58 protein-coding genes and 2 tRNA genes (2 of these 60 cut by a window edge) are annotated in these 57671 nt (G+C 40.0%); 37 read left to right on the forward strand and 23 right to left on the reverse strand.

The window, feature by feature from the left end:
- A protein-coding gene (locus tag V7S75_RS02850; protein WP_459511190.1) for a hypothetical protein crosses the window boundary here: on the forward strand, window positions 1-104 show its 3' portion. It extends 610 nt beyond the left edge of the window; the window shows 104 of its 714 coding nt (coding positions 611-714); its start codon lies off the left edge, out of view; its stop codon occupies window positions 102-104.
- A gap of 29 nt (window positions 105-133) precedes the next feature.
- Here the strand turns inward: V7S75_RS02850 and V7S75_RS02855 are convergent, their stop codons facing one another.
- Complete coding sequence (locus V7S75_RS02855; RefSeq protein WP_459511192.1) at window positions 134-862, reverse strand: hypothetical protein; 729 nt, start codon at window positions 860-862, stop codon at window positions 134-136.
- 157 nt (window positions 863-1019) lie between these two features.
- Here V7S75_RS02855 and V7S75_RS02860 point away from each other — a divergent pair, with 157 nt between their 5' ends.
- Together V7S75_RS02860 and V7S75_RS02865 are read left to right on the forward strand one after the other, a co-directional pair.
- Entirely contained in the window at window positions 1020-1283 is a 264-nt protein-coding gene (locus V7S75_RS02860; protein WP_459511194.1) for a hypothetical protein, read from the forward strand.
- A 300-nt stretch (window positions 1284-1583) separates the two neighbouring features.
- On the forward strand, window positions 1584-2777 hold the full coding sequence (locus tag V7S75_RS02865; RefSeq protein ID WP_459511196.1) for an esterase: 1194 nt from the start codon (window positions 1584-1586) through the stop codon (window positions 2775-2777).
- A 45-nt stretch (window positions 2778-2822) separates the two neighbouring features.
- Here V7S75_RS02865 and V7S75_RS02870 read toward each other — a convergent pair whose 3' ends face one another.
- The 3 genes from V7S75_RS02870 to V7S75_RS02880 all read right to left on the reverse strand — a co-directional run bounded on the left by V7S75_RS02870 (window position 2823) and on the right by V7S75_RS02880 (window position 3715).
- Entirely contained in the window at window positions 2823-3059 is a 237-nt protein-coding gene (locus tag V7S75_RS02870; RefSeq protein WP_459511197.1) for a hypothetical protein, read from the reverse strand.
- A 71-nt stretch (window positions 3060-3130) separates the two neighbouring features.
- Window positions 3131-3523 carry a helix-turn-helix domain-containing protein gene (locus V7S75_RS02875; RefSeq protein WP_459511199.1) on the reverse strand — a complete coding sequence of 131 codons (393 nt, stop codon included), beginning with the start codon at window positions 3521-3523 and terminating at the stop codon, window positions 3131-3133.
- A gap of 6 nt (window positions 3524-3529) precedes the next feature.
- Window positions 3530-3715 (reverse strand): type II toxin-antitoxin system HicA family toxin, encoded by a 186-nt coding sequence (locus V7S75_RS02880; RefSeq protein ID WP_459511200.1) that lies wholly within the window; start codon window positions 3713-3715, stop codon window positions 3530-3532.
- A 266-nt stretch (window positions 3716-3981) separates the two neighbouring features.
- Between V7S75_RS02880 and V7S75_RS02885 the strand changes: the two genes are divergently transcribed.
- Entirely contained in the window at window positions 3982-4602 is a 621-nt protein-coding gene (locus tag V7S75_RS02885) for a hypothetical protein (protein WP_459511202.1), read from the forward strand.
- 76 nt (window positions 4603-4678) lie between these two features.
- Here the strand turns inward: V7S75_RS02885 and V7S75_RS02890 are convergent.
- Window positions 4679-4751, reverse strand: a tRNA-Lys gene (locus V7S75_RS02890).
- A 233-nt stretch (window positions 4752-4984) separates the two neighbouring features.
- Here V7S75_RS02890 and V7S75_RS02895 point away from each other — a divergent pair.
- Complete coding sequence (locus V7S75_RS02895; RefSeq protein WP_459511204.1) at window positions 4985-5623, forward strand: hypothetical protein; 639 nt, start codon at window positions 4985-4987, stop codon at window positions 5621-5623.
- Here the strand turns inward: V7S75_RS02895 and holA are convergent.
- Window positions 5620-6660 carry a DNA polymerase III subunit delta gene (gene holA, locus V7S75_RS02900; protein WP_459511206.1) on the reverse strand — a complete coding sequence of 347 codons (1041 nt, stop codon included), beginning with the start codon at window positions 6658-6660 and terminating at the stop codon, window positions 5620-5622. The two genes, V7S75_RS02895 and holA, sit on opposite strands and share 4 nt — an antisense overlap.
- 183 nt (window positions 6661-6843) lie before the next feature.
- Between holA and V7S75_RS02905 the strand changes: the two genes are divergently transcribed.
- On the forward strand, window positions 6844-7356 hold the full coding sequence (locus V7S75_RS02905; protein WP_459511208.1) for an FKBP-type peptidyl-prolyl cis-trans isomerase: 513 nt from the start codon (window positions 6844-6846) through the stop codon (window positions 7354-7356).
- Window positions 7357-7445: 89 nt separating this feature from the next.
- On the forward strand, window positions 7446-7910 hold the full coding sequence (locus V7S75_RS02910) for a deoxycytidylate deaminase (RefSeq protein ID WP_459511210.1): 465 nt from the start codon (window positions 7446-7448) through the stop codon (window positions 7908-7910).
- A gap of 214 nt (window positions 7911-8124) precedes the next feature.
- Here the strand turns inward: V7S75_RS02910 and V7S75_RS02915 are convergent.
- Window positions 8125-8198: transfer RNA gene (locus V7S75_RS02915), tRNA-Met, on the reverse strand.
- Window positions 8199-8351: 153 nt separating this feature from the next.
- Here V7S75_RS02915 and V7S75_RS02920 point away from each other — a divergent pair.
- The 6 genes from V7S75_RS02920 (at window position 8352) to menD (ending at window position 15369) form a co-directional block, all read left to right on the forward strand.
- Window positions 8352-8744, forward strand: coding sequence for an START-like domain-containing protein (locus tag V7S75_RS02920; RefSeq protein WP_459511212.1), 393 nt, complete (start codon window positions 8352-8354; stop codon window positions 8742-8744).
- 1 nt (window position 8745) lies between these two features.
- Window positions 8746-10191, forward strand: coding sequence for an LptF/LptG family permease (locus V7S75_RS02925; RefSeq protein ID WP_459511213.1), 1446 nt, complete (start codon window positions 8746-8748; stop codon window positions 10189-10191).
- A 71-nt stretch (window positions 10192-10262) separates the two neighbouring features.
- On the forward strand, window positions 10263-10538 hold the full coding sequence (gene rpsO / locus V7S75_RS02930) for a 30S ribosomal protein S15 (RefSeq protein ID WP_459511215.1): 276 nt from the start codon (window positions 10263-10265) through the stop codon (window positions 10536-10538).
- A gap of 117 nt (window positions 10539-10655) precedes the next feature.
- Window positions 10656-12797, forward strand: a complete 2142-nt coding sequence (pnp, locus tag V7S75_RS02935; RefSeq protein ID WP_459511217.1) for a polyribonucleotide nucleotidyltransferase — start codon at window positions 10656-10658, stop codon at window positions 12795-12797.
- A gap of 60 nt (window positions 12798-12857) precedes the next feature.
- Window positions 12858-13721: a sigma-70 family RNA polymerase sigma factor gene (locus tag V7S75_RS02940; RefSeq protein WP_109323139.1), complete on the forward strand. Its 864-nt coding sequence runs from the start codon at window positions 12858-12860 to the stop codon at window positions 13719-13721.
- 34 nt (window positions 13722-13755) lie between these two features.
- Window positions 13756-15369: a 2-succinyl-5-enolpyruvyl-6-hydroxy-3-cyclohexene-1-carboxylic-acid synthase gene (gene menD, locus V7S75_RS02945; protein WP_459511218.1), complete on the forward strand. Its 1614-nt coding sequence runs from the start codon at window positions 13756-13758 to the stop codon at window positions 15367-15369.
- Here menD and V7S75_RS02950 read toward each other — a convergent pair.
- Window positions 15355-16095 carry a tetratricopeptide repeat protein gene (locus V7S75_RS02950; RefSeq protein ID WP_459511220.1) on the reverse strand — a complete coding sequence of 247 codons (741 nt, stop codon included), beginning with the start codon at window positions 16093-16095 and terminating at the stop codon, window positions 15355-15357. The two genes, menD and V7S75_RS02950, sit on opposite strands and share 15 nt — an antisense overlap.
- A 41-nt stretch (window positions 16096-16136) precedes the next feature.
- Here V7S75_RS02950 and V7S75_RS02955 point away from each other — a divergent pair, with 41 nt between their 5' ends.
- Together V7S75_RS02955 and V7S75_RS02960 are read left to right on the forward strand one after the other, a co-directional pair.
- On the forward strand, window positions 16137-16574 hold the full coding sequence (locus V7S75_RS02955) for a peptidylprolyl isomerase (RefSeq protein WP_377977084.1): 438 nt from the start codon (window positions 16137-16139) through the stop codon (window positions 16572-16574).
- A complete protein-coding gene (locus V7S75_RS02960) occupies window positions 16574-16810 on the forward strand; it encodes a hypothetical protein (protein ID WP_459511221.1) in 237 nt (78 codons plus the stop codon). The genes V7S75_RS02955 and V7S75_RS02960 overlap by 1 nt, the downstream gene beginning before the upstream one ends.
- On the opposite strand, the gene V7S75_RS02965 is transcribed toward V7S75_RS02960, so the two are convergent.
- Window positions 16807-18576 carry a M61 family metallopeptidase gene (locus V7S75_RS02965; RefSeq protein WP_459511223.1) on the reverse strand — a complete coding sequence of 590 codons (1770 nt, stop codon included), beginning with the start codon at window positions 18574-18576 and terminating at the stop codon, window positions 16807-16809. The two genes, V7S75_RS02960 and V7S75_RS02965, sit on opposite strands and share 4 nt — an antisense overlap.
- A gap of 176 nt (window positions 18577-18752) precedes the next feature.
- Here V7S75_RS02965 and V7S75_RS02970 point away from each other — a divergent pair, with 176 nt between their 5' ends.
- Genes V7S75_RS02970 through trmB form a run of 6 tightly spaced genes read left to right on the forward strand, consistent with a single transcriptional unit; the run spans window position 18753 to window position 27233 of the window.
- Complete coding sequence (locus V7S75_RS02970; RefSeq protein ID WP_459511225.1) at window positions 18753-21776, forward strand: tetratricopeptide repeat protein; 3024 nt, start codon at window positions 18753-18755, stop codon at window positions 21774-21776.
- A gap of 6 nt (window positions 21777-21782) precedes the next feature.
- The gene (locus tag V7S75_RS02975) at window positions 21783-23528 is read left to right on the forward strand and encodes a TonB-dependent receptor (protein WP_459511227.1); all 1746 of its coding nucleotides are present in this window, start codon (window positions 21783-21785) and stop codon (window positions 23526-23528) included.
- Between the two features lie 11 nt (window positions 23529-23539).
- Window positions 23540-24499, forward strand: coding sequence for an HU domain-containing protein (locus V7S75_RS02980; protein ID WP_459511228.1), 960 nt, complete (start codon window positions 23540-23542; stop codon window positions 24497-24499).
- A 3-nt stretch (window positions 24500-24502) separates the two neighbouring features.
- Complete coding sequence (locus V7S75_RS02985; RefSeq protein WP_459511230.1) at window positions 24503-25276, forward strand: hypothetical protein; 774 nt, start codon at window positions 24503-24505, stop codon at window positions 25274-25276.
- A gap of 2 nt (window positions 25277-25278) precedes the next feature.
- A complete protein-coding gene (locus V7S75_RS02990) occupies window positions 25279-26571 on the forward strand; it encodes a bifunctional folylpolyglutamate synthase/dihydrofolate synthase (protein WP_459511231.1) in 1293 nt (430 codons plus the stop codon).
- Window positions 26568-27233 (forward strand): tRNA (guanosine(46)-N7)-methyltransferase TrmB, encoded by a 666-nt coding sequence (gene trmB / locus V7S75_RS02995; RefSeq protein WP_459511233.1) that lies wholly within the window; start codon window positions 26568-26570, stop codon window positions 27231-27233. The genes V7S75_RS02990 and trmB overlap by 4 nt, the downstream gene beginning before the upstream one ends.
- A gap of 27 nt (window positions 27234-27260) precedes the next feature.
- On the opposite strand, the gene gap is transcribed toward trmB, so the two are convergent.
- Complete coding sequence (gene gap, locus V7S75_RS03000; protein ID WP_377977092.1) at window positions 27261-28253, reverse strand: type I glyceraldehyde-3-phosphate dehydrogenase; 993 nt, start codon at window positions 28251-28253, stop codon at window positions 27261-27263.
- Window positions 28254-28757: 504 nt separating this feature from the next.
- Here gap and V7S75_RS03005 point away from each other — a divergent pair.
- The 6 genes from V7S75_RS03005 (at window position 28758) to V7S75_RS03030 (ending at window position 33784) form a co-directional block, all read left to right on the forward strand.
- Window positions 28758-29576 (forward strand): 2,3,4,5-tetrahydropyridine-2,6-dicarboxylate N-succinyltransferase, encoded by an 819-nt coding sequence (locus V7S75_RS03005; RefSeq protein WP_377977093.1) that lies wholly within the window; start codon window positions 28758-28760, stop codon window positions 29574-29576.
- A gap of 51 nt (window positions 29577-29627) precedes the next feature.
- On the forward strand, window positions 29628-30467 hold the full coding sequence (locus V7S75_RS03010) for a CvfB family protein (protein WP_459511236.1): 840 nt from the start codon (window positions 29628-29630) through the stop codon (window positions 30465-30467).
- An 83-nt stretch (window positions 30468-30550) separates the two neighbouring features.
- Window positions 30551-31036 carry a helix-turn-helix transcriptional regulator gene (locus V7S75_RS03015; RefSeq protein ID WP_459511238.1) on the forward strand — a complete coding sequence of 162 codons (486 nt, stop codon included), beginning with the start codon at window positions 30551-30553 and terminating at the stop codon, window positions 31034-31036.
- A gap of 227 nt (window positions 31037-31263) precedes the next feature.
- Window positions 31264-31731 (forward strand): pyrophosphohydrolase domain-containing protein, encoded by a 468-nt coding sequence (locus tag V7S75_RS03020; protein ID WP_377977096.1) that lies wholly within the window; start codon window positions 31264-31266, stop codon window positions 31729-31731.
- A 3-nt stretch (window positions 31732-31734) separates the two neighbouring features.
- Window positions 31735-32412: a response regulator transcription factor gene (locus tag V7S75_RS03025; RefSeq protein WP_459511728.1), complete on the forward strand. Its 678-nt coding sequence runs from the start codon at window positions 31735-31737 to the stop codon at window positions 32410-32412.
- Window position 32413: 1 nt separating this feature from the next.
- Complete coding sequence (locus tag V7S75_RS03030) at window positions 32414-33784, forward strand: HAMP domain-containing sensor histidine kinase (RefSeq protein ID WP_459511240.1); 1371 nt, start codon at window positions 32414-32416, stop codon at window positions 33782-33784.
- 288 nt (window positions 33785-34072) lie between these two features.
- On the opposite strand, the gene V7S75_RS03035 is transcribed toward V7S75_RS03030, so the two are convergent.
- The gene (locus V7S75_RS03035) at window positions 34073-35506 is read right to left on the reverse strand and encodes a hypothetical protein (RefSeq protein WP_459511242.1); all 1434 of its coding nucleotides are present in this window, start codon (window positions 35504-35506) and stop codon (window positions 34073-34075) included.
- 51 nt (window positions 35507-35557) lie between these two features.
- Entirely contained in the window at window positions 35558-38140 is a 2583-nt protein-coding gene (gene gyrA / locus V7S75_RS03040) for a DNA gyrase subunit A (protein ID WP_459511244.1), read from the reverse strand.
- A 194-nt stretch (window positions 38141-38334) separates the two neighbouring features.
- Here gyrA and V7S75_RS03045 point away from each other — a divergent pair, with 194 nt between their 5' ends.
- Window positions 38335-40095, forward strand: coding sequence for a metallophosphoesterase (locus tag V7S75_RS03045; RefSeq protein ID WP_459511246.1), 1761 nt, complete (start codon window positions 38335-38337; stop codon window positions 40093-40095).
- On the opposite strand, the gene V7S75_RS03050 is transcribed toward V7S75_RS03045, so the two are convergent.
- The 4 genes from V7S75_RS03050 to V7S75_RS03065 are packed head-to-tail and all read right to left on the reverse strand — an operon-like array spanning window position 40088 to window position 43192.
- On the reverse strand, window positions 40088-41110 hold the full coding sequence (locus V7S75_RS03050; RefSeq protein WP_459511247.1) for a LacI family DNA-binding transcriptional regulator: 1023 nt from the start codon (window positions 41108-41110) through the stop codon (window positions 40088-40090). The genes V7S75_RS03045 and V7S75_RS03050 overlap by 8 nt on opposite strands.
- Before the next feature lie 42 nt (window positions 41111-41152).
- On the reverse strand, window positions 41153-41518 hold the full coding sequence (gene folB / locus V7S75_RS03055) for a dihydroneopterin aldolase (RefSeq protein ID WP_459511249.1): 366 nt from the start codon (window positions 41516-41518) through the stop codon (window positions 41153-41155).
- 3 nt (window positions 41519-41521) lie between these two features.
- Entirely contained in the window at window positions 41522-42262 is a 741-nt protein-coding gene (locus tag V7S75_RS03060; RefSeq protein ID WP_459511253.1) for a DivIVA domain-containing protein, read from the reverse strand.
- 36 nt (window positions 42263-42298) lie between these two features.
- Window positions 42299-43192: a WD40 repeat domain-containing protein gene (locus tag V7S75_RS03065; RefSeq protein ID WP_459511255.1), complete on the reverse strand. Its 894-nt coding sequence runs from the start codon at window positions 43190-43192 to the stop codon at window positions 42299-42301.
- 46 nt (window positions 43193-43238) lie between these two features.
- Between V7S75_RS03065 and V7S75_RS03070 the strand changes: the two genes are divergently transcribed.
- Window positions 43239-43853: a 4'-phosphopantetheinyl transferase family protein gene (locus V7S75_RS03070; protein WP_459511257.1), complete on the forward strand. Its 615-nt coding sequence runs from the start codon at window positions 43239-43241 to the stop codon at window positions 43851-43853.
- Here the strand turns inward: V7S75_RS03070 and V7S75_RS03075 are convergent.
- Window positions 43850-44683, reverse strand: coding sequence for a transglutaminase-like domain-containing protein (locus V7S75_RS03075; protein ID WP_459511259.1), 834 nt, complete (start codon window positions 44681-44683; stop codon window positions 43850-43852). The two genes, V7S75_RS03070 and V7S75_RS03075, sit on opposite strands and share 4 nt — an antisense overlap.
- A gap of 135 nt (window positions 44684-44818) precedes the next feature.
- Between V7S75_RS03075 and galE the strand changes: the two genes are divergently transcribed.
- The 3 genes from galE to rfbA are packed head-to-tail and all read left to right on the forward strand — an operon-like array spanning window position 44819 to window position 47751.
- A complete protein-coding gene (gene galE, locus V7S75_RS03080; RefSeq protein ID WP_459511261.1) occupies window positions 44819-45829 on the forward strand; it encodes a UDP-glucose 4-epimerase GalE in 1011 nt (336 codons plus the stop codon).
- 4 nt (window positions 45830-45833) lie between these two features.
- Window positions 45834-46889, forward strand: coding sequence for a dTDP-glucose 4,6-dehydratase (gene rfbB, locus V7S75_RS03085; RefSeq protein WP_459511263.1), 1056 nt, complete (start codon window positions 45834-45836; stop codon window positions 46887-46889).
- Window position 46890: 1 nt separating this feature from the next.
- On the forward strand, window positions 46891-47751 hold the full coding sequence (gene rfbA / locus V7S75_RS03090) for a glucose-1-phosphate thymidylyltransferase RfbA (protein ID WP_459511265.1): 861 nt from the start codon (window positions 46891-46893) through the stop codon (window positions 47749-47751).
- Here rfbA and V7S75_RS03095 read toward each other — a convergent pair.
- From V7S75_RS03095 to V7S75_RS03115, 5 genes are read right to left on the reverse strand one after another with little or no spacing between them, the layout of a single operon-like run.
- On the reverse strand, window positions 47743-48912 hold the full coding sequence (locus tag V7S75_RS03095; protein ID WP_459511267.1) for a chromate transporter: 1170 nt from the start codon (window positions 48910-48912) through the stop codon (window positions 47743-47745). The two genes, rfbA and V7S75_RS03095, sit on opposite strands and share 9 nt — an antisense overlap.
- A gap of 1 nt (window position 48913) precedes the next feature.
- Window positions 48914-49882 (reverse strand): isopenicillin N synthase family dioxygenase, encoded by a 969-nt coding sequence (locus tag V7S75_RS03100; RefSeq protein ID WP_459511268.1) that lies wholly within the window; start codon window positions 49880-49882, stop codon window positions 48914-48916.
- A gap of 14 nt (window positions 49883-49896) precedes the next feature.
- A complete protein-coding gene (locus V7S75_RS03105) occupies window positions 49897-50568 on the reverse strand; it encodes a superoxide dismutase (protein WP_459511269.1) in 672 nt (223 codons plus the stop codon).
- A 14-nt stretch (window positions 50569-50582) separates the two neighbouring features.
- Complete coding sequence (gene recR, locus V7S75_RS03110) at window positions 50583-51191, reverse strand: recombination mediator RecR (protein WP_315576482.1); 609 nt, start codon at window positions 51189-51191, stop codon at window positions 50583-50585.
- A gap of 3 nt (window positions 51192-51194) precedes the next feature.
- A complete protein-coding gene (locus V7S75_RS03115; RefSeq protein ID WP_459511271.1) occupies window positions 51195-51530 on the reverse strand; it encodes an ATP-dependent Clp protease adaptor ClpS in 336 nt (111 codons plus the stop codon).
- Window positions 51531-51587: 57 nt separating this feature from the next.
- On the opposite strand from V7S75_RS03115, the gene V7S75_RS03120 reads away from it, so the two are divergent.
- Window positions 51588-53030 carry a sodium:solute symporter gene (locus V7S75_RS03120; RefSeq protein ID WP_459511273.1) on the forward strand — a complete coding sequence of 481 codons (1443 nt, stop codon included), beginning with the start codon at window positions 51588-51590 and terminating at the stop codon, window positions 53028-53030.
- Here V7S75_RS03120 and V7S75_RS03125 read toward each other — a convergent pair.
- A complete protein-coding gene (locus V7S75_RS03125; protein ID WP_459511275.1) occupies window positions 53020-54384 on the reverse strand; it encodes an alginate export family protein in 1365 nt (454 codons plus the stop codon). The genes V7S75_RS03120 and V7S75_RS03125 overlap by 11 nt on opposite strands.
- Before the next feature lie 284 nt (window positions 54385-54668).
- Between V7S75_RS03125 and V7S75_RS03130 the strand changes: the two genes are divergently transcribed.
- The 4 genes from V7S75_RS03130 to cysC form a co-directional block, all read left to right on the forward strand.
- Window positions 54669-55919, forward strand: a complete 1251-nt coding sequence (locus V7S75_RS03130) for an arylsulfotransferase family protein (protein WP_459511277.1) — start codon at window positions 54669-54671, stop codon at window positions 55917-55919.
- Window positions 55920-56081: 162 nt separating this feature from the next.
- Window positions 56082-56441, forward strand: a complete 360-nt coding sequence (locus V7S75_RS03135; protein ID WP_459511279.1) for a hypothetical protein — start codon at window positions 56082-56084, stop codon at window positions 56439-56441.
- Window positions 56431-57492: a hypothetical protein gene (locus V7S75_RS03140; protein WP_459511281.1), complete on the forward strand. Its 1062-nt coding sequence runs from the start codon at window positions 56431-56433 to the stop codon at window positions 57490-57492. Before V7S75_RS03135 ends, V7S75_RS03140 begins: the two co-directional genes overlap by 11 nt.
- Window positions 57465-57671, forward strand: the beginning of a protein-coding gene (gene cysC / locus V7S75_RS03145; RefSeq protein ID WP_459511283.1) for an adenylyl-sulfate kinase. 627 nt of this gene lie beyond the right edge of the window; the window shows 207 of its 834 coding nt (coding positions 1-207); its start codon is at window positions 57465-57467; the stop codon falls past the right edge of the window. Before V7S75_RS03140 ends, cysC begins: the two co-directional genes overlap by 28 nt.

A 57671-nucleotide genomic window follows, 5' to 3' on the forward strand; every position in this document is an offset into this window, starting at 1 on the left:
TATCTGTACCCGTACAATCAGGTAAAATATATTATTGGATGGTAAAAACCATGGATAGCAAATCGGCGAGTTATTCGTCGGTGAATGGGTTTCGGGTGAATTAAGGGATTAATAGTTCAAAACCAGAAAAACATCAAGAATCTGCATTATTTATCCAAAAATCAGGATACTTTGATTCATTTAATATTGAAATTAAATATTCTGAGATTTCATTAGGTAACATATTAGTCTTGGTCCACACCATGATTTTTTCAACCTCTTTGGATAAATTAATAGGATTCTTTGAAATATGTTGTTGATAAAAACAGCCAGGACAAAAAAAACTTCCCCCCTTAGGCAATAGATAATTAAGTTTATTAACACTACATGAGTGAACATCAAATTGATCAAAATCTGTTTGCACTTCTACTAGATTATTCAATTGAAGATTTTGTATTTTTATTTGACTAAATATTCTAAACTTAATTAAAGGTATACTTAGGGTTTTAATTTTGATTCCTGTCGCAATTTCATATCTAAACATTCCTGATGGCCTATTGACTATCTTTTCCTCTTTAAATTTCCCCAAATTAGAAAAACCACCTTCAGAAATTAATTTTAAAGAGACGACTAAAGCTAATTCTTTATACAAATCAGCAATAATCCTATATTTTATCGTGGTTGCTTTGTTTTTAAATCGTTTGTCTTCTGCGCTTAAGAAATTTAGAGGTTTACCAAATAAAATCGATTCAAACTTAATTATAGTAATTTCATAATATCTTAAAACATGATCAATATCACTCTCACAATTAACAGAAACCTTTATAATTTTATTTAAACAATCAATAAGTTCACTCATAAATTCATTTGTGTTATTTTTCATTAAAAAACGATTTGAAAAATCGTAAACCAAAAATCAATTAACTTAAGATTTATCTATTTTGAACAAGAAATTCAAATATTTGATAATGTTACTTACAATCTTTATTTTAAGATTAATTAACTAAAAATTTAATTTACAAAATAACAAATCAGTAAATATGAAAAAATATATCGGATATTATTCTCTTTGGGCTTTTTTACACCTAATATTCCTTGTATTGGGTTGGGATGGAACTAATCATTATTATTTTTTTCCTTTTGAAAGTAGCTATTACAGTAGCAATCCTTTTGAAGTAAGAGAAAATTATGACTTATCAGAGTTTTTAGTCTATGTGCTTGGTCCGTTAGTATTAATATTTGCTACAAATTTAATTGCAGCAGATAAAGTCAATCAATTTTTCAACAATAAATCAAAAAAATAATTTCTTTTCAAAATTTCATAATTTAAAGACCAACAAAAGATATTTTGATAAGTATATTGGTGTTTTTGTGTCACTCAGAATATCAGTTGAAGATTTTCGATAGATTTATTTTTTTCTCACGATAAATTTTCATCAACTAGGATTAAACTTGACTAATGTACTGAAAGTGAGCCCTTTGTAAATTTCCCCAGAAAATTCGAATTTTAAAAGCCCAAATCAAAGTTATACACTTCTCAAAATTGAAAAAAGCCCGCCACATTCTGCCACAAATTGACTAATATTGAAAAAAACCTATTTAAAATGAAAAGAAACAAATTCAAGCTTTTGGCTGCGCTAGCAGCATGTCTGTCGTTTCAAACCTTTGCCCAAGAAGTGGGGCAAGTGGAACGATTAATTTCGCCAGAAATTACCCCATCAAACGATGTTATTTTCCGATTGAAAGCTCCCGCAGCTTCGTCTGTTAAATTATCAGGTAACTGGATGGCCATGGTCCCAAATCCCAATGGGCAAGGGGCTAGTCGGCAATTAGTCGAACTCGTAAAAGACGCTTCAGGTGTTTGGTCTACCAAAATTCCTACCATGGCGCCGGAATTATATGGCTATACATTCATCGTGGACGGGGTGACAACTTTGGATCCATCCAATTTAAAAGTTGCCCGTGATGGTACATTTAGAACGGAAAGCCTACTTTATGTGGCAGGTCCCGCCTCCGATTTATATTGGGCCAAAACGGGTCCCAAAGGGAGTATGCATCAAGTTTGGTATGATTCCAAAACCCTTAATTTAACGCGTAGAATGCATGTTTATACCCCTCCAGGATATGAGGATTCCAAAGCATCTTACCCTGTTTTATACCTCTTGCATGGAGGAGGGGGCGATGAGGAAGCCTGGCCAACTTTAGGAGTAGCTGCCAACATTTTGGACAATTTAATCAATGCGGGTAAAGCCAAACCGATGATTGTGGTGATGACAAATGGTAACCCGAATCAAGTGGCAGCCAATGTGATTAGCCCTAACATTCCTGTGGCTAATTTGCCAGTAGGAGGTATGGGAAGCATGTTATTCGAAAAAAGTTTGGTGGCGGATGTGATTCCATTCATCGAGAATCACTACCGCGTGAAAAAAAACAAGGAAAGCAGAGCCTTAACGGGTCTCAGCATGGGCGGATTACAAACCATCAATACGTCCTTTGAACATCCTAATTTATTCAATTACATCGGCGTCATGAGTATGGGCTTTGCGGATTTAAGTCGGTTTGGCGTGAAAGTAGACGCATCCCAACGAGACCAACAAATCGAAGGCTTAAAAAAGGCCAATCCCGCGCTTTATTGGATCGCATGTGGTAAAGACGATTTCTTGATCGAAAGTGTGGTAACCATGCGTAAAAAATTGGACGAGCATGCGTTTCGTTACGTATACCGCGAAAGCGAAGGGGGACATACCTGGACAAATTGGCGGGTTTATTTATCCGAATTCGCGAAGATGATCTTTTAAAATATGATTTCAGAGCCTTCCGTTTGGGAGGCTCTTTTAATTTGACTACACTCGTGCAATAAGAAAATAAATAGATAATAATATCAGCAGAATCAATGCTGCTTTCCAATGAATCGTAACATAAGCGCGATTCACATAAGCCAAAAGCGTTATGGCTAATAAGGTGACAAGATGTACGTATAATTTAGGAGCTTCAAATACATGCCCACGCGGAAGCATCAGACAAATGAGTGAATCCAGGATAACGCAGATGGTAATACTGTATTTGCGGAAGAATGACATGGCAATTATATTTTGATAAGTCATGAAGATAGGCAACCTAATCACAAATTGTTATTCGAAAAGAGAATGATCTATCGAATTAAGCAGATATCCGCCAATTCTTGTCCGATTTGTTGGACCCCCTGAATAATTTTCTCAGACTGCTTTGCGGAAGGCTGCTTTTTCCCTCGGACGTATTGTGATAAAAGGGTAGGATTCATCCCAATTCGTTTGGCTAAGAAATTGGCATTCAACACCTTATAAAATTGGAAAAACTGTTTGAAATCTAAATTTAGTTTGATTTGATCCATCGTCACTTCTTTTCCCTCTTCCGCTAAAGCCAAGTTAATCGCCTCAAGTAAATTTTTATATAATTCGGTTATGGTCTGAGCCGACGTAAAAACAGATAAATATTCCACATAAGCAGAATAACCTGTGTTCGTTTTCTCTACACAAACTTCTATCTTCTTAGCTAATTTCTTCATAGCGAATTATTTTATTCTAGCTTGCTTAAATAATGCCTTTTCTAATCCTTTTCCCAACTCTTGACTTCCATGATTCGGAAAAATGATTATTCCAGGTTTTAATTTGTGCCTCAACTTCATGTGAGAACCTTTTTGAGAAACGGGATACCATCCATCCGATAACAAAATTCGATAGGCTTCCGAATATTTCATAGCAAGGTAAATTATAATTTACTTTTTGTCAATTAAATTATTGAAAAACTAAGTTGATGGAAAGAAATCGACTGACGAAAAGCAAAACTGATAATATTCAAAAAAATCAGTTTAAACATATATTAACTACTATCGCTCGAGTGCAGATACGCACATAAAGTTCACAATAACTTAAACGACGAATTAATACGATTGGACAGCATATCTGTAACTTGAAAACAAAGTATGTGTAATCGAGTTGAATACATGCACTTACTAATCAGTCGATGGACAAGAAGAATTTCACGCAATACAACGATATAATTTACAGCTTAGAAGAACTCGAAAAGGAATCTTGGGAACGATTGGTCATCGGGGCAACAAAAAGTAAAGATGCCTTTCACACCCCGAGCATTGCAACGCTAAATCAAAATGAAGTCAGTATACGAACGGTTGTTTTACGTAAGGCTATTCCATCTGAAAGAGAATTGCGTTTTCACACCGATATTAGAAGTAATAAATGGGCTGAATTAGCCCAAAATGATTCAATCAGTGCCCTATTTTATGATGCATCCGCTCGAATTCAATTAAGGGTAAAAGGGAAAGCTTTACGTCATTTTAATAATGAAATTACTTCCGAAGCATGGAATAAAACGACCTTAAGTAGCCGAAAGTGTTACCTAACTGATTTTAGTCCCTCGAGCTTTGCATTAGCCCCCACAAGCGGATTAGCAGAACATATTGAACAAGAAAACTTCACCATGAAGGAAAGTGAAGCAGGTCAAAAGAATTTTGGCATCGTTTCCATCAGGGTTGAATCCATCGATTGGCTGTGGCTAAACCATTCAGGCCATCGTAGAGCTTTCTTTGATTACAAACTAGATTCTTTTCAGTGGATGATTCCGTGATAATTACATTTAATTATTCCAAATCCAAAAGAAACAAAAAAGCCCGCAAAAATTGCAGGCTTTTTAAATTTAGAAGTGATCCCGCTGGGATTCGAACCCAGGACCCATACATTAAAAGTGTATTGCTCTACCAACTGAGCTACGGAATCATCAAGCCGAAGCTTGTATATCAATTGACTCACTCGAGAGTCGAAAGGAAGTTCGATCACTGACCGACCTTCATTTGCATTTCAAGCATTTTATTGCCTTATTGCGATGCAAAAGTAGTAGTGTTTTTCGAATTATGCAAGCAAGGCTTCTAAATAAAGTTATATTTTTTTGTTTTTTTTATCTGGGCGTAACACAATTTGCTTATTCCCAAATAGATAGAAAGCAAATTCATTTGGCAGATTCTTTGTTTAAATCCAACCGACTGCTCGAAGCCGAACGCATTTACCGGAAGAACTTGAATCCAAATTCAAGCGAATTAGAAAATATTCAGTTCAAATTAGCCTACATCGCCAAAGTAAAAAATGACTGGGTCAGCGAATTGTATCGCCTTTCCAGCATTCATGCCAAACAAAATACGCCTGCCATCGCAAATCGTTTGGCTGAAATAGGAGAGAAGCAACAACTCGACGGATACGCCGTTTCCCTCATCGATCAATTCGAATGGATCTATTTCTCCATTTTCCCCTACTTATTAGGCATTTTATTACTCCTTGGCCTATATGCCATCATCATTCTATTTCGCAAATACCTGCGCAAGAGCCGCATCCCACGGACACAATTGGTCTTTCTTAGTGCATACTTACTTTTTCTAGGTTTATTCACGAACCTGCCAGGCTTATTACGTTTTGGAATAATTACCAAAGATAAAGCCTACCTACGCGCACATGCATCTTCAGCCGCACCTGTCATGCAGATTCTCAAGAAAGGAAATCGTGTAAATTACTGGAACACCCAAGATATTTGGGTAACTTGTATTGTAAATGGCCAAGTGGGCTATATCAAGGCCAGCGATTATACGGCAATCAACTAAAGATGCAAGAGCTCAAAGCTCAAATCCATCAAAATATCACGGTCTGATTCCGCCGCACCAATGATCCCCTTGAATTTTAAGTCGGCATTTTTAATGGCCTCCAACATCCTCACCACCTTTGCAATCGGATAATTACGCTTCGCCGTAACATAATCCCGCACAAAATAGGGATTAACACCAATCTCTTTGGCTAATTCATTATCCGATAAAGAACCCAAATCATGAACCATCAATACTTTAGAAAAAGTCCCAAACAAAGTCGCCAATAGAATAGGCAAGGGGTTTTGCTTTGTATTATCGGCCAAATAAAAGGCAATTTTCTGCGCTTTGGCCACATTTCGTTGCATCAAAGCTGCTTGATATTCAAAAACATTATACTCCCGACTGATTCCCACATATTTCTCAACCTCCTCAGGACCAATCTCAGCGCCCGCGGGGCAATTGACAATCAATTTATCCGCCTCATGCGCCATGCGTTGCAAGTCGGTACCCACATAGGAAACCATCAATTCCAAAGAAGCTACTTGAATCCCTAAATGGTGTTGGGCCAAATAATCCTTCAACCACGAACCCACTTGGCCGTCCTTAACCTTTTTGGAACAAACAACGACACCATTTTTTTCAAGTAGCGTGAGGATTTTGGCCTTTTCATTCACCAAACTCTTGATCGTAAAAACTAAGAGCGTAGATTCCGTTGGCCGCGCACAATAATCCTCCCAAGCTTTCATGTCCTCATTGCCTTTGGCTTCTTTTCCTTTGGCCAAAGCCTCTAAAAAACTGGCTTCCTTAACGATAATAACCTGTTTATCCGCCATCATGGGGTAACGCCGTGCATAGGAAATCACGGAACCCATGGTTTGATCCTTACCAAAAAGCACAAATTGATTGAAACTCTTCTCGGATTCCGTCAGTACCTGCTCCTCAAACGCATCGGCCAATTGGTCGATAAAAAACGACTCATCTCCATGTATTACATAGATTGGCGCGTATTTTTTCGCTTTGATGTCTTTAAGTACTTCTTGAATCGTTTTTTGCATAGAGGGACAGTCGCTTTCGCTTTCACAAAGATAAAAATATAGTCCGAAGGGAAAAAGTCCGGAGGGGATTAGGTTATAATCCAAAGTCCGAAGGGAAAACGGACTATTTTACTTCGGACTAATCTCCTTCGGACTTCTAAACTCTTTTTGCTACCTTTACCCCTCAAATCAAAACACCCTTTCATGCAAATAGCACCCAATTCCGTTGTTTTCATCTCGTATGAATTAGCATTCCCAGATGAAAATGGCCAACCGGATGTCGTTGAAATCGTAGATGAAAACGAACCGATGGTATTCATCCATGGCTTAAGCGGCCTACCAGAAAGCTTCGAAGCTAATTTACTAGGCCTGAAAGCAGGGGATAGCTTTAATTTCAACATCGCAGCAGAAGATGCTTACGGGAATATTGATCCCAATGCCATCATTTCTTTACCCAAGTCTATTTTTGAAGTGGATGGCCAAAAAGCCGACGATATTCTAAAAGTAGGTAATTACATCCCGATGACGGATGATCAAGGAAACCGCATGCAAGGTATGGTCGTTTCCATTGGCGATGACCATGTGATGATGGACTTCAACCACCCTTTGGCAGAAAAAGAATTAATTTTTACTGGAAAAGTTATCAAAATCAGAGAAGCTACCGCCGACGAAATCGCGCACGGACACGTGCATGGTGAGGGGGGAGTGCATCATTAATAAATAGACGTTGGACGTTGGACTTTAGAATAAAATCTTTATTAACAAAGTCTAACGTCCAAAGTCTAACGTCAAAAGTCTAACGTCTTATGTTGAAACCCTCCTTCGACTCCATTTACATGGATTTAGCACAGAGTTTAGCACTTCGTTCGCATTGTACGCGAGCGCAGGTAGGAGCTGTGTTGACCAAAGATACCCGCATCATTTCCATTGGCTACAATGGACCGCCGCAAGGAACGCATAACTGTGACGAGGATTTTCACGAGGAGGGAGGCTGCCCGAAAGACTCCAAAGGATCTTGTTCCTTAGCCCTTCATGCAGAACAAAATGCCATCTTATATGCATCCAAAAATGGAGCTTCTATTGAAGGATCAACCATTTATGTCACGCTTTCGCCATGTATTTCCTGCGCTAGGATTATCTACAGCATGAAAATCAAACGGGTTATCTATTTGAATAGCTACGCCGCTTACAAAGGATTAGCTTCTGATGAAGGCGTGGATTTCTTGCGAAAATTTGGGGTAGAGGTACTTGCCTATAAAGACCTAGTGTAGAGACGCGAAAATCGAATCAATCTGTAGAGACGCGATACATCGCGTCTTTTTTTTGTTTGTCCACCTGGCATGTTTCATCTGTAATTGTAGAGACGCGATACCTCGCGTCTAAAATAAAAAAGACGCGAGGTATCGCGTCTCTACAATCCAACGTCTAAAGTCCAACGTCTAAAGTCCAAAAAAAAACCTCGCATTACACGAAGTCTTTTTTTTGTAGCGGGGAGCAGAATCGAACTGCCGACCTTTGGGTTATGAATCCAACGCTCTAACCATCTGAGCTACCCCGCCGAAATATGGTGCAAAGGTAATCGAAAGGAGTAAGAGTCACAAATATTTTCTGAATACTTATTAAATTTGTGTGGGATTTGCGATTCATCTGAATTCGTTTACCTTTGTTTATAGGGACAATTTTTGACCCATCCATGAAAACCCCATTGCATTATGCCAGCTTCAAGCTATGAATTTGAATATGAGCTAAAAGCCTCGCCCAAAGTACTTTATCCGTATTTGAGCACGGCCTCTGGGCTTCAACAATGGTTTGCCGACAAAGTAACTGTTCAAACGAATCTCGGCTTTAATTTTTTCTGGGACAACGAGAACCATCCCGCAACAATAGTTCATAATAAATCGAACAAAAGCTTCAAATTAGACTTCACAAAGCCCGGCCAAGCCGCTCACAGCGCTTGCATTGAATTCAAATTAGACGTCAGCGAACTCAGTAATACAACCTATTTGGTCATTACAGATACCGCATCGACGTTCAAGTCGGCCGACGACGCCCAAGAACTTTGGGATTATTTAACTGATAAACTCAAAGAGATCGTAGGGAGTTAGTATGCGTAAAATAGATAAATTAGTCCTAAATGCCTTCTGGGGACCCTTTGTCCTAACAACACTCATCGTAATATTCATCTTTTTATTGCGTTTGGTCTTGTTCTACTTTGCTGACCTATTCGGCAAAGACCTAGGCGTGGGCGTCTACATCGAACTTTTCTTCTATTTTTCTCTCATCACCTTACCACTAGCCTTACCGCTATCTGTATTGCTTTCGTCTTTGATGACCTTTGGAAAATTGGGCGAAAACTTCGAACTAACCGCGCTCAAAAGTGCTGGAATTTCCATATTCCGCGTTTTTAGACCTATCATGATCGTCGCCATTTTATTGTCGGGCTTCATGTTTTGGTTTAATAATGTCGCAATGCCTTGGGCCAACTTGAAAGGCTGGGGGCTTTTATATGATATCAAAACCACCAAAACGACCTTGAATATCAAGGAAGGAATCTTTTATTCCGACTTACCCGGTTATGCGATTAAGGTGGCAAAAAAGTACCCCGACAACAAAACACTGAAATCCCTGATCATTTACGATCATACACATAATGATGGAAACCGACATGTGACATTGGCCGACTCCGGTTTGATGTACACGATGTATGGAAAAAAATACCTCGTTTTTGAATTGTTTAATGGCAAAGATTATGTGGAAGATGCCGACCGAGGAAGCAATCTAGATGCATCCGATTTGGCAGTACACCATTTTAATAAGAGTAAAATCGTCATGTCATTGGACGCCTTTGACCTTCATAAAACCGAAGAAAGCCAATTCGCACATTATGAAATCATGCGCAATAATATCCAGTTGCAAGCCGACGAAGATTCACTGCGACGTGTCATGCGCATCATGAAAAAAGGATTCATTGGAGCATTAGGCCCTAATTTCCTTTATTTCCATAAACCCATCAACCAATCGATCAAAGTAGTCAAAAATACCAAATGGGTAACAGGCCGACTAAAGAAAGGATTAGCGGAAAAAACGGCGCGCGATCCCATGGATATCGCGATTCAGCAAGTGCAAAACATGCAGACATTCGCGCAAACCAACTTAACTTCATTAGAAACGCGTCAAGACAAACTCAAAACCACCCGTTTAGAATGGCATAAGAAGTTCACAACATCCCTCGCCATCTTAGTGATGTTCTTGATAGGGGCACCTTTAGGAGCTATTATTAAAAAAGGAGGATTTGGTGTGCCGGTGGTTGTAGCGGTGTCTTTCTTTATCTTAATGTATATCTTAACCCAACAAGGCGACAAAATGGCTAAAGAAGGGAAGGTGCTCGTAGAGATTGGCGCATGGATATCCAATGGTCTCTTAACAATCATTGGTACGTATTTCTTAAAAATCGCATTGAATGATTCCCGATTGTTCGAATCCGACTTCTACCGGGTTCTTTGGGAACGCATGAAAAGTTGGAAAACACGTCGGCAGAAATATTCAAGCTAAGCATTTGCGCGTTCCGACAATTCTATGTACTTTTGCGAATTAATTTTTCAAACTTTATAAACTGGTAAAAGATGTATTTGTCACCCGAAGTAAAACAAACGATTTTCGAATCAAAAGGGAAAGCAAAGTCAAAAATCGATACTGGTTCTGCTGAGTCGCAAATTGCGTTATTCACATTCAGAATCAATCATTTGACTGAGCACCTTAAGAAAAACAAGAAAGACCATAGCACACGCTTAGGACTTTTGAAATTAGTAGGTAAGCGTCGTCGTTTACTTGATTATTTAACTCGTACTGATATCTCACGTTACCGTGCGATCATTGCTGAATTAGGTATTCGTAAATAAATACAAGCAGGGTTCCTTTCATTTAGGAGCCCTGTTTTATTTCTTTTTACCCCGTTTGAATTCATCAAACAAACATTCTACTCACGCAAGGTTGCGTGAAAATTTATTCCGAAACGTATGTCATTTAACATCATTACAAAGCATATTTCAATGCCTGATGGCAAGGAAATCCAAATTGAAACTGGCAAGTTAGCCAAGCAAGCGGATGGATCTGTTGTTATCAAGTCGGGAAATATGATGCTGCTCGCTACCGTTGTAGCAAACAAAGAGGCCAAAGAAGGCGTTGATTTCCTTCCTTTATCAGTTGATTATCAAGAAAAATTTGCGTCTAATGGACGTATCCCAGGATCTTTCTTAAAAAGAGAGGCACGCCTTTCAGATTATGAAATCCTTATCTCTCGTTTAGTTGACCGCGCTTTGCGACCAACTTTCCCAGATGATTACCATGCGGATGTACAAGTGTTAATCAATTTAATCTCAGCAGATGCCGAGGTTTTACCTGATGCATTTGTAGGTTTAGCTGCTGCTGCTGCTTTAGCAGTATCGGATATCCCATTCAATGGTCCTATTTCAGAAGTTCGCGTTGCGAAAATCAACGGAGAATATAAAGTTAACCCAAGTGTAAGCGAATTAGCTGGTGCTTCCCTAGAATTAATCGTTGCAGCTAATGCAAATGACATTTTGATGGTGGAAGGCGAAGGCGATGAGGTTTCAGAAACAGAAATGTTAGAAGCTTTACGTATCGCGCACGATGCAATCAAATTACAATGCCAAGCATTGAACGAATTAACCGTTGCTTGCGGTAAGACAGAAAAACGTGTTTATTCACACGAAACACATGACGAAGAGTTACGTGCTGAATTGTGGAAAAACTACTATGAGAAGTATTTAGCCGTTGCAAAACAAGCTAATCCGAAGAAAGAAGAGCGTAAAGCAGCTTTCAAAGCCATCGTAGATGAGTTTATCGCTTCATTACCTGAAGATCACACCGTAAACATTTCCTTAGCGAAAGTTTATTTACATGATATCGAAAAAGAAGCGGCGCGCCAATTGGTATTGCAAGAGCGTTACCGTTTAGATGGTCGTAAATTGAACGAAATTCGTCAAATCACTTGTGAAGTAGATTATTTACCTACGCCACACGGTTCATCTGTGTTTACACGTGGTGAAACGCAATCGTTGACAACTGTTACTTTGGGTACGAAGATGGATGAACAAATCATCGACCAACCGATGACACAAGGTTACAATAAATTCATGTTGCACTACAACTTCCCAGGTTTCTCAACAGGTGAAGTTAAGCCAAACCGTGGCGTAGGACGTCGTGAAGTAGGTCATGGTAACTTGGCCATGCGTGCGATTAAGAAAGTATTGCCTCCTATGGAGCAATTCCCTTATACATTACGTGTTGTTTCTGATATCCTAGAATCAAATGGTTCATCATCGATGGCTACTGTTTGTGCGGGTACTTTAGCCTTAATGGATGCTGGTGTTCAAATCAAAGCGCCTGTTTCAGGTATCGCGATGGGATTGATCTCCGATTCTAAAACAGGTAAATACGCAGTATTATCTGATATCTTAGGTGATGAAGATCACTTGGGCGATATGGACTTTAAAGTTACAGGTACTGAAAACGGTATCACGGCTTGCCAAATGGACATCAAAGTTCAAGGTTTGTCATACGAAGTTTTGGCAGAAGCGTTAACACAAGCAAAAGAAGGTCGTTTACACATCTTGAACGAGATGAAGAAAGCGATGCCGGCTGTTCGTGCTGAATTCAAGCCTCAAACTCCACGTGCTACGGTAATCAAAATCATGAAAGACCAAATCGGTGCGGTAATCGGACCAGGTGGTAAAGTCGTTCAAGATATCCAAAAACAATCAGGTGCTACGGTAACGATTGAAGAAAAAGAAGATGGTGGATACGTAAGCATCTTCTCTTCTAACGGCGAAGCCATGGCTCACGCTGTTCGTATGGTGAAAAACATCGTAACCGTTCCGGAAGTAGGAGAGGTTTACGAAGGAAAAGTGAAGAATATCCAAGCTTTCGGTGCATTCGTTGAATTCCTTCCAGGAAAAGACGGTTTATTGCACATCTCTGAAATATCATGGGATCGTATCGATACGATGGACGGCGTTTTCAAAGAAGGTGATAAAGTGAAAGTAAAATTAGTTGAGGTAGATAAGAAAACGGGCAAATTCCGTTTATCTGCCAAAGTTCTTTTACCAAAACCAGAAGCTCCCGCACAAGCGGAGTAATATTTTCAATTAATGGGCAAAAGCGAAACCTTTTGCCCATTCAATCTGTTGTAAGATCCTATGAGACAGCTAAAAATTAGCAAACAAATTACCAACAGGGAAAGTCAATCACTTGATAAATACCTGCAGGAAATCGGTAAAGTCGATTTATTAACTCCGGATGAAGAGGTAATCCTCGCGCAGAAAATCCGTGATGGGGATCAATTGTCGTTGGAGCGTTTAACGAAGGCCAACTTGCGTTTTGTGGTTTCGGTAGCGAAACAATACCAAAATCAAGGCTTGAGCTTAGGTGATTTAATCAACGAAGGTAACTTAGGTTTGATTAAAGCAGCGCAACGTTTCGATGAAACACGTGGATTTAAATTTATCTCGTATGCAGTATGGTGGATTCGTCAATCGATCCTTCAAGCATTAGCAGAACAATCCCGTATCGTTCGTTTACCCTTAAACCGTGTAGGTTCTTTGAACAAAATCTCAAAGACTTTCTCGGAATTAGAACAAAAATTTGAACGTGAACCATCTCCTGAAGAATTAGCCGAAGTATTGGAAATTTCCACAGGTGAGGTTGTTGATACCTTGAAAATCTCAGGTCGTCACGTATCCATGGATGCACCTTTCGTACAAGGAGAAGAAAATTCTTTGTTAGACGTCCTAGAAAATGATTCGGAAGACAAACCGGATTCAGGATTAATCAACGACTCATTGCGTAGAGAAGTTCAACGTGCGCTATCTACATTAACACAACGCGAAGCGGACGTAGTAACGCTTTACTTTGGTTTAAATGGAGAGCATGCGATGACTCTTGAGGAAATCGGGGAGAAATTCAATTTGACACGTGAACGTGTAAGACAAATCAAAGAGAAAGCGATTCGCAGACTCCGTCATACTTCACGTAGCAAAGCATTAAAAACATATCTTGGATAATTTTTAAAAGCCTCTTATGAGGCTTTTTTTTGCTATGGCCTACCCAGCAGGACTTGTGGATTTGATTGATGATTTATACCAACAAGGTGTAAATGAAGCAGTTATATGCCCTGGTTCCCGAAATGCGCCTATTATGTTGGCACTTGTCCGCCACGGCGGGTTTCGTTGTTATTCGATTGCCGACGAGCGTTCTGCGGGATTTTTTGGATTAGGATTAGCCTTAAAATCCAAGAAACCCGTCATCCTTTGTTGTACTTCGGGTTCAGCGGGATTGAATTTTGCACCGGCAGTGGTGGAAGCCTTTTTTCAAGAAGTCCCACTGATTGTGTTGACCGCCGACCGGCCCGCTGAGTGGATTGGACAATGGGATGGTCAAACCATTTACCAAAATCATTTATACGGCAAACATGTCAAGCATTTTGAATCCTTTGAGGCTTTTAAACCGCATCAATTGGTCCAACAAGCTATCCATTTCCCACAAGGACCTGTTCATATGAACATCCCGATTGCCGAACCGTTTTATCCGGCAAAAGGAGAGGAGCTACCTTTTCGAACGAGTCCAACTGCTTCTCAAACTGTGAATCAAGTTTTTAAATGGGATAAAAGCATACTAGCGGATATCTCAAATCAAAAATGCTTGATTACCGTAGGCCAACGCCCTTACGATAAAGTGGAGAATGAACTTTTCGAACAATTAGCCTTAAAAGGCATACCGGTTATTGGTGATGCAACTGCGAATTTGCCTGCTGCCTGTGAACTTCATCATGACTTATTATTGGCAAATGAAGCGCTTTGGCCTAATTACCAGGCAGATTTTCACCTGCATTTCGGAAAATCATTTGTCAGCAAACGCATCAAGCAAATGATGCGTCGATTTAAACCTACGAAATCCTACCTCGTTCACCCGAATCCCATCGAAAGACCGGATCCTTTTGAGTCCTTAACAGATGTCATTCAAACGGACAATGTGTCTGTACTTAAGGAACTTGTAAGCAAAGATTTACATGTTAATCCAAGCTTTAAAACATGGAATCCTGCGATTCAACAAGCATTTTTTGAAAAGAAAGCCTGGAATGAATTACACATTTATAATGCCATCATCCAACAAATTTCGCAGCAGGATGTGGATATTCATGTGGGTAATTCATTAGCAATTCGTTACATCAATTGGACGGAAGCCAAATTACATGGCACCGAGGTATTCTCAAATCGGGGTACGAGTGGCATCGACGGAAGTTTGAGCACAGCGGTGGGGGCAAGTCAGTCGACCGACAAACTAACTGTCGCTCTTTTAGGCGATGTATCTTTCCAATACGACCGCAATGCGCTTTGGAACAATTATTTAGGATCAAATTTGCGCATTATCGTCATGAACAATGCTGGCGGGGCGATATTCCAGATTTTGGATGGAGCGAAAGACTTAGCAGAGCTGAGCGAATTCATGGTTACCAAGCAAAATAACACGGCGGAAAATACGGCCAAAGACGCGGGACTAACTTACCATAAAGCACAGAATTTCAGCGAATTGAATTCAATTTTACCTGAATTTTGGGCACCGGGCACAACCGGAAAAGTTTTGGAAATTTTTACCGATTCCACCGAAAATACAGCAGCATTACAAGCCTACATGGCACTATTCAAGCATTGATTTTTGCTGAATACGTTCCCAATTCTTTACATACAGGGGATTTTTAGGATCGATCGCCAATGCCTGCTTCACATATTTACTCGCCAAATCCCAATGCATTCTACGAATCTCTAAATAGCCTAAATTGTTGTAAATCAAATCCTTAAACTTCCCCGAAGCTAAAGCCTTTTGAAACATCTTTTCCGCTAAATCCAATTGGTCTAATTCCTGATAGACAACTCCTTGATTGATCATTGTCTCCACCGAGTTCTTATCCAATGCCAAGGCACGATCATATGAAGCTAAAGACTCATTCCATAAGCTTTTTTGCATTTGAATATTGCCCTGCAATGACCAGTTGGCCGATGAATCTGGAAAATTCTTAACCAAAACCTCCGCAGATGCTAACGCCTCATCAATCCGATCCATCGATTGCAAGATTTCTGTTTTCTTGAACAGGGCGGGAGCGAAGGAGGCATCCTGCTCGACCGCTTTGCTAAAATCAGCTAAGGCTTCTTCATTTTTTTCTAACGTTTGATAAACCAAACCCCGATTATAATACGCATCAGGGAATTGTGCTTGCTTTTGTACAGCTTCTGTGTACCACTTAATGCTTTCGTGGTATTCTTTCTCCTTGTATTTCGTATTGCCGCGCAAGAAAAAATTAGTTGCTTCTTGTTTATCGCTATCCGTTTGGCAGGCAGTAAAAAGAATCGACAATAGCAGGATGAAGTACCTCGTTTTCATTTTAATATTTATATTTGTGGCTCAAATTTAATTAAAAAAAGATGGCATACGCAGAAATGTTGACCGACAAAGGGTTAATGAAAATCGAATTTTATACAGAAGATGCACCTATTCACGTGAAAAACTTCATTGATTTAGCTGAAAAAGGATTTTACGACGGACTTTCGTTCCACCGTGTGATTGCTGATTTCGTAATTCAAGGAGGATGTCCGGATGGAACAGGAGCAGGTGGACCAGGTTATTCGATCCCATGTGAATTAACAGGAAACAATCAGTTCCATGACCGTGGTGTTTTATCGATGGCACACCGTGGACCTAACACAGGAGGTTCTCAGTTCTTTATTTGCCACTCAAGAAATAATACAGCACACTTAGATCGCAAACATACGTGTTTCGGTAAAGTAGTAGAAGGCTTAGACGTAATTGATCAAGTACGCGAAGGAGATAAGATTCAAAGCGTAAAAATCATCCACGATTAATGCATTTCATTAAAGAAATCCCGCATCCCAAAATGCGCATCTCGCTTTTTGAATGGAATTCAAAATACATTCTGAAATTTGAGACGCCCCAACTCGAGCAAAGTTATAAATTCTCGGTTTTGGATGTAGGAGGCCAAAAAGAAATAGAGGAGCTGGCAACCAGCTCCTCCTTTCAAACATTTGTGATAACAACCTTTCAGCAAATGTATGCTGAAATGGGTAAGCAAATTAATTAAAGGCTCAACCACTTTTTGCGCAAAGCCAATTGGCTCGCTGTCGGATTTTCTACCGACTGAATGGCAAATGCTTTCAAAGGCGTTTGTACTATCGTTAATTCAAACGTACGTTCCAAACCATCGCGTTTCACGCGGAAGCTTAGCACATCACCTACTTTTTTATCAGCTATTAATTTATCCAAACCGGCAAATTCGGCTTGATTTACTTGGACGATTTCATCCCCAACATTCAAGCCCGCCACAAAAGCTGGACTTCCCTTATATATGGAAGTGATGCGACCAGCTGTTGCTGTAAAACCGGCAAATGGAACTGATTTACCCACATTCGTATCCGACCAAGTATAACCAAATTGATTAAAAATGGCCGCGTAATCCGGAGTTTTAACTCCATAGATATAATCCTTGAAGAATCCAGCCGCCGAAGTTCCAGCCACCGTACTGAATGCATTTTCTAATTCGGCATCCGTAAAACCACGACCTTGCTTCAAATAATAGTTTTTATAAAGTAATTGGAACACATCATCCAAACATTTCGCACCATTCGTATTTTGAATGATCCACATATTTAAGATGCCCCCTAACAATGCACCTTTGTCATAATAAGACACGGTTGAATTTCGGGAGTTTTCATTGGGTCGGTAATATTTAATCCAAGCATCCCAAGAAGCAGATGCCGCAGATTCGATTTGTGTACCCGGTGTATTTTCAACCCCTGCGATATCTTTGGCCAAATCGCTTAAATAAGCATCAGGAGCAACCATTTTGGTACGTAGATTAATAACATCCGCATAATAACTTGTGATTCCTTCTGAAAACCAAAGGTTATGCGTGTAGTTTTCGTTCTCATAATCGAAAGGCCCTAGGGCGATTGGACGGATACGTTTCACGTTCCAAAGGTGAAAGTATTCATGTGCCAAAAGGTTTAATACGCCCTGATATCCTGCTGGACTTTCGTAAGCAGTACGAGAAACCGAACAAGTCGTCGAATATAAATGCTCTAATCCACCCGTTCCACGCTGAATATTGTGAATGATGAATACATAATGATCACATGGATGTTGGCCAACTACTTGTTGGGCCGTCTCCGCCATCTTCGTCACATCAGCAATAAACTTCAAAGAATCCACTTTGGCTTGACCAAAAAAGGCAATTTGGTGAGGGATATTATTCACTTTAAAATTCCACACCTGTTGATTCCCAATTTCAATCGGCGAATCGATCAACTCGTCTAAATCCTTGGCGATGTAGTTGAAACCACCTACATTTTTTAAGGCTGTGGACACTTTTTTGAAGTCTTTGTGAGGAACAATACTTAATTCTTGTGGCTGTTTAGCCCATTTGGCAACATATAAAAGCACACTTGCCGGGTTGATGTAGCCATGCACGTCATCCAGGAAAGAGGTCCGAACGGATAATTCATAGGCATACACTTGGTAATGCACCTGAACCGTTTTGATTCCAGGCTGCAAAGCAATGCGCCACGTGTTTTTTGAAATTTTGGAAATGGGCAACATCGAATTTCCACTTTGTGCGGAAACTTGCTCGACATTTTTGGCAAATTCACGGATCAAATAGGAGCCAGGTGTCCATGCTGCCATCTTCAATTCTATGAAGCGACCAGTTTCCTTGCTAACATCCAAGGTTGTGGTCACATCGAAATAATGTGATTGGGGATTCGGCATTTGGATGAGGTGTTTAATCGGCGCCGCGCTCAAATTAAATCCAAGGAATAATAGGCCTAGAAGACCTAATCTCTTCAAATACATAGGTTTATCGTTTATTAGATGAAATTGAAAAACTAAAATTAAAAAAATACGCCATATCTTTTATCAATTGGACATTTAAAGCCTAAAAACCTTGAAAATATTTTCAGAAAGGCCAACAATATTTTGAAAGAAAAATCGTATTTTTGATTAATTGTGCATGCTGTAATCAAATTATAATGCGACTAAATAAAAAATCAACAAGCTGGATCTTAGGTCTATTCATTTCTGGCATAAGCTTTTGTGCACAAGCACAGCAAACCTTCATTTATAAGGATCAAACCTTGCACTTTCGCCAAGCGAAAGAATATTTCGATGCAAAAAATTATGTTGCAGCGCGTGAAGAATTCAATGCCTATCTAGGAAGTATCGAACCGATGAGCAATGAGCAGTCGGGGCAAAAAGTACTTGCTGAATACTACATGACCATGTGTTCTTTGTACATGAGCCAGCCGGAAGCAGAAATTCTTGCGGAACGTTTCGTTGCAAACAACCCTGAACATCCACAGGCAGTTAAATTATTGAGAGGAATAGGAACATTCTTTTACGATAATGGGGATTATGCCAAAGCGATTAAATACCTATCTCGTTCGTCAGATACGAATTTAGAGGCTAAATACCGTTTGGGGGTAGCATATTATGAGTTGAAAAATTATGTAGATGCATTGAACGTGTTCAATGACATCAAAACAGAGCAAGACGAAGAATATGCATTTTCAGCTGCCTATTATGCGGCCATCATTCAATTTAACGATAAACGTTATGCGGATGCAGCCCCAGACTTCATGAAAGCGGAGGGTAGCAGTAAATACCGTCGCGAAATCGCTAATTGGGTTGCCTTGTGTTATTTCAATCAATCCAAATTTGCTGATTTATTGAATTATGCCGAACCGATTTTAGCGAAAAAGAACTCAGGATATCGAGTAGATGAATTATCTCAATTAGTAGCCGATGTGCAATTCAAATTAGACAAATTCGAAAAAGCAGCGAAAAGCTATGAGGTCTTAATTCGTGCAAGCAATGGTAAAATTAACCCACTAGCTCAGTATCGATTGGGATACTCGCTTTATCGTACGAAGAAATTCAATGAGTCGGCGAATCAATTAAATGGTTTATTAGCTGCCAAAGATAGTTTAAGTCAATATGCTGCGTTCACATTGGCTTTAGCGCAATTAAATGCCGGTAATTTAGCAGCCACATTAGATGCCTTCGAGGTGGCAAAGAAATTGCCATTTAATGCTGCGATCCAAGAAGAAGCAGCCTTTAACCATGCCAAAGTGCAATTGGACCTAGGGCATGCATCTGAAACGATTCAAGAAATCCAGGCTTTTAATGTACAATTCCCTAAAAGCAAATTTGCTGAGGAAGCGACAGAGTTAGTTGCAGACGCCTTTTTAAACTCAAACAACTTAGAAGTTGCCTTGACCTATTTGAAGGGGATCACCAATCGTTCTGCACGTTTAAACGAAGCATACCAAACCTTGAGCTACAATCTAGGAGTTCGAGCGTATAATGATGAACGTTTTGATACGGCCATTGATTTATTTAATAAGTCGATAGAGACAGCGCAATCAGCGCGCTACACCGCTTTAGCTACCTTAGGAAAAGCGGAAGCATTAAGCCAATTGAAGAAATTTGAAGATGCAATTGAATTGTATAATCCGCTCTTGAGTGGAAAGGGGCAAACCGAAGATTTCATCCAACAAGTTCGCATTGGTTTAGCATTTGCATATTTCAATACGAAGGAATTCAGCAAGGCGAACAATTTATTTAAAGCCTATGTAGACCGTTTAAAGGCTACGCCGAATGCGAAAAACAATCCAACGATCTTGATTCGTTTGGCAGATACCTATTTGATTTCACGTAAATACCAAGATGCCTTGACATATTACAGTCAAGCGGCGGAATTAGCGAAATCAGAGAAGGATTATGCTTTATACCAAAAAGGAATGACTCTAAGTTATTTGAATCGCGATGCAGAAGCACGCCAAGCGTTCAAACAAGTTCGAAGCAATTTCCCCGAGTCGAAATATGCCGAAGATGCCTTGTATCAAGAGAACTTAATTTTATTTAACGGACATAATTATAAAGAAGCGATTGCGGGATTTACAGACATCATTGAGGCCAAAACCAAGAGTGAGTTTTTATCATCAGCCATCTTAAAGCGTGCGCAAGCTTATACCAATACGGAACAATACGAGCAAGCCTTAGCCGATTACAAGCGTATCATCAATGAATTTTCAGGTGATAAAATTGCGAAAGATGCCTTGATTGGATTACAAGAGAACTTGATTAAAGTAGGCCGACCAGAGGAGTTTGGTCAAGTTCTAGAAAACTACCAAAGCGCAACAAATGCTGTAGAGGATGCAGAATCGATGGATTTGAAATACAGTGCAGCAAAAGGTATTTATGATGGTAAGAAATTTGATAAAGCGATTCCTGCTTTGAAAGAGTTCGTTGCTAAATACCCAACGGATGAAAATGTGGTAGAAGCTTATTTCTTAATTGCTGATGCAGCCGATCAGATTAAAGATTCCACTGAAGCATTGCTAGCATACAAAAAAGTGATTGAGCAAAATGCGCACCCGCAAGTAAACAAAGCAATTTTACGTGCAGCAGAGTTATCAAACAATGCAGGCAATACCAATGAGGCCGCTGCTTTCTACCGCTTACATGCAAGCAAGAATCCGGAAGTTGAGAATCAATTGAATGCATACAATAATATTTTCAAATCTTTCTATGCTGCTAAACAATTAGACTCTGTAACCAAAGTGTTCACGGAAGTAGAACCTTTGAATCTATATAGCACGGAAGAAAAAGCGAAAATGAGTCGGGGAATAGCAGAAGCCTATTCAGATAGTGCATCTGTCGCATTACGCACAGAATGGTTAAACAAAACCATTGCTTTAGATCCGAAAGGGGATATTGGAGCGGAAGCGCAATACCAGTTGGCACAGCAATTAACCCAAGCGGGTAAGTTCAAGGAATCGAATGACATGATTAGCAATAAGTTTAAAAACGAATTTGCTGAGGCATCTGATGCGGTGATGGGAAGAGCATATATTTTATTAGCGACCAACTTCGTATCCATGAAGAATCTTCCACAGGCGAAAGCCATCTTGAAATCAGTCATTGATAATTCAACCGACAATGAAGTCATTGAATTAGCTAAAACAACATTAAAAAGCTTACCCCTAAAATAATTGAATATGAAATTTCAAATGAAAACGAATCCATTGATCATTTGTAGTGTGCTCATGCTGGGGGTATCCACTGGTTTATTTGCTCAAGACAAGAAAGAAGGTAACATTCAAAATGATGACATCATTTTGGAAAAAGAACGTAAAATTGTTCTTCAGCCGCAGATTTCGCGTAATTTCGAACCCTTAAATGAGATTGAAAACACGCAGAAAGGTCGGAAAATGAAGTATGAGTTTTTTGACCGGAAATGGGATGCGACAAGCAATACCTTATTAACGACTTCGATTATTGGTCCGCGTGAAGGGGATGAATTAGTATCTTCTTTTGGACCTAAATTTAAAAATTTAGTAAAAATTGGCGCGGGAAATTATGGACATACCTTGTTGAACGGTCACTTTGGTTTTACTCCCAAAGAGAATCAATTCCAAGGAGTTTACATCAATCACGATGCTAACCGTAGGGGTCCAGTCAGCATGGGCAATTCAAGCCGCAATGAGAATGAAGCCAAAGTTTACAGCAAAACCTTTACAGGAAACTATTTCCTAGATGGTCAAATAAGCTTTAAACGTACAGAAAATAATTACTATGGCCGACCAGAAGAAGCCTTTACTTCCGTTCCGTTTATCAAAGATTTAGAAATCGCTTATAACCGATTCAATTACTCGGGTAGTATTTCCAATTCAAAAAAGGATGTTAAGTGGGATTACATTGCGACCTCCGGTTTGACCTATTTGACAAATAATTACACAAGTAAGGAGTGGATTTGGGACAGTAAATTACAAGGTATTTTGCGGGTAACAGATAATTTCTCAGCCTATTTAACTGGGGAAATGAATATGTCGGAGAATACATTTACATCTGCTTTTGTAAATAATCGCCGTGAGTTATACCGCGTGAAACCTACTTTCCTTTACAAAAACAATCGTTTGGCCGTTACAGGGGGATTGAATATTGTTAATGAAAAAGATGCGAATCTATCGTTGAATAAAACGCGTTTATTTCCGTTGTTAAAAGTTGATTTCAAGCCAACTGACTTCTTACATGTTTTTGTGGGATTGGGCGGAGAGACCTATTTCAATAGCTATAACCAATTTACCAGTGAGAATAATTGGCTAGAACCAAGATTAGCACCAAACCTGCAGAATACAACACAAAGTTCTAACATCTATGGAGGAATTAAGGGTTCTAATGAACGTAATTTAGATTTTGAATTGAAATTTGGCTATGCAGAGTACAATAACTTGGCCATGTTCTTGAATTCAACATCAGACCCGTCGCATTTTGAACTAATCTATGCCAATACCAAAGTAGAAAAGTCGGCCAAGGTATTCAATATGTCAGGTCAGGTAAATTACCAGACATTTGATAAAGTCTTGTCGATCTTAAAGTATGATTTTAACACATACCAAGATTTAGTTTATGATGCTGCCGATTTATCAACAATTGATAAACCGATTCATCGTCCGATGATGAATTTATCATTTACAAACTCAATTACCTTTAAAGATAAAATCATCGTTTCACCTGACTTGTTCTACGTTTCAGGTTTATACAGCTTTGAAAAGTCTTTGACTCCCAAGGCAGAACAAATGGATGACATTATCGATTTAAACTTGAAAGTGAATTACTTGATCACGAAGAAATTCAACATTTCCGTGAGCGCAAATAACTTATTGGGTAAAAATTACCAACGCTATTTGAACTATATCAGCCAAGGACTTAATTACACGGTAGGGGTTGCTTATTCGTTTTAATCATGACAACAATGAATCCGATGATCGCATTTATTGAGCATTTGCTCTATACACACGATTGTGTGATAATCCCAAATTTTGGGGGTTTTGTGCTGAATACACAAGATTTTCAATTGGATGATGCGCAGGTAATTCATCCTAAATCCAAGTGGGTTGCGTTCAATGAACGCCTACGTTCAGATGACGGATTAGTAGCTACGAGTTGGGCAAAGGAAAAAGGAATTAGTCAAAAACAAGCTTTCACAGCCGTTCATAAATTCGCTGAAACTCTATCATCTCAAATTAAGGCTGATAAGCAATTTCAGTTTGGGAATATTGGGACTTTCCAATTGAGCAAATCAGGTAGATTGCAATTTGAACCGAATCAATCGATCAATTTTGATTTAAATCAATATGGCTTGGCTCCCGTATCTATCGGACAGGTTAAAAAGAAACCAGTTTTGCAAGAAAGCCCAGTGGAGAAGTCGGCTGTTGATATGCCAACAATCCAACCCGCTCCGAAACGTACACGTCAGCATCAATTTTACACCTATGTGTTATTGGCATTTTTATTCGGAGGAATTGCAGCTTATTATTTGACTGAACCTAACTCGCGCTATGTAAATAGTTCGTTTAGTCCCTTGACAATTCGGATTAAGAAAACAAAACCAGCAGCTCCTGCGAAAATAGCTATCACAGAAGTTCCTAAAAAGGAACCGGTAGCAGCGGCAGTTCAGGAAGAAATTGCAGAGCCTGTATCTGGAGGGATATTTTTAGTGGCTGGAAGTTTTAAAACCGAAGCAAAAGCGGCGACTTGCCAGGCGGAACTTGTGGCCAAAGGATTTGAAAATGTACAAATTATTGAGAAACAAGCAGGTGAGGGGCATTACCGCGTGAGTGTAGGAGAAGTGGCGGATTTTGATGCGGGTTATGCTGCGGCGGCACGCTTGAAGGCAGAAAAGAAATTAGATATTTGGGTTTACAAAAGATAAGATATGAGCATCAGCTATTCACAAAAAGACTTTGAGAAAAAGAATCAACGTAAGGCATTCGTCATCACTTTGCTTATTAATGCCGTGTTGTTTTTATTGATTTGGCAAGTTCAAATTTGGAACGAATCACCTACACCTAAAATTCCAAGCATGGAAGATGGGAATGCAGGTGAAATTACATTCGAGCAGGAACCACCAGCACCTGAGTCTCAATCCCAACAAGAAATTACACAGACAACTGAGGCTGAGCAAGCTAACACAGTTCCACCGCTGACAAGTACAGTAGAAAGTCCTGTAACGGTGAAACAAAGTCCACCAGTCGTAGCCAAAGAAGAAAAAGAAGCTGAGCCCGTAGTAGATTTGAATCTAACGATGGGAAAACGTTCTCCACGGGCAACAACGGGAGGCAGTGGAACAGGTACAGGCTCTGGATCAGGAACAGGTAAGGGGAACGGCACAGGGATCGGAGGCGGTGGAAACGGCAATGGTTCAGGCGCTGGCAGCGGAGAAGGCAAAATTGCACAAGATTGGACATTCGATACCAAATCGTTGAATGGCATTGATAACGGTTCTGAAACAGGCGAAATCACTTTCTTTATTCGCATCAATGAAAAAGGTAATGTGACAGAGATCCGTATTGATCGCACCAACGTGAAATTATCGTTAGCTGAGCGCTATAAAAAATTGATTAAGAACGCACGTTTTTATCCAAAGAGTGACGGTATTAGTCGGGGAGCCAGCGGATTTAAGACGATCAAAATTGTGCCTACCAACTAATTATGACGCGTTTTGAAGAAGTCATCAACTTCTTGTATGCTCAGTTACCGGTGTTTCATCGGGAGGGAAAAAAGGCTTACAAACCCGGCTTAGGTAATATTGAGAGTCTTTCGGCCCAATTAGGGAATCCGCACGAGGCATTTAAGTCCTTGCATATTGCGGGTACGAATGGCAAGGGGAGCAGTTCGCATTTTATGGCGTCCATCTTACAGGAACACGGCTATAAAGTAGGGCTTTATACATCCCCACACCTTAAATCCTTTACCGAACGAATCAAAATCAATGGACAAGAGATTGATAAACAATGGATTGTCGATTTTTTTGACAAGTACCAGCCTTTATTGGCATCCATTCGTCCCAGTTTTTTTGAATGGACAGTGATCATGGCCTTCCAATATTTCAAGGAACAACAAGTTGATTTCGCCATCATTGAAACGGGTTTAGGCGGTCGACTGGATTCCACTAACATCATCAATCCACTTGGATGTTTAATCACCAACATTGGTTACGATCATCAGGATATTTTGGGAGATAGTCTCACATTAATTGCAGGCGAAAAAGCGGGTATAATCAAAGCCAATACACCCGTTTGCGTGAGTGAAAAGCAGGTAGAAACAACCGCAATTTTTCAAGCGAAAGCTAATTCCGAACATGCTAACCTTCGATTTGCCAGTGAACAGGTACAGGTAGGTGATCCTGAGTTTACTAAAGCAGGCATGCAATTAGAAGTAAGAACAAATACCTGGGGAAAATTTACTTTGGAAAGTCCCTATGCAGGAATTTACCAAGTCCATAACCTGAGAGGCGTGATTGCTTGGTGTGAGCAATTAAATGAATTAGGAATCATTCCATTTGAAATACAAAAAATTCAATCAGGAATTGCTGCATGTCGGAAAAATACCATGTTACGAGGTCGCTGGGAGGTTTATCAGGAAAACCCATGGATTGTAGCTGATACGGGACATAATGAATCTGGGATAACTCAGATATTGGAACAAGTAAAGCAATATCAACCAAAGCAATTAACCATCGTATTAGGCATGGTCGCCGACAAAGACATTGATCGGGTGTTGAAATTATTCCCAAAAGATGCAGCTTATCTATTCACGGAGGCGCAAAATCCTCGAGCATTGAAAGCAGACAAATTGCAGGAAATGGCTAGTCGGCATGGCTTATCAGGTCAATTAGCGGAAAATGTGAATCAGGCCATTGAGCTTGCGCGCAAAAGTGAATCCGATTTTATTTTAATTACAGGCAGCACATATTTAGTAGCTGAAATAGAAGAAACGTTTTGAGTAGACAGAAAACATATAAATACGAATGGGCGGAGCGATTAGAAAATGTAATTCAATCCCCGAAACCATTCTTTTCCGCTTGCCAAGGAAATTGGAATCAGACATACTTTAAGAATTCCAATAAGCTCGTGGTCGAATTAGGCTGCGGTCGGGGAGAATACACGAATGGCCTGGGCAAATTGTTTCCCAACATGAATTTCATTGGTGTTGATATCAAAGGAGACAGATTAGCAGCCGGTGGTAGAGAAGCGGATGCATTAGGCTTAAGCAATGTGGGATTTTTACGCATTCAGATTCAATTCATAGAAGATTTTTTTCTACCGAATGAAATTGATGAAATCTGGATTACCTTTCCGGATCCCCGAATGAAGGATCGAGATGAGAAGAAGCGCCTGACATTCCCATTTTTCCTGGAGAAATATTTACGACTCTTAAAACCGGATGGAATCATCCATTTGAAAACAGATTCAGAACCTTTTTTCGATTATTCGATGGAGCAGTTCCGAGCTCATGGATTACCTATTTTGGCTGAAACCAAAAATCTCTATGAGTCCGAGTGGAATGATGATCATTTTGGAATCAAGACGCGCTTTGAAAAAATTTGGTATGACAAAGGCTTTTCGATTAACTATGCACGCATACAAAACAAAAAAGAGGCCTAGGCCTCTTTTTTATTATTCGAATATGAATTATCCAACACGTGCGATCAAATCAGCAGCGCGAGAAGAATAACCGAATTCGTTGTCATACCAACCAACAACTTTCACTAGGTTACCCATAGCCGTTGTCAATTTAGAATCCAAGATACAAGAGTGTTGGTTTCCGATGATATCAATAGAAACGATTTCGTCAGTCGTGAATTCCAAGATACCTTTCATTGGGCCATCAGCAGCAGCTTTCAAAGCAGCGTTGATTTCAGCAACAGTAGCATCTTTCTTCAAAACAGCAGTAAAGTCTGTTACAGATCCGTCTGGAGTAGGAACACGCATCGCGTTACCATCTAATTTACCTTTCAAGTGTGGCAATACTAAACCAACTGCTTTAGCAGCTCCAGTAGATGTAGGAATGATTGAGTAAGCAGCAGCACGAGAACGACGTAAGTCGGAGTGAGGAGCATCTTGTAAGTTCTGATCAGCTGTGTAAGCGTGAACAGTTGTCATAAATCCTTTTTCGATTCCGAAAGCATCATCTAAAACTTTAGCCATTGGAGCTAAACAGTTTGTCGTACATGAAGCATTTGAAATGATTGTCATATCATCCGTCAAAGTGTCATCATTAACACCTAATACAACTGTAGGAATATCACCTTTAGCAGGAGCAGAGATAATTACTTTACGCGCACCAGCAGTTAAGTGTTGGCCAGCACCATCTTGATCGATGAAACGACCTGTTGATTCTAACACAACATCAATTCCTAAAGCACCCCAAGGCAATTGCTTAGGATCACGCTCAGCGAAAGCTTTAATTACGTGACCATTTACAGTAATGCTATCCGCATCAGAAGTAACAGTTCCGTTAAAACGTCCATGAACTGAATCGTACTTTAATAAATGTACCAAAGTAGCGTTGTCAGTTAAATCGTTAATAGCAACGATTTCTACATTTTCTTTTTCCAATAAACGACGGAAAGTAAGTCGACCGATGCGACCAAAACCATTAATGGCAACTTTAATTTTTTTCATTGAATGAATTAATTTGATTTCCTTATTAAAAATCAAAAATAGCTTTTTCATTGAACAATTCCAAGAATATCGAAATAAAACCGCTATGTAATCGTTTTAAATACACAATTCAACAATTGTAAACGCATTATTTTTATTTAGCTAAATAGACAATTATAATATTTTTAGCTAATTTTAGCTCGGATACGTTTTTTATTCAAGATATTTTTGCATATTTGTATAAGCGAATGTCACACGGATCCAGTGGGGCAGGGGAGTGACAGAATGTCATTTGTCTTTTTTGCTAATTTTAAGCAACAATTTCCTCCATATATTATTTTGTTTAATTTATCAACAAACTGATAATCAGCGACTTAACTAATTAAAGTTTAAGTTAAATTTACTTGTGTTTTTCGGACATAATTGCGTCTCTTGCAGAGAATATCCGTTTTTAATTTCCTAATCCGCTTCGATAAAATCCTATTTATTGGTAATTTGCATCTTCAAATTTTGGATACTTAACATATGAATTCAGTAGAACAGATCATTTTATCGGCGTGGGACGCTCCGGAAACAAGAAATACGCCTGCAGTCGTTGCTGCGATTGAAGAAGTTGTAGCAAAAGTGGATGCAGGAGAATTAAGAACTGCAGAACCATTAGCCGATGGAAGCTGGCAAGTAAATGAGTGGGTAAAGAAAGCGATCGTGATGTATTTCCCGATTCGCCAAATGGAAGTAAGTGAAGTTGGCATTTTCGAATACCACGATAAAATGCGTTTAAAGACTAACTATAAGGAATTGGGCGTACGTGTTGTACCTCCAGCTGTAGCACGATATGGTGCATTTTTGGCAAAGGGAACGATCCTTATGCCATCTTACGTGAATATCGGTGCTTATGTTGACGAAGGAACTATGGTAGATACTTGGGCAACGGTAGGAAGTTGTGCGCAAATCGGGAAGCATGTACACCTAAGTGGTGGCGTGGGAATCGGTGGTGTATTAGAACCACCTCAAGCAGCTCCAGTGATTATTGAAGACGGTGCCTTTATTGGTTCACGTTGTATCGTCGTAGAAGGTGCGCACATTGGCAAAAAAGCCGTTTTAGGTGCTGGCGTGACGATTACAGGTTCATCTAAGATTATTGATGTTTCAGGTCCAGAGCCAGTTGAGTACATTGGATATGTTCCTGAAAACTCGGTTGTTATTCCAGGTTCGATTCAAAAGAACTTCCCAGCAGGTACTTACGGTGTTCCTTGTGCCTTGATTATAGGAAAACGCAAAGAGAGTACAGATTTGAAAACCTCATTGAATCAAGCCTTGCGCGAAAACAATGTGGTAGTCTAAACCAAAATCTCCTTACCTTTATAACCCGGTTCAAACAACCGGGTTTTTTTTATGGAAAATGAATTAAAAATTGGTGAATACAATCACCTACGCATTATCAAGGAAGTACCATTCGGATTATATTTGGATGGTTATGAGGATGAAATCCTACTTCCACTACAGTATGTCCCAGAAACCTATGAAATCGATCAATTCATTGATGTTTTCATTTACCGGGATTCGGAAGACCGCATTATCGCTACTACACTCAAACCCAAAGCAACAATTAATCAGTTTGCTTATTTAGAAGTGAAAGCGGTTACACCTTTGGGTGTATTTATGGAATGGGGATTAGCGAAGGATTTATTTGTTCCTTTCAGCCAACAGTTCCAAAAGATGTCGGTGGGACGCTCTTATTTAGTCTATGTTTATTTAGATGGCCAAACCGATCGGATTGTTGCATCTGCCCGAGTGGAGAAATTTCTTCCCTTAACGGATGGCTCCGAGTTTACAATTGGAGACAAAGTTGACGCAATTCCATTTGAAAATACAGATCTAGGAATTAAATGCTTAGTAAACAATTGTAAAATAGGAATGTTATTTAAAAACCAAGTGTTTACAAATCTAACATTTGGCGAATCGACTCCTGTTTACATTGCTAACATCCGGCCAGATGGTAAATTAGATCTACGCCTTGAACCTGTAGGTATGGTACGTATCGATAGCCAGGCTGAGCGTATTTTAAATGCGATTAAGGATAACAATGGTGTATTAAAATTACATGACAAGAGCCCAGCAGAAGAGATCTACCAAGCATTAGGAATGTCTAAAAAGGACTTCAAAAAGGGAGTTGGCGCTTTATACAAAAGTAAACTAATTGCCTTGCATAACGATTGTATTTCACTTTTGTAAATCACATTTGTCTTCTCGCTTGAATTTGTTTTTGTTAATTTTTGATTTACTTTTGTAATATCATTCGTTTACAAAATACAATTATGAATTTAAGTGAGAAGATAGAATTGTTAATTAAGCGCAAGCAATTAAGCGCTTCACAATTTGCTGATAAATTAGGTATTCCCCGTAGTAGCATTTCTCACATTCTTTCTGGGCGTAATAAACCAAGCTTAGACGTTGTTCAAAAGATTCTTCGTGTATTTCCTGAGATTAGTGCCGAAGACTTATTATTTGAAGATCGTAGCCTAGGTGCCTCGCTTGTTTCGAATGTTGCGAAAGAGCCAAGCCCAGTTGCATCTCCTTCTCTTTTTGATGCCGTTTTACCAACGCCCTCAGAATCGCCCAAAAATAATTCTCCTGAACAAACGATCGTACAATCAAATCTCAGACGTTCTAAAGAAACAGCCGTTTCGACACCCCAAGAAGTGCCGACTGCACCTGTTGTTCCACCACGTTTAGAAAAAACAATCGAGCGGGTATTAATTTTTTATACCGACGGTACTTTTTCGGAGAGTCGGCCGATGTAATTACCCTTTTCCCGACTTATCCACTTTTCCACGACTTATCCACAGTTGTGAACATTCTGTTACAATCGAAATATACTTATCCACATTTTTGTGTGGATAACTGTGGATAATGTGTACAAATGGCAAAATTGTTTACAAATTGATATGAATTTTCTCCAATCAATAAGCCATTTGCCTAATAGAAATGCCTAATTAAATGCTTAATTTTAAACATAATACCCGTTTTTATGCAAAAATTAGACTCATTAAATCAAGTTGCCGAGTTCCATACAACCTTTGGAGCACCCATTTTAGCTAATCCGACTATCCCGAGTGCAGAGCGTTGTGCATTGCGTGTGAGCTTATTACAGGAAGAATTGGATGAATTGAAAGAAGCGATTGCAGCCAATGATTTAGTAGAAATCGCGGATGCTTTGTGCGATTTACAATATGTATTATCAGGTGCCGTGTTGGAATTTGGTTTGGGAGAACGCTTTGTCGATTTGTTCAATGAGGTACAACGCTCCAACATGTCCAAAGCTTGTCAGAGCCTCGAAGAAGCCGAATATACCGTTAAATTCTACCAAGATAAAGATGGTACTGAAGCTGAAATTAAAGAAGAAAATGGCCTTTGGAAGGTGTATCGCAAGTCGGACAATAAAGTACTTAAATCCATCAATTACTCGCCTGCTGATCTAGTTAGCCTCCTGAAATAAATGATCAAAATCCTGCTAATCGAAGATGAACCCAAGACGGTCCAATCCTTAAAACAAGGCTTGGAAGAGAATCATTATACCGTAGATGTCGCCTATGATGGCTTAATGGGGAAACAATTAGCGACGCGAACGTCCTATCAATTGATTATTTCGGACATCATTATTCCTGGAATGAATGGCCTTGAATTGTGTAAATTATTGCGTGCCGAAGGGATACAGACGCCCATATTGATGCTGACAGCATTGAGTACCACCGACGATAAATTAGTGGGATTTGAGGCAGGAGCCGATGATTATTTGGCTAAACCTTTTGATTTTAAGGAATTTTTGGCGCGTGTTAAAGCGCTAATCAAGCGCTCAAATCAAACGTTAATTGAGGCCCAGGTGCTGAAATTCGCCGATTTAGAGTTGGATCTGACCAGTAAAATTGTCACCCGCTCAGGTCAAAAAATCAATTTGACTGCCAAAGAATTCCAATTAATGGAATACTTTCTCCGCAACCAAGAAAAGGTCATTTCGAAAGCTGAAATAGCTGAAAATATCTGGGAAGTAGAAGACGAGGGAAGTTCGAATTTGATCGAAGTATATGTGAATTACTTGCGTAAAAAGGTCGATAAAGGCTTTCCAAGCAAGCTAATCCACACGCAATTTGGGATGGGTTATATATTAAGACAAGAGTAAGATGCAGATCCGTTCTCGCTTGACATATCAATTTACCTACCTGGTTTCTGCGATTCTATTCGTTTCGTATTTGATTATCTATTTGTTTACCCAAGAGAACTACAAGGACAAATTTTATAGTCGGCTGCGCCAAAAAGCCAATACCGCAGCGGAATTGCTGGTGAACGTCAAGCAAGTAGATTCCAAATTATTACGCATCATTGACCGGGCTAACCGTGACATTCTATACCGGGAGAATATCATGGCTTATGACACCTGTTATGAGCGTATTTACCGCTCGAATGACAGTATCAACTTCCATGTGGATGTAAATCGCGTGAAAGAAGTCTTAAAACGCAAGGAAGTACGTTTTGGCGTGGAAGATCTTGAGGTTTTAGGGACAGTATTTGTCACTCCAGAAGGCCGAATCGTCGTTTTTGCAGGTGCTGTGGATCAATATTCTGCAGAGAATGCCAAAGACTTGAAAAACATCCTTATTGCCTTATTTCTCTTATTTGTGTTCATCGTAGTGATATCGGGCTGGTTTTTCGCGGGTAGGGCCGTAAATCCCATTTCTGAGGTCATTAAACAAGTGGATTTACTTTCTCCCAAACGGCTGGAACAACGCCTAGAATCTGCGGATTCAGAAGATGAGATAGGGAAGATGGTGGCGACGATCAACCGATTATTGGAGCGTATCGAGAGTGCTTTTCGCTTTCAAAAGACCTTTATTGCCAATGTTTCGCATGAATTGAAGAATCCATTGACGAAGATTTCCTCGCAATTGGAAGTAAGTTTATTAAATGAACGAAATACGGCGGATTATAAACATACCATTGCATCTGTATTAGAAGATACGCAGGATTTAGCCGCCATTACGGAATCGTTGTTGGAACTCAATAAAATCAGCGTCACCGATTACCAAGCAGGCTTCCAAATCATCCGAATCGATGAGGTAATTTGGGAGGCTCGAAGCTTGGCACAAAAGCTAAATTCTACATATAAAGTGCTTTTTGATACGAAATTCATGCCGGATGATGAGGAGCTATTGATGTTGAAGGGCGACGAGAAATTGATGTTGACAGCCATCAAAAACTTAATCGAAAATGCCTGCAAATTCAGCCCAAATAATCAGGCACAAGTTAGCTTGGCCATCCGGGCGAATCAAATTGAAATTGAGGTAAAAAACGAAGGAAAAGGAATCCCTGAGGCGGATTTACCCTTTATATTCCAACCATTTTTCCGTGGAGAAAATACTGCAAATTCCAAGGGCTATGGCATCGGCTTGTCATTAGTCGAACGAATTATTCATTTACACAACGGACAAATTTCTGTGAGCTCAGCCATAAATGACTGGACAACGTTCAAGGTGAATTTACCAATCAATAAATAATTGGACGTTGGTCGTTGGACGTTAGAATCAATATTGTAGAGACGCGATACCTCGCGTCTTACTAATTTTTACATTTGTTGTATAATTTATATTATGTTAAATAGAAGGTAAAATAAACCTTTGCAAGAGGAAATTAACATCTTATTAGTTCTTAAGACGCGAAGTATCGCGTCTCTACATACAAACGTCTAACGACCAACGTCTAACGTCCAAATAAAAAAAGCCCCAGGAAATTCCTGAGGCTCTTTAACAAACGACTAAAGTCTATCGTCCAAAGTCTAACGACTATTAATCCACTTGCTTATCGATCTTCAACTCACGATAAACTTGCTTCAAAATCTCCTTCAAATCTTCATCTTTCTTCACTTTCAACGCACGCTCAAAGTATGGAATCGCTTGTTGGTACTTCGCTGCTAATTTCTCCTCAACAGCTTTTCCTTCTTTCTTATAGGTATCCATATCCATCGCGTTTACAACACGCTTGATCTCAGCACCTTCATTGAAATAAAATGCACCCATTTGATACAATGCATCATAATAAGCTGGATCAATTGCTAAAGCACGCTCATAGAAAGTTGGCGTTTCTTGCTTCAACGCATCAATTTTACCTGTCAATTCAGCAATTTTAGCTTTATTGGCTGCTTCATCCCCTACTGCCTTCTCTGCTTCTGCCTTCTCCCCTTCTAATGCCTTTAATTCTTCATTATCTTTCGCAATCGAAGCTTCTAATTTGTTGATTTGCGATTGAATAACCGGCTTTTGGTTTGGTTTAACCGTTTTTAATTTAGCTTTTGTACGCTTCAACTCATCGATATATACCTCAGCCTTATCCTTGTGCGAAGCAATTTTACGACGTGCATCAGCCACTTTATTCGAAGCATCTGCAATCTTATTAACCTCTTCTTTCAAGGTATTAGTCTTATTTTCATACAATAAACCCAAATTGAACAAGTTCATTACATCTTTCGGGTCTTTGGCAATCGTTTCTTTTAATTGGCCAATCGCCTGATCGATACGATTGAAAGCGATCAACATATTGAATTTCTCATTCTTCAAATCTTTGCTTGAAGGATAAATTTCAATTCCTTTATCGATCAAAGCTAATGCCTTTTCCTCTTCCTTCGCTCCTTTGTAAATTTGTGCCAAACCATAAATGATAGCCACATCTTTACCTCCAATGTTCATGTATTTCTCATACGCAGAACGTGCTTCAGCATCTTTTTGGCATAATTGAGCCACAACACCTGTATACATCGCAGAGATTGTATCTTTTGCAGCTAATTCTGAAGCTTTCGACATGTAACGGAATGAAGATGTATAATCTTTTCCTTGGTATTTAATAACCCCCATGTTCATCAAAGCACCATAAGCCTTCTCACGACCTTCCAATAATTTCTCCGCATCTTTCGCTACAGAACCTTTTTTGCCTTCTTTGGTATCCAATTTTACCGCCTCAGCAATGTAATCCAATGCCTTAAACGATGCATCCAAATCCGTATTCGCTAATGTCGAATCTGGAAATGATGCCAAATCAAAATAAGCTACCGCACGCTCTAACCATAAACGTGGCTTCGTGGGCGCTTTCTTAACGGCTTCATCTGTCTTTTTAACAGCTTCGACAATACTCTTCTTTTGTGCTTCGACCAAAGCCTTATCCGCCTGCGCGAACGTTGAGCCTGCAGCCATCGCCACAGTAATCAGGGTTAAAACTACTTTTTTCATAAGTTTAGTTAAATTAAAAAAAAGCCCGTACTCGCATACGGGCCTGTAAAATTATTCTTCAATGACTTCCTCCGTTCCTGCTTCTGCTGAACTCTCCTCCCCTGTTTCTGGCGCTGCTGTATCTTGAACAGCCCCTTCAACGATTTCTACTTCTTCCGCTAATTCAACTTCTTCCGGCTCAGGTTCTTTCTCAATTTTAGTTACTGATGAAATTTCATCCGACTCATTTTTCAAACGAATCAATTTCACCCCTTGCGTATTACGACCCATGACACGTAACTCTGCCACACTCGTACGGATCAAAATACCCGCCTTCGTGATGATCATCAAGTCATTGTTGTCATTTACCTCCTTAATCGCAACCAAATTACCCGTCTTCTCCGTGATATTCAAGGCTTTAACTCCTTTTCCTCCCCGGTTTGTCAAACGGTAATCTTCTACCTCAGAACGCTTACCAAAGCCTTTCTCCGAAACAACCAATAATTGTTGAACTTCAGGATCCGACACACAAACCATACCAATCACACGCTCATCCGCTACACTTTCGTCAATCCAAATACCTTTTACCCCCGCAGCGGTACGGCCCATTGGACGAACACGTGTCTCTTCAAAACGTACCGAACGACCGGTATTTGTCGCAATAACGATCTGATTATTTCCATTTGTTAACGCGACATCCAATAAACGGTCTCCTTCGCGAATCGTAATCGCATTGATACCGTTTTGACGTGGACGAGAATAGGCCTCTAACGATGTTTTCTTAATCGTACCGTCTTCTGTACACATCACAATGAAGTTATTATCAATGTAATCTGGATCTGTAATCGACTTCACATTAATCACGGCGCGAATCGTGTCACCGTTTTCAATGTTCATCATGTTTTGAATTGGTCGGCCTTTCGAGTTTTTCGACCCCTCAGGCACCGCATAAACACGTAACCAGAAACACTTACCGCGCTCCGTAAAGAACAACAACCAGTTGTGCATCGTTGCTGAGAACAAATGCTCGGTATAATCATCATCTTTCGTAGCCACCGCACGTGAACCTACTCCTCCTCTACTCTGCGCACGATATTCCGTAATCGGCGTACGCTTGATATATCCTTGTGCAGAAACCGTGATCAACATCTCATCATCCGCGATCATGTCCTCAACCGAGAATTCTTCGTCTGTCATGTTGATTTGCGTACGACGCTCATCTCCATAACGTTGTTTCATTTCTGCTAATTCATCCTTGATAATCTGTAATTGACGTTCTGGTTTTGCCAAAATATCTTCTAAATCATCAATCAATTTCATGATTTCAGCAAATTCATTCATGATTTTCTCACGCTCCATGCCCGTAAGACGCTGTAAACGCATCTCCAAAATAGCCTTCGCCTGAATCTCAGATAAATTAAACTTGCTCATCAATCCCTCCTGCGCCGCATTCGGGTCTTTCGATTCACGAATCAACTTAATTACCGCATCTAAATTATCCAATGCAATAATAAAGCCTTCCAAAATGTGCGCACGCTTACGCGCTTCACGTAAATCATATTTCGTCCGACGAACAATTACCTCATTACGGTGCTCAACAAAGTGATGAATCAAATCTTTTAGATTCAACATCATCGGACGGCCTTTTACCAAAGCCACATTGTTCACACTAAACGAAGATTGTAATGCCGAATGCTTGTACAAGTTATTCAAGACTACATTCGCAACCGCATCACGCTTCAAATCAAACACAATACGCATTCCTTGACGATCCGACTCATCACGAATCTCCGAAATTCCTTCGATACGCTTATCGTTCACCAAGTCAGCACATTGCTTAATCAATGATGCTTTATTTACCATGTACGGAATCTCCGATACAATGATTTGCTCTTTTCCCGTTTTGGTCGTATCAAATGTCGCATTTCCACGCACCACAATACGTCCCCTACCTGTCTCAAATGCATTCTTAATACCCTGAACTCCATAAATAGTTCCTCCTGTAGGGAAATCCGGAGCTTTGATGTATTGCATCAATTCAGGAATCGTAATGTCTCGGTTATCAATGTAAGCCGTAATTCCATCAACAACCTCTGTCAAATTGTGTGGCGCCATATTCGTCGCCATACCTACCGCAATACCCGAAGTACCATTCAATAATAGATTGGGAATCTTCGCAGGTAATACCGTCGGCTCATCCAAGGAATCATCAAAGTTAGGCTGAAAATCAACCGTCTCCTTGTTCAAATCCGAAAGCATTTCATCCGCAATACGCTTCAAACGTGCCTCCGTATAACGCATGGCTGCCGGCGAATCTCCATCGACCGAACCAAAGTTACCCTGCCCATCAACCAATGGATAGCGCAATGACCAATCTTGGGCCATACGCACCATCGTATCATATACAGATGAGTCACCATGTGGGTGATACTTACCAAGTACCTCCCCGACAATACGTGCCGATTTTTTGTACGATTTGTTGTAACTAACTCCTAACTCCTCCATCCCGTAAAGTACCCTACGATGCACCGGCTTTAGACCGTCACGCACATCTGGCAAGGCACGAGATACAATGACCGACATTGAATAATCAATGTACGCCCCTCTCATTTCATCTTCGATGTTGATTGGGATAATATTCGTGTGTAATGACATAAATAATGATTTGATTCGTTGAACAAACCGCCCGCTAAAATTTCTCTTTTCGAAAAAACAAAGCGGTTTTTCAATAGTTACAAATATCATTAATTCTCCCTATTTTTCCAAGAAAAAATTCAGTAAATCAGGAGAAAATAAATCAATTTTCGCAAGCTATAATTACCTTTGAAAATCGTATAAATTAAGAGACTTTGAAAAATACTTTTTACAAGCTTACGCTTGGCATTTTGATCACCTTTTTAAGCGCCCTGTCGAACTATACAGTAGCTCAAACCATCACGCGTGGTCCCTATATCCAAATGAATTCCACGAACGCTGCGCGAATCCGTTTCAGAACCGATGTTGACAGCAAACCAAGTATTATGCTTGGTAAATCGCCGAGTGCACTTAATCGCACAATCAAACAAACGATTTCAACTAAAGAACACGAAATCAGCATTGACTCTTTAACAAGTAATACACGTTATTATTATAAGCTCGTAACCGCCACACAATCTCTTGGCGATTCTACCTACTACTTCCAAACCGCACCTACCAAAGGTTCCAAATCGAAAATCAGCTTTTGGAGCACAGGCGACATGTTTCCAGGCCAACAACAAATTGATACCTACGAAGGCTTCAAAAAGTTTATTGGCAACAAATACACCAACCTCTACATTACCGTTGGCGATAACGTATATATGGGTGCCTCAGACAACGATTTTCAAACAAACTTTTTCCAAGTTTATCAAAATGGTCCCATCTTAAAACAAAGCGGCATGTTTCCCTCTGTAGGTAATCATGATTATGATTACACCTCGCAAAAACAGGACGACCCAAGTATCCCCTATTTTCAAAACTTCACGTTACCATCGAAAGGTGAAATGAATGGGGTTCCATCGAACTCAGAGGCTTATTATTCCTTTGATTATGGAAACGTGCACTTTATTTGCCTCGATTCCTATGCCTACGGAAAAGACAACCAAAGACTATTCGATGGTCCTTCTGAGCAATTAACCTGGCTTAAAAAGGATTTAGAAGCCAATAAACAAGATTGGACCGTCGTATTTTTCCACTACCCACCCTACACAAAGGGATCATACGATTCTGATGCCAAAAACCCAGATGCCACCTACAACAACCGATACAATACCCCCCTATTGAACCTACGAAACCTATTAGTTCCCATCTTCGATAAATACAAGGTTGATTTAGTGCTCACAGGTCACAGTCACGTTTATGAACGAAGCAAGCCATTATTAGGTCATACGGGAACTTCTGACACGTTTGACCCTAAAATACATAATCCATTCTCTTCATCGGGAAAATACAACGGAGACGAGAATTCATGCCCATACCTTTTTGACGCAAACAGTCAAAATGGCACCGTTTACGTCGTAAATGGTGTAGGTGGGGGAACCAAAAGCCCCTTGAGTGATTTCCCACACAAGGCTATGTACTATTCAAATGCAAGTGTTAATGGTTCATTCTACGTTGAAATCGAAAACAATCGTTTCGATGCAAAATTCTTGGATACGAATGGAGAGGTTTTGGACAAATTCACCATTTTCAAAAATCTAAATCTAAAACCTAATACGAATTTGACCCTAGATTATGGTAAAACAATTGACCTAGCTGCCTCATGGATAGGTCAATATACCTGGTCTACGAATCAAACAAGCAACAGCATTACTGTTAATCCAACGAATTCAAGCACTTTCCAAGTGAGTGATCCACAGAAATGCTTCACCGAAAAATTCAATGTTACGGTAACTGCGCCTTTGGGAACTCAAGAATCCCGTGAAATTTTATTTGATCAATTAAGCATCTACAATGTACAAGGCCAATTAATCAAGGAAATTAATCAATCAGGAAAGGTCAATGCTGAATTGATGAGCATTTTACCGCAAGGTGCTTACATCTTCCGCGTAATCTACCAACAACAAGAAAGGGTATTGAAGATAATTAATTAGGATTAACAGATGACTCCCGGACAACGAGTTGGGTTTTCAAGACCTCAATAACAGGTTCTGACGCAGCTGCGCGACCCTCTATTTGATCCAGAATCAACTTCATGGCTAACTTGCCAATTTCCTCCAAGGGTTGCGCGACAGAAGAAATCGTAGGCGAAACAATCGAACAAATAGGTTCATTATTGAAACTCACGATTTTAACCTGTTCCGGAACTGAGATTTTCAATTCACGCAAAGCAACCAATGCCCCCAAAGCCAAACGATCAGAAACAACAAGAATCCCATCAGGCGGATTTGTACTTTTCATCAATTGATGCGTTTGAGAAGTAGCCGTATCTTGAAAATAATCAGAGTGAATGATTAAAGAATCATCTTCTTGAATACCTGCTTCCGCCAAAGCACGCAAATAACCTAATCTACGCTGATTACTCACCGAGACGTTTTTCGGTCCTGCCAAAAATGCAATACGCTTGCATCCATTTTCCAAGAGGTGTTTAACTGCCTCATAGGCTGATTGCTCATTGTCGACCATCACCTTAGACGCATGGATTTCATCACTATCCCGATCAAAGAATACCAATGGAATACCACGGCGTTGCAAGCGCGTAATATGATCTAAATTAACCGTTTCACGTGACAAGGAAATGATAATTCCCTCCACTTGACTTCGAGATAAATTCTGAATATTAATTAACTCACGCTCGAATGATTCTTGCGTTTGGGTAATCAAAATACTGTAACCTGCTTTAATCGCCTCTAATTCAATCGATTTAACAACCGTAGAAAAAAAGTAATAACCCAAATCTGGCACAATCAATCCAATCGTTTTTGTCTTACTTTTTACCAAACTGGCCGCTAGAACATTGGGCTGATAATCCAATTCTGCTGCCAAATCCAAGACAGCTTTTTTCGTATCGGGATGAATATCCGGTAAATCACGCAAAGCACGCGAAACGGTTGCTACCGACACATTCAACTGCTTGGCAATGTCTTTGATTGTAACTTGGTGACGCATAGTTTATATTTTACTCCGAATTTACACGCTTTTTTTGAAATTCTAATTTCTCATAGATTCTATTAACGAAACACTTGACTTCCCTCCTAACATCCCTAATGGCGGCTGCTCCTTCCAAATTTGAATCTCATAGCGTGACATGTCCTTGAATGTCAATTTTAACCGAACTGCAATGCGCTGTGCAACTGTTTCCAACAAATCTACCGGTTCAGCCATCACTTCTTGGCAAATCGTATATATCTGACCATAATCAAAGGTTTGTTCAATCTTATCAAATGACATTACACTCGATTCCTTAGAAACACTAACTGATAGAACAAACCAATTCCCGAGGATTCGCTCCTCCGAAAACAAGCCATGGTATGCAAAAAAACGCACATCCTCCAATCCTACCCTATATTCTTGCATAATCTAATTGATTTCGCCTACTTTTCCACGTGGACCTGTTGTCTTCGCATAGGCTTCCAATACCTTATTCAAAGTTGGCAAACCATCATCCTCAATCGTCGACGCATCTAGATGCTTCCCTTTCTTTACCGCCGGTTTCTTCACAGACTTAGCAGGTTTAGCAGAAGACTTTGCCTTCGCTACGCTTTTTTTCACTGGGGCAACTTTTTTAACGGTGGGCTTACTAGGTTCTGGCTTCACCTCTTCAGGCTTCGACCATGCCTCAACGCTTGATAAGGTTTGTCGGGCAAAATTGGCCAATTGGCCCGCGATTTCAGCCTGGATTCTCTCCAAACGCTTCAACTCACGTGTTTGCTCTTTTACCTCTTGTTCTACTTGACCGATTAACTGCTTGCGTTCATTTTCGATGACTAATTTCGCTTTTTGCGCATCTTTTTCAGCCGTTGCTAATAATGTTTCAGCCTGTTTCTTAGCTCCATCCAAAACCTTCGAGGCTTCTTTCTCGACTTTTTCTTGCCAACTTTTTTGCGCCTCTTCGGCCAATTTCATCGCACGAAACAGGGACGTTTCTACTTCGCGCAAGCGATTCACCTCTTGCTCCAATGCTTGCACCTTTTCAACGAGAACCGCTTGCTGACGATTCATCTCCTCTTCAAAAAGCGCGACTGATTGAACATAATCACTCACTTCTTGAACATCAAAACCTCTAAAACTTTTCGAAAAGGATACCTCTGGAATTTGCATAGAAAAAAGCATTTAGGCTAAAATTATAAAAAATTGTCAATCGATTTTCCAAACCGAAATATTTTTATCGTCCGAACCCGAAACCAATAGGTCCTGAAATGACGTCCAAATCAATCGATTAATCGAATTTTTATGTCCACCATAACGAGCATAATCCAATACCTTCAATAAGTTGAGACTAGATCGCTCCCAAATTTTTATGGTCTTATCCATACTTCCTGTCGCCAAATATTGACCACAAGGACTTATGACTATGGAATTGATGGAATAAATGTGTGCAGGAACTCCTTCACCAATGGCCTCCCCTTTCAAATTCCATTTTCTTATGTGCGCATCTCGCCCCACACTGATTAAACAATCTACATGAAACAAAATGGAAAACACACTATTTGTATGTGCCAGCCAGGCATTTTCGAGGGAAAAATCAGCCTTAAAAACACGAATGTATCCATCACTCGACCCGACTGCCATATTCCCTCCTGGGATTTTGCAAAAACAACGCACATTCGTCTCACCTGATTTAATCCGCTTTTTGATGGCTTGTGCTGCTTGATCGATTACCGTAATGAGACCATCTTGATGTCCCACCCAAACCTGACCATCCATTATTTCAATCGAATAAATCGCTAATTGAGGCAATTGAATCGAAAATACACGGGTTTGGTCGGAAACTAAGATTCCATGGACTCCTTCAAAATTTTGGCCGACCCACAAGATTCCGGATGAATCATCATAAGCCATCGCATAGATAGAGCCACTAATTTGCGCGACAACTTTTCCAAAATCCGGCTTCAGCAGGTTCCATTGAACCACCCAGCCATCTGAACCTGCCGAGAAAAACAAATGCGATTCTGGGCCTTTTGAGAGCGCATAAACGGCACCTCGATGCCCAGCAAATGTATCTATCCGGTCTATTTTCACAATCGACATTAATTATAATTACAAAAATGGTAATTTTACCAGCAATTCAACCCTTATGCCCGAAATTTCATCACAGCTTTCGAATCCCAGCCTTGACACCTATGTCAAACTTTGGAAAATTGAAGAAGCTGCCGATTTCTTTCAAAATTTTCCTGATTCTTGGGCAATGCCCCCAATTAAACCCGCTCAAGTAAATAAATGTCTTGAATCTCTCGCTGCGCGATATTGTCTATGGGAATTAATGAAATCCTTGGAACTATCATCATTAGATTTTTTACAAGATGAGAGAAATCGCCCCTATATAAATCATCCCGATTGGTATATTTCGATCAGTCACTCCTACCCTTTCGCTGCAGCTTGCATCAGCAAAAAGCCATTCACAGGCATTGATCTAGAAAAAAAAGATAGGAATGTACAAAAAATAGCTCCCCGGTTCCTAAATCCCTCAGAATTAAGCAATTGGAAAGAAGATTCTTTGAAATTAACCTTGGCATGGTCGGCAAAAGAATCCATCTACAAAGCCTTTAAGCAACCGGGCTTATCCTTCCAAAAAGCCATCGAATTGCAATTTAACAGCGATCAACTAAACGCTCAGGTTAACCAAGGAGATTCGTTTAACGTTGAATATGAACTCTTTGAAGATTTCGTCATCACCTTGGTCAATCACTAATCCAAGGAATCAATCATATCCGTCAGCTCATCTTTATGCGAATCATCACCTGCTTTTTCATAAGCCATGATGAGATTTCGTAGGACCCGACGAATAATTTCCAGATTGGTACAAGGCTGATAGTACACATCGTTTGGCGTTAAATTTAATTGAGCCAAATAATTATCAATATCGACCTTATTAAAGATTAAACCCTTGTTGAAGACATTGATATAGCATTGCACTTCATCCTTCTTATAGGTCAAAACGAACAAATTAGGCAAATTAACACCATATACTGGGAGTCCTAATTTCTGCGCAATCCACATATAGATAACACAAAGACTGATCGGATTCCCCTTTTTCGTTTCCAAAACAACATTCAGAAATGAATTATTTGCTGCGTGAAAATTCTTCGTATTGGCTCCAAATTTTAACTGATCGAACAAAACGCCATTGATGATCTTTAATTGATCCATCGGATGCAAATTCTCACGAATTTGTGGCCAAACCTCGAAATACAATTGATCCATATCCGCTTTTAATTGCGCAAACGAATATTCCGGAAAACGGTAGGTAGCGACAATCCACATGCCTTCCAATAAATCCATACCACCACTCTCCTTCCACTGCAACAATCGCTGCTTCGTGGAATCGAGTTGGAAATCATGAATCATATTCTCCAACTTACTCTGAACCAAAGGATTAAGACTCAAATTCTCCCATTCGTTTTCTAAAATCGGTATAATTTGAGGGCCCAAAGACCGCATTTTGGCTTCAACCATTTCAACGACCTCCTGATCGGAATCGTCTAGTAATTGAATCATAGCTTTGATTGCGGGTTCTTCCATGGATGCATTTTGATGCACAAAAATAGCTAATTTATAGCGTGTGTCAAATGCCCTAAACATTATTCCCACTATTCCCTTTTTTAAGCTGAAAAATGGGGCTAAATTTGTGGTTGCATCAATGCGAAAAGGCTTATCATGAATATTTTAATCACGGGAGGAGCAGGTTTTATTGGGTCACATACCTATGTTGCCCTAAAAGAACATGGCTTTACTCCGATTATTGTCGATAATTTTTCGAATTCATCTGATTCGGTCATTCGCCAACTGGCCGAAATATGCCAAGAACCGGTAGAATTTGTACAGGGGGACATCAACCTTCCAGAGACCTTAGACACGGTTTTTAGCCATTATAACATTGAGGGTGTCATTCATTTCGCTGCCGCTAAAGCAGTAGGCGAATCGGTTGAAAATCCCTTGAAATACTACCGAAATAATGTTGGGACTACCATCTTATTACTAGAAAAGATGCAAGAATATGGTGTCAAAAACTTAGTATTCTCTTCTTCTTGTACGGTTTATGGCCAACCAGAAACGCTACCGGTAACGGAAAACTCGCCGGTCATGAAGGCATTATCGCCCTATGGAAATACCAAACAAATTTGCGAGGAAATCATTGAAGAAAGTACGCGAGCAAGCCAACGATTAAAATCAATCTCTTTACGCTATTTCAACCCCATTGGGGCGCATAAAAGCGCGAAAATTGGAGAATTACCGTTAGGACCACCCGCAAATTTAATCCCATATTTAACCCAATCGGTTGCAGGATTACGTGGGCCCTTACAAATTTGGGGGACAGATTATCCTACACCCGATGGAACTGCCATTCGCGACTATATACATGTTTGCGATTTGGCTGAGGCGCATGTGAAAGCATTAGCCTACTTAATCAAGCAAAATCAAACACCATTCTACGACTTCTTCAACATCGGTTCAGGAGAAGGCTGTTCTGTTTTACAAGTCATTCAAGCCTTTGAAAAGGCCACAGGTAAAAAAGTCAATTACGAAATCCGCGAAAGACGTGCTGGCGACATAACGTCCGTTTATGCTTCCACGGATAAATCAAATAAAATATTGGATTGGAAAGCCAAAAGAAGCCTAGAAGAGTCATTAAAAGACGCTTGGGCATGGCAAGAAGCAATTTTATAAGTATATGAAAAAACTCGTTATCACCGGCGGTGCTGGATTTATTGGTTCACATGTTGTTCGTTTGTTCGTTAACAAATACCCTGAATACCAAATTTACAACTTAGATGCATTGACCTATGCGGGTAATTTGGCCAACAATGAAGATGTTGCAGATAAGCCCAATTATCATTTCATCAAAGCTGACATCACCGATGCGGAACATATTGATGCTTTATTTGCAGAACATCAGTTTGATGGAGTTTTGCATTTAGCTGCCGAATCACACGTAGATCGCTCTATTTCAGATCCTTTGGCATTTGTTAAAACGAATGTTATCGGAACAGTCAACTTATTACAAGCAGCCAAAAAGCATTGGGCTGGAAATTTTGAAGGGAAAAAATTCTACCACATTTCTACTGATGAGGTCTATGGAGAATTGCACAATCCGGAAGAGTTCTTCTTAGAAACGACGCCTTATGACCCAAGATCGCCCTATTCAGCATCCAAAGCTTCATCCGACCATTTTGTTCGTGCTTTTCATGAAACCTATGGCTTGCCTACGGTGATCACAAATTGCTCAAACAATTATGGGCCTAATCACTTTCCTGAAAAATTAATCCCTTTGATGATTCACAACATCATCAACAATAAACCACTTCCTGTTTATGGAAAAGGCGAAAATGTGCGGGATTGGTTATACGTCATCGACCATGCACGTGCGATTGATACCGTTTTCCACGATGGGAAAATCGGCGAGACGTATAACATTGGTGGTTTCAACGAATGGAAAAACATCGACCTGGTACACTTATTGTGCAAGATTATGGATGAAAAATTAGGAAGAGCTGCAGGAACATCGGTACAATTAATTACTTATGTAACGGATCGTGCAGGTCACGATTTGCGTTATGCAATTGATGCCAATAAAATCATGAAAGAATTAGGCTGGAAACCTAGCCTTCAATTTGCTGAGGGGCTAGAGAAGACTGTCGACTGGTATTTATCGAATGAAAACTGGCTCAATGATGTCACATCAGGTGATTATCAGAAATATTATACGAACATGTATCAAGGAAGATAAGATGAAAGGAATCATATTAGCCGGAGGATCTGGCACCCGTTTGCACCCATTGACACTCGCTGTAAGCAAGCAATTAATGCCTGTTTATGACAAACCGATGATCTATTATCCCCTATCCATCTTGATGCTTTCTGGGATACGTGAGATCTTAATCATCTCAACCCCACATGACCTACCCCATTTCGAGAAATTGTTAGGCGATGGCTCCAGCATTGGATGCAAATTCGAATATGCCGTTCAACCGGAACCAAATGGTTTGGCACAAGCATTTGTCATTGGTGAAAAGTTCATCGGAAAAGAAAAGGTGGCTTTGGTCTTAGGAGATAATATCTTTTATGGTTCTGGGCTGAGCAAATTGTTGCAGGCCAACAATGATCCGGATGGTGGGGTGGTTTACGCCTATTCAGTTAATGACCCTGAACGCTATGGTGTTGTGGAATTTGATGACAACAATAAAGTGATTTCAATCGAAGAAAAACCGACGAATCCGAAATCGAATTATGCGGTTCCAGGGCTTTATTTCTACGACAATGATGTAGTTGAAATTGCCAAAAACATCGCACCATCTCCTCGTGGTGAATACGAAATCACCGATGTCAATAAAGAATATTTGAAACGCGGTAAATTATCGGTAGGTATCCTTAACCGTGGAACAGCTTGGTTAGATACGGGTACATTTGCCTCTTTGATGCAAGCGGGCCAATTCGTTCAGGTAATCGAAGAGCGTCAAGGCATGAAAATTGGCTGTATTGAGGAAGTTGCGTTTCGCATGGGCTACATCAATGCTGAACAATTAGAAACTATCGCGAAGCCTTTGGTTAAAAGCGGATACGGACAATATCTATTGAATCTTTTACGCTAAAAGGTAGCCAGCTAATAAGGCTACTGAAAACAAGGCAATGGCTGGGAATTTCCCCGACTGCGCCAATAGAAAAGAGCCCAATACAACGGCGATGGCAACCCCATCGCCGTTGACGATTAAAGGCGACATAAAGGTATAAACAGCCACAATCGTCAGACCAACGGATGAGGCCTGAATCCCTGCCAAAGAAGCCCGGATAAAGCGATACTGTTTCAGTTGGCCCCAAATCCGATACACAAAAAAGATCAAGAACGTTCCGGGTAAAAACACACCCAGTGCACCAATCGCACTACCCGTCAACTCACCTAAAAATCCATAATCACGCATCAACAATACGCCTAAATAAGAAGTCAAAGCAAATACCGGTCCGGGGAGAGATTGAGAAAGTGCCATTCCAGTTAAAAAATCATCCGAGCGAATCAAGCCTTTAAATTCAACAAACTCGGTATATAGCACCGGAGCCAAAACCTGGCCACCTCCAAAAACGATACTCCCATTTCGGTAGAAATTTTCGAACATGCGAATCGGGTAATAATCCGTTACATGCCCCAAAATGGCTAGGCCCAATAAGAATCCCCAATACAAATTAAAATTAGCCCAAGGAATAATCATTTTATGTTTATTCTGTCGGGGAAATTCCTTGAAATTCAGAGAAGAGATTCCTCCACCCAAGACTAAAACAAGCGGAAAAATATAAGGAATGGGAAATGCAATCCCAAGCGCCAACGTTAACAAGAATATAAATACGTACATCGGGCTTCGAATAACCTTCTGGGCCATCATCCAGCCCGCTTGCAAGATCAAACCAATTCCAACAGGCAAAACAAATTGGAGCACGGCCCGATTTGTCAAATAAGTCATCCCATAGGCCGCAGCTGTCATAATGAAAACGGCAGGCGTAATCCACACGATGAGAGTTAAATAAGCTAAACTAGCCCCTCCCCGCTTTAAACCAATCGCCGTAATCATTTGCGTGGATGTGGGCCCGGGTAACACGGAACAGAGTGCCTGAATTTCAAACAACTCTTCCTCTGACAAATAGGCCTTTTGGTGAACCAAACGTTTCAAAAAAAGGGCCCAGTGTACCTGTGGCCCTCCAAATGATGTTGCAGCCAAGATCAATACATCCCATAAGAAATTCAGATGCTTTGGCTGTTTCAATTTATTTTTTCTTTAATCCTAATTCGATTAATCGCTCATTCAAAAACTCGCCTGCCGTCATATCCGTGTATAATTTCGGATATTCCGTCGAAACACAGGAAGGTAAACAACTCAAATCCATTTCAGAGCGTGGATGCATGAAAAAGGGAATGGAATACCGCGAAGTTCCCATTTTTTCACGAGGTGGATTGACCACGCGGTGAATTGTTGATTTAAGTTTGTGGTTGGTCAAACGATCCAACATATCGCCCACATTCACCACAACTTGATCCGGCAAAGCGGTAATCGGGATCCATTTCCCGTCCATACGTAAAACTTCTAAACCTTCTGCTGAGGCACCCATCAACAACGTAATCAAGTTGATGTCTCCATGCGCAGCCGCACGCACAGCACCTTCCGGTAAACTATCTGGATCCGCAATTGGGAAATAATGAATGGCACGTAAGATTGAGTTTCCATTTTTCACGCGGGACTCAAAATAATCCTCAGGTAATTCTAAATAAAGAGCAATTGCGGCTAATAAGGCCTTCCCTGCTGCTTCTAAAGTTTGAAATGCTTTGACAGCATTCATTCCAAATTCGGGATATTCTGCAGGAAATACATTCGAAGGATATTCATCCCATACCGAATCTCCATCCGCTTTATGTGGCTGACCAACATGGTAAAACTCCTTCAAATCTGGTACTTTGAAGCCTTTGGCAGTCTCTTTTCCCTTACCTACATAACCTCTTTGGCCTGCAATTCCTGGAATCTCATAGGCTTGTTTTAAAGCGTCTGGCGACTGAAAAAAGGTTTCAACTCCTTGGTATAAAGCTTTGGTAAATTCATCGGATAAACCGTGACCTTTAATCGCCACAAAACCAATCGTATTGAAAGCTGCACCTAAATCTTGAACAAATTTTTGCTTGCGAACTGGGTCTCCCGATTGAAATTCGGCTAAATCCAATGAAGGAATTTCATCTAGTAACATAATTGTTGATGTTGTTATTTATTAAATTGTTGGGACACAAAATCCCAGTTTACGACATTCCAGAACGCGTTGATGTAGTCAGCACGTTTGTTTTGATATTTTAAATAATAGGCATGTTCCCAAACATCCAACGCCAAAATAGGCTTTCCTTTCACCTCAGCAACATCCATTAACGGATTATCTTGGTTGGGAGTAGAAGAAATAACCAATTTATCATCTTTCACGAGTAACCAAGCCCAACCCGAACCAAAACGCGACGTTGCCGCCTTGCCAAATTCAACCTTTAAATTTTCTAATGAACCAAAGTCCTTTTGAATTTGAGCCAATAAATCTGCACTGGGTTGTTTACCCGTGGCTGGAGCTAATAATTGCCAGAAAAAGCTATGATTCCAATGTCCACCCCCATTGTTGCGAACGGCTACGGGCTGTGTAGAAACGGTAGCTAAAAGTTCTTCCAATGATTTCGTGGAAGCACCCACAGCTTTGTTTAAATTATCTACATAAGCTTTATGGTGGCGATCATGGTGAATTTCCATGGTCAACTTATCAATATGTGGCTCTAAGGCATCAAAAGCATAAGGCAATGCTGGCAAAGTAAATGGAGCACTTTCCATCACTTGACGAGAACGAAAACTTGAGAAAAGCGCTCCGGCTCCCATCAATTGTAAAAATGTATTGCGTTTCATATTGAATATATTGGTTATTCGTAAATCACCCGACCTACGATACTCCTACCTAAAGTAATCTCATCTGTATACTCTAAATCCCCGCCAATTGGGATACCGCGTGCAATGGTGGATATTTTAATCGAATATTCCGCCAATTTCTTGGTTAAATAAAAAGCCGTCGTATCCCCTTCCATCGTAGGACTCAAACCTAAAATCACCTCATCAAATTCGCCCGAGGCAATCCGTTGGATCAAGGAATCAATGTGTAGGTCACTCGGCGAAACACCTGCCAAAGGCGAAATAATGCCCCCAAGCACATGGTATAAGCCTGTATATTGTCCCGTATTTTCAATGGCCATCACATCACGTAAATCCTCCACTACGCATAAAATCTTCTCATCACGCTTTGTACTGGCACAAATTCCACACAAATCCCCATCCGAAATCATATGACATTTGGGACAAAACTTCGTTTCTGTCCGCAATTGAACCAAGGCATGTGCTAATTGCAAGGATTGCGTTTCTGGGCGTTTTAATAAATGTAAGGCTAAACGCAAGGCAGATTTCTTCCCGATACCCGGCAATTTGGAAATTTCTTCCACCGCCTGTTCTATAATCCGAGAAGGGTACGTATGCATCATAGGTTAAATATCAACAGATTCAATTTCTGCCGAAATACCTCTTCGGCAAATTTCATTACGCATGCTTAGCAAATCCTCATAAAGTCCCGATTTCACGCCACATTTACCTCGAAAATGGATCATTAAGGTACATTGCTCAGCTTGTTCAGCGGTATGTTCACACACCTCAATCAAGGTAATAATCACATATTCAAAGGAATTAACATCATCATTGTAGACTACCAATTGATGACCGAATGAGGTGGCCTCTTCCAATAAAACCTCAACATCCGTTTGTTCTTGTGCTTGTTCAGCAAAAGAAAAAGCGTCCGTCAAATCAATATCTTGTGAGAAATCCATATTTTTGAAAGAATTAATTCACCTCATACAAATCTACTAAAAATCCGTTAAACCTCTATGTCTGTACAATTAGCCGGTGGAATTCTAGCCATCTATTTTGGACTTCTACTCGTCATCTCATACATCACGTCGCGTGGAGCGGATACCAACGACTTTTTTACGGCAAATCGACAATCCCCTTGGTGGCTCGTCGCCTTCGGGATGATTGGGACCTCTATTTCAGGATTAACCTTCATTTCGGTGCCTGGCGCGGTGGGAAAAACCTATTTCACCTATTACCAGGTCATATTAGGCCATTCCTTGGGCTATTTAACTATCGCATTGGTGTTGATGCCGCTATATTACCGACTCAACCTTATTTCGATATATGGCTATTTGGAGAAACGCTTTGGATTTTGGGCCTATAAAACCGGCTCAGCTTTTTTCCTATTATCGCGTACGATTGGCTCAGCAGCACGTTTATATTTAGCCGTTAATGTACTTCAAATCGCCATTTTCGAGCCGATTGGCGTTCCATTTGTCTTAACTGTTTTTATATCCATTGCACTTATTTGGTTATATACACATCGAGGAGGCGTAAAAACGATTATTTGGACGGACACCTTGCAGACCTTGTTTTTGTTGGTGGCACTATTCATTACGATTGTGTTGGTAGGCCAACAAATGCACATGGGTATCGGGGAGATGATTCAAACCATCCAAAAAAGCCCGTATTCGCACATGTTTGAATGGGATTGGAAGAACCCGCATTTCTTTGGGAAAGACTTCTTAGCTGGAGTGTTTATTGCCATAGTAATGACAGGCTTGGACCAGGATTTGATGCAGAAGAATTTAACCTGTAAATCGATCGGTGAGGCGCAGAAAAACATGTTCTGGTTCTACTGGGTGCTCTTGTTTATCAATCTCCTATTCTTGGCTTTAGGTGCTTTATTATACATCTATGCACAAGCAAATCAGATTGCAATTCCGGCCAAAACAGATGAATTATATCCTTTGTTGGCCTTAGGAGGCAACTTTGGAACCTTAGCGGCCGTGACCTTTTTATTGGGCATCATTGCGGCATCCTATGCGAGTTCGGATTCAGCGTTAACGGCACTGACAACGTCATTCTGCATCGATTTCTTGCGGATTGAAAAATTTCAAGAGGCCAAACGAGAGAAAATTAAACACCGCGTTCATATTGGATTTTCGGTCTTATTTTTCATCGTGATTGGGCTATTCCATGTATTTAATAATCAGGAATTGATTGGGGCAGTATTCAATCTGGCGGGCTATACCTATGGACCTTTGTTGGGCCTCTTTGCCTTTGGATTATTCACCAAAACAACCATTAAAGATCGCTATGTACCTATTGTCTGTGTCGCATCCCCCATCATCACATTTGTACTGGAAACACAATCGCAGGCGTTATTTGGTGGATTTGGCTTTGCCAAACTGATACTCAATGGAGCAATTTGCTATCTTTTATTGTGGAGTATTCGCGAGAAGGCTAAAATTTAATCGCATTTCGTATCGCGAAATAAACGACATCCTTGCCGGGGCCTGAGTCTTTCAGATAGGTTCCGGCCTGGCAAAATCCCAATTCTGCTTGAAAGAAATAATGTTTCGTAGGAACATAATTAACTTCCAGCGCATAGATGTCGCAAATACCTAATTTAGAAGAAACTCCTTGAGTTTCTAATGGTCGCAAAGGCGACATATTCGGTGTGAAAATTCCATCTGCTGTACTCGCACGTGATACTAAAGATGCCCTTGCGGTGGCCAACCATTTTGTGCCCGCTTGGTAGCGAAGATAAGGGCTTAAGTTCAAGGTATTCGTGATATTCAAAGCAACCGTTTGACCAAAGGGTGGTCGGGCGAATAAGGTATTAAATGTATTTAACTGCCCGTCCGTCGCCGACTCATCTCCGGGAACATAATTACCGCTAAAACCAATGAAGCTGTGTTTCAAGGCTTCTACATTAAAATCCCATACAAACATCCATGCGGAAATTTCGAGTGCATTAAACTGCCCCCATTGGTGAGCAATTTCCACGTCATAGTTCAACGAACGAAGTGGGGAATAAAACCGAATTCCGGCCGTATGACGCTGCTCTAATCCCTTTTTGAATACATATTCTCGTTGGGTACTTTCCAAAAAGAAATAATAGGCTTCCATATTTAATTTCCGCTTTTTATCCGTTTTTACCGCATATATCCCGCCAAAATCTTCAGACATGAGCCCATCGTCAAATACACCAGGGTTCATTTTGACCGGTTTTACATAAAAAGCATTTAATCGATAACCGGGATATTTCCCTTCCGCCGTTACACCTAAAAAACTTTGACGGGTATTAGGCCCTTCCTTCGTCGCCACAAAGCGCTCTTGACCGAACTGCATTTCTTGTCGGCCCGCCCGCAACAACCAATGCTTATTTACATTTGCCTCCAAAAACCATTGATGTACGGCCAATTGGTTTTCGTCCAATTGCGAGGTAATCGGATTGGGATTCAGCGATCGGGTTGTGTTGTTTAATTGGACAAACAGACGCAAGGCATTTCGATAATGAAAATCGCCATGCAACATCATGCGGTGCATCCATTGATGCGGACTAGGCTCTGTAAAGGATGTAGGAAATTGCCCAAAATTGGCATTCGTATAATTCTGATATTGCTCTCGCCATTCGCCGCCTACGCTGAGATTTAGGTCTTTTGTCATGGGTATTAACTTCAATCGTTCGTCCCAAGACTTGGCGGAGCTATCTGTTTTTAAATAGGAGAAGTCATCTTCAAAGCGCAAACGTGCGATGTGCTGGGCATGAACACCCAAAACGCTTAAAATAAAAATACTTGCGACAAGAATCCGTTTGAACAAAACTCAAAATTTGAATGAGAAATTAAAGGTACCGACAAAAGCCCTAAAATAAAAAGAGATTTGGGATGACTGACCTGCTCCTAAATTCCAAACATCTGACAATCAACAAATTGAGAATAAGCCCAAGCTGAAGAGAAGCAAAAGTAACATCAAAGGAATAAGAAGCATACAGTAATTATGGAGCCTAATATTGACCTAAATTTACAAAATGGTACAAGCTCAACCTTAATCAAGATAGAATTTCAAGATTATCAAGCTAGTTTTATAACAAACTCCGTGTTCTATTGAAAAAATTATTACTACTCCTAATTTGGATACTTTTCGTATCGAATTTCCTATTTGCATGGGCAGTCTGGCACATTATGGCTGGTGGGCACAAAATCGAAAAAAATAAAGCTGATTTAATCATCGATATTGCCAAATTACCAAGCGTATTTTTTCACGAATTTATTGTATTTACAGGTCTGGGGCCTTCCCAATTAGCTATACCTAATCACGTAGATCAATTCCAAACAAAAAAAATGTCAGGATACCTGCTTATTTCAACGATAAGCCCTAAAAATCAATTGGCAGAAATACAACTCTTGGATCTAAGTAACAAAACAATCTTACACCGATGGCAACCCGATTTTGATGACTTCGAATTAATAAAAAGTTCTAAGTTTAACCTTCGATTGATACACCCCCTTTTGTTAAAACATGATTTAATCACCAATGCAGATGGGATATTATATCGAATAGACAAAAACTCAAAAATCGTATGGAAAAATGATGGAAACTTCCACCATTCGATAGAATTAGATGCGAATAATGACATCTGGGTCTGCGGAACAATCAACCGAACAGTTAATGGCCAATCCATTCAATCAAATATTTTGGATGATGGAATATTTAAACTAGATCCAGTTAGTGGAAAAACAATCTTTAAAAAGTCAATTTTTGATATCCTTATTGAAAATCACTACCAGAACATCTTATTTAGTACTGGACCCAACACGGAGGATCTCATACATGTCAACGACATTCAACCCGCTTTCAAAACAACAAAATATTGGATAAAAGGCGATTTGTTGATTAGTATGCGCAACCGCAGTTCTGTTTTTTTATATCGGCCATCAACGAATAAAATCATTTGGCTCAAAACAGGCCCTTGGAATTACCAACATGACTGTGATTTCTTAAATGATTCAGAAGTCGGCGTTTTTGGAAATGATGTGACAGATTTCAATGGTAAATCCTATTTAATTCACGGGCATAACAACCAATACATTTACAACTTCGCCACGGACCAAGTAAGAACTCCTTACACGCGAATGTTTAAAGAAGGAAAGATCAAAACTTTGTCTCAAGGCCGTTCTCGCATTTTACCCGATGGACAACTGTTCGTCGAAGAAACCAATTTTGGTCGCATCCTTTTTGGGGATACCCATGGAATTAACGGAACCTATGTAAATCGATTAAATGACCAATATATAGGAATGTTAGGCTGGAGCCGTTTTTACACAAAAGAAGAATATAAACTTTTAAATAAATGATGATGTCAATTTACTTATATGTAGGCCCGGGAATGAGTGGAGGATTATTTGCCGCTGTATTTGGAATTATTGTTTCATTGATCATGTCCTTGTTTGCAATCCTATATTATCCATTTAAAAAGATCTTCCGTAAACTAAGAAAAAAAGAAGGGGCCTAAAATCATGATTTATTTTATTGCTGGCTTGATTGGTTTCCTGTCGAGCTTGCTCTTCTTCCGATTCGATTTTATGCCCAAATTGAAAACGATATGGCAATTGAATCAAGTGATGCTCGATTTAATTCAATCAGATACTTCCGACGAGATAAAACAACAAGGAATATTAAAACATTCGCTAGACCTCTTCAAAGCATCCATATTGCTATTTCTTATTACAATAGTGACCTTGATGCCGCTGAGTTTCTATGCTTGTATCTTCTGGAATGAAATTCAATTACCGAATATTATGCTTCTTTCAAGCCTTTTAAATCTTGTTGGGTTTCTCCTAGGGCTATTCCTATTTCGGTCAAAGCATGAAAAATAATTATTCGCTTTTTGAGCAGTACTTACACCGACTCAGCGTAGGAAACCCTATGTTCAATGAAATAAGCTTTGACCTGGAAAAAACTCTATTTCTCTCGAAGAGTTCTAGCATACACCCACGGGTTATTTTCATTTCGGGGTTAGCGCGTTCGGGTACGACTGCCTTGCTCAATCATTTGGTCAATTTGAAAATCGGCCATTCTTTAACCTATCAAGACCTCCCCTTTCTGTTTATGCCCAATGTAGCGGGGCAAATGGGAGGATTTAAAAAAGTATCAGCCCCCAGAGAACGCGCGCATGGGGATAACATTTTAATCAATGAAGAAAGCCCGGAGGCGATTGATGAGATTTTCTGGAAAAATCAATTAGGTGATAACTACATACTTGACAAGCAAATGGCTCTACATGAGCCAAGTAAATCCGACCTGAAGGACTACAAAAAGTTCATCCAACTGCATTTATTCAAGGCGCAGCAAAGCACCTATTTGTCCAAGAACAACAATACAATTCTGCGCCTGCATGGGTTCATGAACCAAACTATCTTGGATACGCATTTTCTCTTTGCCATCCGTGAGCCTTTTGCGCATGCCTCTTCCTTATTGAAACAACATGTCCGATTTCTAGACATGCATCAAAAAGATGCTTTTAGTCGGGCCTATTTTGACAGCTTAGGGCATCATGAATTTGGTATGCATCTCAAATCATTCGATTTAAAAGACGAGGCAATAAATGCCAAATTAAGCAGCTTAGACCCCTTAGACTTGGATTATTGGTTGGTCAATTGGTTAAACTACTACCAATATTTACTAGCCCACTTCTCGCCCAATTGGATTTTGGTCAACTTCGATGATCTCTGTTGGCAACCTAATGAAGTCATGAGGCTGCTAGCAAAAAAGTGGGACTTTGAAGTGCAAGAAATGAATATACCAGCCTACCAAGCCCCAAAATATCCGAGCAAAGAACACGATTTTTCTGAGAATTTATTGATCAAGTGCCAAGAACTCTTTCAAAAACTACAATCCATATGTTTAGCAATCCCTTCGAACGAATAAAAAATAAGATCAATTTTGCATTTTTTAAGACCATTAGTTATCGCATCATCTCGTCGACGCTTACGTTTATTTTTGTCTATTTGAACACGGGGCTAATGTCCATAGGCTTTACGTTGAGCCTATTTGAATTCTTCTTTAAACCTTTTTTGTATTTCTTTCATGAAATTATCTGGATCAAT

Source organism: Aquirufa sp. TARAVU-A1A (assembly GCF_054558675.1).

Bases quoted from the DNA above. Each gene is read 5' to 3' on its own strand.
- V7S75_RS03075 (WP_459511259.1), bottom strand. From the start codon at position 44,683: ATGGAAGAACCCGCAATCAAAGCTATGATTCAATTACTAGACGATTCC.
- V7S75_RS02880 (WP_459511200.1), bottom strand. From the start codon at position 3,715: ATGAAATATTCGGAAGCCTATCGAATTTTGTTATCGGATGGATGGTAT.
- V7S75_RS02910 (WP_459511210.1), top strand. From the start codon at position 7,446: ATGTTGAAACCCTCCTTCGACTCCATTTACATGGATTTAGCACAGAGT.
- V7S75_RS03100 (WP_459511268.1), bottom strand. From the start codon at position 49,882: ATGTTACTAGATGAAATTCCTTCATTGGATTTAGCCGAATTTCAATCG.
- holA (WP_459511206.1), bottom strand. From the start codon at position 6,660: ATGCAAAAAACGATTCAAGAAGTACTTAAAGACATCAAAGCGAAAAAA.
- V7S75_RS02965 (WP_459511223.1), bottom strand. From the start codon at position 18,576: ATGTATTTGAAGAGATTAGGTCTTCTAGGCCTATTATTCCTTGGATTT.
- gap (WP_377977092.1), bottom strand. From the start codon at position 28,253: ATGAAAAAAATTAAAGTTGCCATTAATGGTTTTGGTCGCATCGGTCGA.
- rfbA (WP_459511265.1), top strand. From the start codon at position 46,891: ATGAAAGGAATCATATTAGCCGGAGGATCTGGCACCCGTTTGCACCCA.
- V7S75_RS02875 (WP_459511199.1), bottom strand. From the start codon at position 3,523: ATGAAGAAATTAGCTAAGAAGATAGAAGTTTGTGTAGAGAAAACGAAC.
- V7S75_RS02865 (WP_459511196.1), top strand. From the start codon at position 1,584: ATGAAAAGAAACAAATTCAAGCTTTTGGCTGCGCTAGCAGCATGTCTG.
- V7S75_RS03070 (WP_459511257.1), top strand. From the start codon at position 43,239: ATGCCCGAAATTTCATCACAGCTTTCGAATCCCAGCCTTGACACCTAT.
- V7S75_RS03065 (WP_459511255.1), bottom strand. From the start codon at position 43,192: ATGTCGATTGTGAAAATAGACCGGATAGATACATTTGCTGGGCATCGA.
- galE (WP_459511261.1), top strand. From the start codon at position 44,819: ATGAATATTTTAATCACGGGAGGAGCAGGTTTTATTGGGTCACATACC.
- pnp (WP_459511217.1), top strand. From the start codon at position 10,656: ATGTCATTTAACATCATTACAAAGCATATTTCAATGCCTGATGGCAAG.
- V7S75_RS02960 (WP_459511221.1), top strand. From the start codon at position 16,574: ATGCATTTCATTAAAGAAATCCCGCATCCCAAAATGCGCATCTCGCTT.
- V7S75_RS02925 (WP_459511213.1), top strand. From the start codon at position 8,746: ATGCGTAAAATAGATAAATTAGTCCTAAATGCCTTCTGGGGACCCTTT.
- V7S75_RS02855 (WP_459511192.1), bottom strand. From the start codon at position 862: ATGAAAAATAACACAAATGAATTTATGAGTGAACTTATTGATTGTTTA.
- V7S75_RS03050 (WP_459511247.1), bottom strand. From the start codon at position 41,110: ATGCGTCACCAAGTTACAATCAAAGACATTGCCAAGCAGTTGAATGTG.
- V7S75_RS02990 (WP_459511231.1), top strand. From the start codon at position 25,279: ATGACGCGTTTTGAAGAAGTCATCAACTTCTTGTATGCTCAGTTACCG.
- V7S75_RS03020 (WP_377977096.1), top strand. From the start codon at position 31,264: ATGCAAAAATTAGACTCATTAAATCAAGTTGCCGAGTTCCATACAACC.
- V7S75_RS02970 (WP_459511225.1), top strand. From the start codon at position 18,753: ATGCGACTAAATAAAAAATCAACAAGCTGGATCTTAGGTCTATTCATT.
- V7S75_RS02885 (WP_459511202.1), top strand. From the start codon at position 3,982: ATGGACAAGAAGAATTTCACGCAATACAACGATATAATTTACAGCTTA.
- V7S75_RS03035 (WP_459511242.1), bottom strand. From the start codon at position 35,506: ATGAAAAAAGTAGTTTTAACCCTGATTACTGTGGCGATGGCTGCAGGC.
- V7S75_RS02920 (WP_459511212.1), top strand. From the start codon at position 8,352: ATGCCAGCTTCAAGCTATGAATTTGAATATGAGCTAAAAGCCTCGCCC.
- V7S75_RS02985 (WP_459511230.1), top strand. From the start codon at position 24,503: ATGAGCATCAGCTATTCACAAAAAGACTTTGAGAAAAAGAATCAACGT.
- rfbB (WP_459511263.1), top strand. From the start codon at position 45,834: ATGAAAAAACTCGTTATCACCGGCGGTGCTGGATTTATTGGTTCACAT.
- V7S75_RS02860 (WP_459511194.1), top strand. From the start codon at position 1,020: ATGAAAAAATATATCGGATATTATTCTCTTTGGGCTTTTTTACACCTA.
- V7S75_RS03030 (WP_459511240.1), top strand. From the start codon at position 32,414: ATGCAGATCCGTTCTCGCTTGACATATCAATTTACCTACCTGGTTTCT.
- V7S75_RS03140 (WP_459511281.1), top strand. From the start codon at position 56,431: ATGAAAAATAATTATTCGCTTTTTGAGCAGTACTTACACCGACTCAGC.
- V7S75_RS03105 (WP_459511269.1), bottom strand. From the start codon at position 50,568: ATGAAACGCAATACATTTTTACAATTGATGGGAGCCGGAGCGCTTTTC.
- V7S75_RS03115 (WP_459511271.1), bottom strand. From the start codon at position 51,530: ATGGATTTCTCACAAGATATTGATTTGACGGACGCTTTTTCTTTTGCT.
- V7S75_RS02905 (WP_459511208.1), top strand. From the start codon at position 6,844: ATGCAAATAGCACCCAATTCCGTTGTTTTCATCTCGTATGAATTAGCA.
- V7S75_RS03015 (WP_459511238.1), top strand. From the start codon at position 30,551: ATGAATTTAAGTGAGAAGATAGAATTGTTAATTAAGCGCAAGCAATTA.
- V7S75_RS03005 (WP_377977093.1), top strand. From the start codon at position 28,758: ATGAATTCAGTAGAACAGATCATTTTATCGGCGTGGGACGCTCCGGAA.
- menD (WP_459511218.1), top strand. From the start codon at position 13,756: ATGGCCTACCCAGCAGGACTTGTGGATTTGATTGATGATTTATACCAA.
- V7S75_RS02955 (WP_377977084.1), top strand. From the start codon at position 16,137: ATGGCATACGCAGAAATGTTGACCGACAAAGGGTTAATGAAAATCGAA.
- V7S75_RS02980 (WP_459511228.1), top strand. From the start codon at position 23,540: ATGAATCCGATGATCGCATTTATTGAGCATTTGCTCTATACACACGAT.
- V7S75_RS02950 (WP_459511220.1), bottom strand. From the start codon at position 16,095: ATGAAAACGAGGTACTTCATCCTGCTATTGTCGATTCTTTTTACTGCC.
- V7S75_RS02870 (WP_459511197.1), bottom strand. From the start codon at position 3,059: ATGTCATTCTTCCGCAAATACAGTATTACCATCTGCGTTATCCTGGAT.
- V7S75_RS03120 (WP_459511273.1), top strand. From the start codon at position 51,588: ATGTCTGTACAATTAGCCGGTGGAATTCTAGCCATCTATTTTGGACTT.
- folB (WP_459511249.1), bottom strand. From the start codon at position 41,518: ATGCAAGAATATAGGGTAGGATTGGAGGATGTGCGTTTTTTTGCATAC.
- V7S75_RS03060 (WP_459511253.1), bottom strand. From the start codon at position 42,262: ATGCAAATTCCAGAGGTATCCTTTTCGAAAAGTTTTAGAGGTTTTGAT.
- V7S75_RS03135 (WP_459511279.1), top strand. From the start codon at position 56,082: ATGATTTATTTTATTGCTGGCTTGATTGGTTTCCTGTCGAGCTTGCTC.
- V7S75_RS02975 (WP_459511227.1), top strand. From the start codon at position 21,783: ATGAAATTTCAAATGAAAACGAATCCATTGATCATTTGTAGTGTGCTC.
- rpsO (WP_459511215.1), top strand. From the start codon at position 10,263: ATGTATTTGTCACCCGAAGTAAAACAAACGATTTTCGAATCAAAAGGG.
- V7S75_RS02940 (WP_109323139.1), top strand. From the start codon at position 12,858: ATGAGACAGCTAAAAATTAGCAAACAAATTACCAACAGGGAAAGTCAA.
- gyrA (WP_459511244.1), bottom strand. From the start codon at position 38,140: ATGTCATTACACACGAATATTATCCCAATCAACATCGAAGATGAAATG.
- V7S75_RS03010 (WP_459511236.1), top strand. From the start codon at position 29,628: ATGGAAAATGAATTAAAAATTGGTGAATACAATCACCTACGCATTATC.
- recR (WP_315576482.1), bottom strand. From the start codon at position 51,191: ATGATGCATACGTACCCTTCTCGGATTATAGAACAGGCGGTGGAAGAA.